A 57,671-nucleotide genomic window follows, 5' to 3' on the forward strand; every position below is an offset into this window, starting at 1 on the left:
TTCTAAGGGTGATTTATTAAAAGCTGCAATAGATTTTTCAAAAGAATGGCGTAAGGATAAATATCTAAGAAAACTTGAAGCAATGATGCTAGTATTAGATAGAAATCATATATTTTTACTTTCAGGAACTGGAGATGTAGTTGAGCCTGAAGACGGCGCTATAGCAGCTATTGGTAGTGGAGGTAACTATGCACTTTCTGCTGCAAGAGCTTTAGCTAAACACTCAAGTTTAGATGAAGAAGAATTAGTTAAAGAAAGCTTGCAAATTGCTGGTGAAATTTGCATTTATACAAATACAAATATTAAAACTTATGTAATTGAGGATGATAAATGAATTTAACTCCAAAAGAGATTGTAAAATTTTTAGATGATTATGTAATTGGGCAAAAAAATGCCAAAAAAATCATAGCAATTGCTTTAAGAAATCGTTATAGAAGAATGCAGCTTAGCCCTGAACTTCAAGATGATATCATGCCAAAAAATATTTTAATGATAGGATCAACTGGGGTTGGTAAAACAGAGATTGCAAGACGCCTTGCTAAGATGATGGGACTTCCTTTTGTAAAAGTTGAAGCAAGTAAATATACTGAAGTTGGTTTTGTTGGGCGTGATGTAGAAAGCATGGTTAGAGATTTAGCTAATGCTGCTTTAAATTTAGTAAAAAATGAAGAAAAAGAAAAAAACAAAGAAAAGATTAATGAATTTATAGAAAATAAGATTTTAGAAAAACTTTTACCGCCTTTACCAAAGGGTGTTAGTGAAGAAAAACAAGAAGAATATCAAAATTCTTTAGAAAAAATGCGCGTGAAATTAAAAGCTGGTGATTTAGATGATAGTACAATAGAAGTTGAAATTTCACAAAGTGTGTTTGATACTAATCCAAATTTACTACCTGAAATGGGTGCTATGCAAGATATAGTAAAAGTTATTGGTGTGGGTAATAAAAAAGTTAAAAAAGAAATGAAAGTAAAAGATGCAAGAATAGCTCTAGCTCAAGAAGCAAGTGAAAAAATTCTTGATATGGAAAGTATTAAAGGCGAGGCTTTAAGAAGAGCAGAAAACGAAGGGATTATTTTTATCGATGAGATAGATAAAGTAGCAGTTTCAAGCTCCAATTCAAACCGCCAAGATCCAAGCAAAGAAGGGGTGCAAAGAGATTTACTTCCTATAGTTGAAGGTAGTACTATACAAACTAAATTTGGACCTTTAAAAACTGATCATATTTTATTTATCGCTGCAGGTGCTTTTCATCTAAGTAAGCCAAGTGATTTAATCCCTGAACTTCAAGGGCGTTTTCCTTTAAGAGTTGAGCTTGATTCATTAGATGAGGATGCTTTATATGCTATTTTAACAAGACCTAAAAATTCATTACTAACACAATATATTGAGCTTTTAAAAACTGAAAATGTAGAGCTTGTTTTTGAAGATGAGGCTATTAGAGAAATAGCAAAAATAGCAAGCAAGGCTAATGAAGAAATGCAAGATATTGGTGCAAGACGTTTACATACAGTAGTGGAAAAACTTTTAGAAGATATTAGTTTTGAAGCAGATGAATACGCAGGTAAGGTATATAAAATAGACGATTTTAAAGTGCAAGTTAAGCTTGGAGATATCATAGAAAATAAAGATTTAGCTAGGTATATCTTGTGAAAAGTGGCTTTATAAGCATAGTGGGTAGAACTAATGCGGGAAAAAGTTCTATCCTAAATTCTTTATTAGAAGAAAAAGTTGCTATGGTTTCTCATAAGCAAAACGCTACAAGAAGAAAGATTAATGCAATCATAATGCATGAAAATCATCAGCTTATTTTTATAGATACACCAGGTTTGCATGCAAGCTCTAAGGTTATGAATCAGCTTATGATTGATTTAGCGATTAAAAGCATTGCTGATTGTGATGTGATTTTATTTGTAGCTAGTATTTACGATGATATTAAAGATTATGAAAATTTTTTAAGTTTAAATCCCAAAGTACCACATATTGTGTTGATTAATAAGGTTGATTTAGTAAAAAAAGAAGTTTTGCTTAAAAAATTAAGTGAGTATTCTCAGTTTAGCTCACATTTTAGTGCTATTATCCCCTATTCTGCTAAGCAAAAATTTTATAAAAAAATTCTTTTAGATGAGATGATTAAGTATTTGCCTGAACATCCGTATTATTTTGATCCTGAGTTTATTACTACTACAAATGAAAAGGATATTTATAGAGATTTTATCTTAGAAGCTATATATGAAAATTTAAGTGATGAAATTCCTTATAGCACTGAAGTAAAAATAGAAAAAATCAAAGAATTAGAGCAAATTTATTATATCAATGCCACTATCATTACAGATAGTAATTCTCACAAAGGAATGATATTAGGTAAAGATGGTGCTACAATTAAGCGTATAGGTAAAGAAGCTAGAGTGAAAATAGAAAAATTAGCACAAAAAAAGGTAATGTTAAAATTATTCGTTCAACTTGAGAAAAATTGGCACAAAAACGAGCAAAACCTTAAGAAAATACTTTATGATGAGTAAGAAAACTATTCTAAAAGATTTTCTTGCTTATGAAAAGCTTTTATATATTAAATTTGCAAATCCTATTAGCGAAGATGAAATTTTAAAAAAGAGCTTTGAGGAGCTTGGTCTTAAAGATGATTTTTCTTATAAGCTAAAGTATTTTCAAGATAAATCTTTTGCATATGTATTCTTGTGCAAGTATGAAGATATTTTAGATATTGATTATATAATACCAGAACCCCTGCTTTTTGAAGTGTATTTTAAAAATAACACAAATAGCGAAAATCTTGCATTATTGTTTAAGGAAAAATACATAGTTTTAGTGGAGTATTTAGGATGTGATTTTCAAAATTGTAAAGTTATACCATTAAATGTTTATGATAAAATATATAATGAAAAATTAAAAAATACTTATAAGCACATTATAAGCATAGATGATACTCAAAATCTTAGTAGTTTTGATAAATTTAATAGTAATATTTTTTATCAAAAATTGTTAAAAAATTGCGATCAAGTCAAGATTAATTTTACCAACAAAGAAAAAATAAATCATTTAAAATCTTTTAGTTTTAAGATTTTATTGGCTTTTGTTTGTGGAGTTTTGCTAGCTTTAGCTTATCCTTTGTATTTGTATACACAAAAATCATTTTATGAAAATGAGAAAACAAAATATGAAAATTTAATAAAAAAGCAAGATGATATTTTAGAACAGGTAAAAATTAATCAAAAGCAAAATCAAGAGTTTAAAAAACTACAAGAAGAAAATGAGTTAAAGGTTGATTTGTTACAAAAATTTTATGCAAATGCACTTTGTTATAAAGATTTTTATGATTTTTTAAAAGTTTTAAATTCTCATCAAGCTTATATAGAGGCTTTGTATGTTAAAAATAATGATTTTATTATAGAGCTTAAAAATGACTATGAATTTTATGAAGATTTTAAAAAGCATCATTTTGTATTAAAAAATAAAGAAGTTAATAATGGAAAAATCACTCTTGTTTTTGAAAAATCTTTATAAAAATTTAGAAAATATCTTTGCTAAGTTATCTGAGCGTGAATTTATATTGTCTTTGATAGTTGTTTTTGTTTTTGGTTTTTTCATGGTTTATATGGGTGTTTTTGACTATTTTGAAAAACAAATGAAGTTGTCAAAAGATGAACTATATATTTTACAAACAAAATACGAGCAAAAACAAGAAGTGATTTCTGATTTAAAAAAAGATGAAAATATATCTTATAATGATCACTCGTTTTTAAGCATAAATAAAGATTATCAAAGTATTTTAAAGGATATAGAAAAGAATCTTAATGGAGTTAAATCTTTGCAAATTCAAAGTTACAAAAGTCAAGATGAATATTTTGCTTATTATGAATTAAGATTAAGTTTTGTTGGCGATTTTATTTTTTTAACGCAGTTTTTGCAAAAATTAGATCCTTGTATAAAAGTTAAAAATTTAGAACTTGTAAAATATGAAAATAAATTAAAAATTACATTAAATCTTGTTTTTGCTCTGGTATAAAAATAATTTTTTTGGTAGAATTTGTCTAAACATGGCAAGCGATCGCTTCTTTTTGAAGAGGAAAGTCCGAGCTGCAATAAGACAAGGATTCCATCTAATGGATGGCTAGGGCAACCTAAGGGAAAGTGCAACAGAAAGAAAACTACCATATTTTATATGGAAAAGGTGAAACGGTAGAGTAAGAGCCTACCAGTAGCTTTGGTAACAAAGCTAGCTATGTAAACCCAATCTGCAGCAAGAAGGGGTGGTTTTTGTCTTATAATATAACCCTTCGCTTGAACTTGTTTGTAAAAACAAGTCTAGATAAATGATCGTTCTTGACAGAACTCGGCTTATAGCCATGTTTTACTTTATATAAGCAGAAGCTTTTTTGAGTTTTTGTAAATTAACAGCTATTTCATCTTGCTTTTTTTTCATAAAAGCTATCGCTTCATTAGTTAGCGCTAAAGCCTCATTGGGACAATCTTTATAATCCGGTTTTTCCATAAGTTTAACTATTTTTTCTACATCTTCAGTATAGACAGCTAGTTTAAATTCATCAATCCATTTTTTTTCACTCATTTTTGGTGTACTTCTCTCCAAGCTTCTAATAAGCCTTTTACCACATTTATTACTTCATCTACTCTTGCTTCACTGTTTTCTATGTTTGCTAAAGAAAGAAGTTGTAATTCTCTAGTGTATAAGCCACTTAAATAATGTGCTACTTCGCCGCCCTTATCATAATCAAGACAATTTAACAATTCAATAAAAATAGCACTAGCTCTTTTTACATAATACACTCTTTCTTCTATATTTTCATTTTGTATAGCTATTTTTATCCTACTTGAAAAGCGCAAAATCCCACTATATAGCATTTCTATAAGTTTCTCTTGGGATTCTACACCAGTTTGATTTTGTGAATATGCGCTATAAACTGCACTATTTAGCATTTAAACCCTTTCTTTATTTTAAGAATTTTGATTATTTGCTGCATTGATCATATTTGCAATAACACTTGCTTGGTTATTTAGTTGTGCAATGATACCATCATATGCTGCCCATCTTGACCACATTGTATCATATCTACTTTCTATGGAAGCTTTGGTGCTTTCTATGGTTTCATTTAGATTTTTTGATTCTTTTGTTAAAGATGCTTTATAACCTCCAAATGAACCTTCAGAACTCATTATTTCACCCATGGTATTTTTTAGCATACCAAAAGTTCCAGTTTCTTCTTTATAAACTGAATATAAGGTTCTAGAACTTAAACCAAATTTTTTCAAAAATTCATTATCACCTTGAATTTCTAAGTTGCTACCTGAAGTTCCTTTGATTTTAAATTGAATTTGTTGATTTTCATTACCTTGGTTAATGATTTCAAAGCTAGCCTCTAAACCTTCTAAGCCAAAACTATTTATATGATCAACCAAATTTTTAGCTTTTTCAATATCATCTTTACCTGTTAATACAAAAGGATCTCCATTTGGAGTTTTGCCTAAATCTATGGTTGTATCATTATAAGTGATAGTAAAACTACCTTCTTTAAATTCTATATCTTGATTACCAAGATTACTTACTCTATCACCAGCTAAATCAATATCTTCAAAACCATTACTTCCTACGAAAAATTTTTCAGCTAATTCAGGATCTTCGTTAAATTTAGAGTTAAATTTTCCTGAATCAAAAGATAAAACACCATCGTTTAACGTTAAGCCATAATCAGCCAAAGATAAACTTACTTTAGAGGAAACTTCAATCCCTTCTGAACTTTCACTATCACCAACCGTAACAGTTCCATCTACTGTTATAGTTTGAAGTAAAATATTGTTTATCTCAGATTTTATATTATAAATTTCGCTAACACCTACAAAATTCCCTTGTACTCCTGCTTCTGGATCATATTTTGTCGCTGCATTAAGATTTATCATTAAATCATTATAAGCAGTGACTAAACTTTCTAAAGATTGCGCAAGTGCTTCAGTGTCTTGAGAAACGTTAAAGGTTATTTCTCCTTTTTGTTTTAATTCTAAGGTAACATCTGGAGCTATATCAGTGATAGTATTAGTTGGTCTTGTCATTTTAACACCATCTACACTAAAGATAGCGTCCATACCTTTTTGGATGTGATTTTCATTGTTTGAAGCTACATTGTAGCCTTGTGGAGTGCTAGTATCTAGAGTAATGCCAAATTTATCTTTCAATAGTGAAGTAGCTTTGCTATCTCTAGCATAATTGGCTTGATCTATATTTCCTTCAGTATCAGTTGCATAACCACCATCAAAAAGACTTAATTGCCCACCATTGGTAGCTCTAAAAGTAAAAGATTTTCCATCATCTCCAAAGCTTAATTCCACTTTTCCATTGGTTTGTTTTTTTAAATCTTCTGCTAAACTTTTATAAGTAGTATTCTCGTCTACATCAATGGTAAATCTATCATATCTTTCACCATTTTTAATAACAAAAGTAAAAGAGGTTTTTTCTCCTGGATTAAGTAGTTTGTCATCAAAGCTTCCACTACTAATTTGTCCGCTTATTTTATCTTTATTTTCTTCTCCAGCACCTGTTGGTCTAAAACCATACAAACCACCAGCGCTAATGCTATTTTTATCAAGTCCCCAACCCATAGCATTTAATAACTTTTCATCACCTGAAAAAGAAATATTATTTTTAGTTCCTGTTTCAGTACTTTGTACTACTAAGCGGTATGGATTATCTCTATCTCCTGTATTAACTATTTTAGCTTCTACTTTTCCACCTGTTGCGGCATTTATTTTTTCTGCAAGCTGAGATACAGTAGTGCTTTCATCAATATCGATTTTATAATCTTTTCCATCTTGGGTAATAGTAAAAGAAGTTTTGCCATCTACACCTTCTATACCCAAACTACCCATTACAGTAGCAGTTTTATCTTTAAATCCATTACTTTGATACACGTCTTTTTGTGCAAGTTGATCAACAATAACTTTCATGTTTGTAAGGTTAGATAAAGATCCTACTGTTAAACCAGCAGCAGCGCTATCTCCACTTACACTAGGTGATACTTTTTTCTTGTTAAATTGTGAAGCATCACCTAAGCTATTTACGGCTGTTTGAAACGCAAGTAGCTTAGCTTCAAGTTCTGCTAGGTCTTTTTGTCTTGAAGTATTAGTTTCAAGCTGTGAGTTATAAAGACCTAAATGCGCATTCATTTCTGCTTCTTTTAGCTTGTTTAATGTATCGCTTGTTAAAACTCCTGAACCTATTCCTAAACTTCCTAAACTACCTACTGCCATAATTAACTCTCCTTATCAAAAATAGTGCCAATAACACCTTGAAAATGTTCTATTAGCTTCATAACTTCCTCGCTAGGAATTTTACGTATTAACCTACCAGTATCTTTTTCGGTTACACTAACATACATTTCATTGATTTTATCATTATATGCAAAACGTACGTTTGTTTCTAGTGTTTCCATTTGATTATTAAGTTTTTCTGTTGCATTTTTCAATTTTTCATTTAAATTCTCATCTTGATTATTTAAATTAGTTTGCTGTTGATTTTCTTGAGATACTTTTCCAGTACTTTTTGTATTAAATTGTGCTGTGTTTGCATCCCTTTGAATATTTCCAATGTCCATTTTAAACTCCTTTTTAAAAGACTTTAAAATACTCTATCGACATAATTTTAAAAAACTTAATATTTAGATTAAAAATCTCTATATTATTAATAAGCAAAAAGTGTTCTCAAAAAGCTTAAAATTAAAAAATTTCAAACTTTTTGAATAATTTTTCATCATTTGGAAGTAAATTTCTTGTAATAAGTCTATCTATGACTTCTTTAGAGCAATTTGTCATTAAAGGCCATTCTTTATGATAATCTTCTAATGATCCTTTATTTGTTGCATCAATCGCAACGCAATCTTTTTTGATAAATATATCTCTTTTTGCATCTATATTATTTACCACACGCCAAATTAGCATATAAGGATTTTCTAAAATAGCATCTGAATCTAAGAAAACTAAAATTCTAAAATGTTTTTTATAAGTTTGTAATTTTTCAAAAACTTGAGTTATTTTTTCTTTTTTATCTATCAAAATCACGCAAACTGGAGCAAAGGTTTGAGTGTAAAATTGCTTTAATTTTAAAATACTTTGATCTTTTTCTTTAAAAAGTGAAAGTAAAGCCTCATCGCTTAGAATTTCAAGTTCAACTTTTTTCTCATCACCACATGCATCAAGCCCTGCTTTGCCACCATAACAATAAGTGCTTGAAGCATGGTCGAGTTGATCACAAATTCCTTCGCTAATAAGTAATTTTTCTTCATCAAAGCGATTGAGTATATAAGGTATGAGTTTGTCATAATCTTTCAAACAAGGCGCATTTTCATCAACAAAAATAGCATGTTTTACAAAACTCATTTGCCCTACTCCCCAAAAAGTATGCATTACTTGTTTTGCATGAGCTGGGTATTTTGCTTCTATTTTAGCCAAGATTAGATTATGAAAAACCCCATTTTCAGGCATGTTATAATCTATCAAATCAGGGGCATTTGTTTGAAGTAAAGGTAAAAAAACTCTTTCTGTTCCAAGTCCCATGTATTTATCTTCTAAAGGTGGTTTTCCCACAACAGTAGCTTGATAAATCGCATTTTTTTTAGCAAAGATTTTTTCTACTTTTAAAATAGGACAAAGTTCAACAGGGGTATAAAAACCTGTATGGTCTCCAAAAGGTCCCTCAGGTGCGAATTCATTTGGATCTACAAAGCCCTCGATTACAAAGTCACTATCATAAGGTACGTAAAGATGGTTACTTTTGCATTTTGCCAAAATGGCAGGTTTTTTCTTGATAAAACCATAAAGTAAAAGTTCAAAAATTCCTTTTGGCAAAGGCGCTTGAGCACACCAAATATATAAAGGATCTCCACCTATGGCTATGCTTACTGGCATTTTTTGATTTGCTTTTTTATACTCATGGAAAAAATGGCTCGCATCTTTGTGAATTTGCCAATGCATAAGCAAGGTTTTTTCATCAACTACTTGCAAACGATACATTCCAAGATTATTTTGCTTTCCATCTATACTTTGAGTATAAACTTGCCCCATGGTGATAAAAGGCGCAGCATCTTTTTCCCAAGTTTTTAAAATAGGCATATCATATAATGAATTTAAGCTTTTATAGTTGAATTCTCCATCTTTTTTAATGCGTTTTGGTGGGATATTTTTTAAATCAAGTAGGGTTTTGAAAAAATTTAATTTTGCACCAAAGCTTTGTGGTATATGCATTTTAAGTAAAGATCTAATTTCTTTAGCTACATCTTCATAGTCTTTTTCAAATGCTAATTTTAAAGCTTTTTCATTACAAAAAGTATTTAAAAGAACAGGATAATCGTATTTTTTACCATTTTTGACTGCATTAGTAAAAAGTAAGGCTTTTGAGTCTTCTTTTTTGACTTCTATATAAGCTAAATGTGCCATCTCAAGATCAACATCAACGGGTTCATGAATGGTTTTTAATAAATTATTTTTTTCTAAAAGCTCTACGAATTTTTGCATTTATATCATACTCTCTGCTTCTTTTAAAATTTCTTTTGCACCTTTTGCTATCATTTCTTTAGCTAAAAGCTCGCCCGCTTTTGCGTAATCTTGCTTATTAATCATTCTTTTTTCTTTGAGAATTTTACTTGCATCAGGTAAGCCTACTATGGCGCGAATCTCTATTTTTTCATCAATGATTTTTGCATTAATACCTATAGGTACTTGGCAGCCACCTTCTAGAGTTTTTATAAAATCTCTTTCTATATGGGTTTCTATAAAGGCATTTTCATCATTTAAACATTCAAGGTATTTTAAAATTTGTTTATCATCAATGCTTTCTATACCTAAAGCTCCTTGAGAAGCTGCAGGTATCATCTCATCAAGCTCAAAAGCCCTAATGTACTTTATTTCTTTATCTAAACCCAAGCGTTTAATGCCAGCTAGAGCTAAAATAATAGCATCAAATTCCTTAGCTTTAAGTTTTTCTAAGCGTGAGTTGATATTACCTCTTAAAGAAATGATATTTAAATCAGGTCTTAACGCTAAAAGCTGCATTCTTCTTCTAAGACTTGTAGTGCCTACTTTTGCACCTTTTGGAAGAGCATTTAAACTTTCATAATACTCACTTAAAAAAGCATCATTTACCACTTCTCTTTTTGAAATAGCAGCTAAAACTAAGCCATCAGGAAAGAAGCTTGGCACATCTTTTAAGCTATGCACAGCTAAGTGTGAATCACCTCTTAACATACTTTCTTCAAGTTCTTTTGTAAAAAGTCCTTTTCCACCTATTTTAGCTAAAGGAGAATCAAGTAAAACATCACCTTTAGTTTTAAAACCCTCTAAAGAAATTTCTAAATCAGAATGTGTTTGTAATAATTTATTTTTTATATACTCACTTTGCCATAATGCAAGTTGGCTTTTTCTTGTTGCGATGATTAATTGCATTTTTTATGCTCCTGTATGATTTCTACATCTATGATTTCTTCTTCGTTGTTTGTTTGATGATATTTTCTTTTTTGTTTTGTAAATAATTTTAATATCATCATAAAAAATAAGAGTAAAATTCCCAAAAATGTGCTTAAAATTCCTGGTATTAAAAGTAAAATTCCAACTATAGTTAAGGAAAATAATTTAATCATACCAAATAAATTTGTATTGGTATTTTGCATAGTGATGAGATTTGTCCAAGTCTTTGCTAAAAACATTGCTCCTAAAAACATACTTGCAAAAACTATCATAAAAAAATTTAAAAAGCCAAAAAAGGTTATAAATAAAATACTAGCGATTAATTCTAAAATCAAAAATGCACTTAAATTTGTTTTTACCATCATAGAATTTTCTCTAAGTGTGAAATTACTTCTTGGGTTTTTAAAACTTGTTTTTCTAAGGTATTTCTATGGATCAACTCTACTTCATCATTTTCTAAGCCCTTACCTATAACTAAAGCATAAGGAAAGCCCATTAATTCAAAATCATTAATCTTTACACCAAAACGCTCATTTCTATCATCAAATAAAATCTCTTTATTACTAAAATGAGTATAAATTTGTTCAGCAAATTCCATAGCTTTTGTGTCTTTTATATTAGAAACGATAATATCTAAAACAAAAGGAGCTAGAGTTTTATTCCAAATGCAACCTTTTTCATCATGACTTGCTTCTATGGCAACAGCTACTAAACGACTAACACCCATACCATAACAACCCATAGTGAAAAATTGAGCTTTACCATTTTCATCTAAATAGCTTGCATTCATTGCTTTTGAGTATTTATTTCCAAGTTTAAAAATATGCCCTACTTCAATACCTTTGCTTTGCTTAAGCTTGTGCTGACATTTTGGACAAAGATCATGTTCTTTAACTGCCGCAAGATCTTTAAAGCGTTCTTTATTTAAATTTACAACATTGATTCCGACTAAATGATAATCTTTTTTATTTGCTCCAATAATCATATTTGTTTCATTTTCAAGCTCATGATCAATATAAAAATCAACGCCATTTAATCCTACAAAGCCGATAAATCCTGGTACCAAACCTGCTTTTTCTAATTCTTCTTCACTTGCATCAACTAATTCTAGTGCATTTGCTGCATTTAGTGCTTTAACTTCTTGTAATTCATCATCACCGCGTATAAAAAATACTACAATTTTTTCTTCATTTTCATAAATAGCTTTTTTAGCAATAGCTTTAATAGTATAGTAAGGGTTAATTTTAAAAAATTCCGCTAATTCTTCTATAGTTTTTACATTTGGAGTGTGAAATTGTGTAGCAAAGTCAGCTTCTGGCCTTTCATCTTCACAACTTTTTTTAGCTCTTTTTGCTGCTTCAATATTTGCAGCATAATCACAATGCTCACATAATAATATATCATCCTCGCCATTTTTAGCCAAAACCATAAATTCTTTTGAACCACTGCCACCAATAGCCCCACTATCAGCTTCAACAGCTCTAAATTCAAGTCCTAATCTTGTAAGAATTTTACTATAAGTTTCATGCATAAGATTAAATTCTTTGTCTAAATCAGCTTCGCTAGCATGAAAGCTATAGCCATCTTTCATTAAAAATTCCCTACATCTTAAAAGTCCAAATCTAGGTCTAGCTTCATCTCTAAATTTAAGTCCTATTTGATACAAATGCAAAGGAAGTTGTTTGTAAGAATTTATTTTATTTCTTACTAAAGCTACCATAGCTTCTTCATGGGTTGGCCCTAAAACAAAATCATTTTCTTTTCTATCTTTAAAGCGTAAAAGCTCTTTACCAAAAACATTAAATCTCCCACTTTCTTTCCAAAGTTCAGCTGGGGTATTAAAACTTAAATTTACTTCTAAAGCCCCTGCTTTATCCATTTCTTCTTTGATGATATTTTTAATCTTATCTAAAACTCTTTTTCCTAAAGGTAAAAAATTATACAAACCACTTCCAATTTGTTCTACAAAGGCACCTTTAACTAAAAATATATGACTTGGTAAAGTAGCATCTTTTGGATTTTCTTTTGTGCTTATGGCATAAAATTTACTAAATTTCATGATTATTCTCCAAATTAAATTCACATTTATAAAGGTTTAAACCTTCCATATTTTCATTTTTTAAATCAAACACATAACGCATAGCATTAATTACTGAATCATTTTGCATAGTTCCGCTTAGTTTTTTTAAATTTACGCTAGGATGATGTAAAAATGCATTCATTACTTGTCTTATAAGCTTTCTTGCTTCTTCATGGTTTGAGTGCTTTAAATATCCTTTATCTATAGCCTTTTGTAATTGTTCTTTAGCGATTTCATCAGCTTGTAAGCGTAAATGCTTAACTAAAGGCAAGGTTGCTAGTTTGCTTAGATGTTGAAAAAACTCATTTGTCATAGTACCTACTATGGAATAAGCAATTTGGGCTTGGTGTTCTCTTAGAGTTAAATTTTTTCTTACAACTTCTTCTAAATCATCAACAGCATAAACTATATTTTTTTCATTTGCTTTTACATCAATATCCCTAGGCACTGCTATATCAAAAAAATATCTTTTATAATCTTTTTCTTCTAATAAATCATTGGTTATGATAGCATGCGGAGCGTTTGTGGCGCTAAAAAATATCTCATATTGATTTAGTACTTCTTTTAAATTTGCAATACTTTCATAGCTTGCATTTTCACCTAAATCCTCGCAAAGCTTTTGGGCATTTTGTATATCTCTATTTAATATCAATACTTTAGCCTTGGCATTTAATAAATGCTTACAGGCTAGTTCGCTCATTTCCCCTGCACCTACTACAACAGCAGTTTTATTTTCTAAATTTACAAGTTCTTTAGCTTTTGCCACCGCCACTGAAGCAACCGAAATAGGATTTTTAGAAATTTCAGTTTGATTTCTAACATTTGCCGCACATTTAAAAGCATAATGAACTGCTCTAGTTATATGCACACCACATCTTTGCTCTTGCAGGGCAAATTTATAAGCATCTTTTAATTGTCCAGCAATTTGTGTTTCACCAATAACCAAGCTATCAAGCGAACTTGCCACAGAAAATAAATGATGGATGGCTCCGCTATCTTCGTAAAAATCAGCCTTGGTGCTTAAATTTTCTCTATCAACCCCACAAAGCAAACTAAGTGTTTTTAAAATATGCTCATTAATGCTTTCAACATCCCCAACAAAAAGAAAAATTTCAACCCTATTGCAAGTACTAAGCACTAAGCTTTCTAAAATTTTATTATTAGTATGGATTAGCTTTAGTAATTCTCTTTTTTTGTCTTCATTAGAAAAGGAAAGTTTTTCTCTAGTAGCAATATCTGTATTTTTATGTGTAAAACTGATGCAGTAATAATGCATTAAAATTCCCTTTCTATCATGCTTTTAATAATATCTTCTAAATCTTTTATATTGTATTTTTTTATAGCTTTTAGTGCATTATTTGCATAAGTGTTTAGTTCTTGGCCAACTTGATTAAAAATTTCATACTCTTGCATTTTATTTTTAATCCAGGCAAGCTCATTCACACTTAAATCTTTCTTGTAATAAGACTTAAGTATTTCTTGATCTTGTGGATTTAATTTTTCATGTAAATACATATAAGCAAGAGTGGTTTTACCTTCTTTAAAATCATTCATAGCAGGTTTACCTAAAGTTTGCTCATCACCTTTAATATCTAAAATATCATCTACAATTTGAAAAGCTAAACCTAAATTTTTACCATATTCTGCAAAATCATCTTCATTTAAATTAGCAAGTATAGCCCCACATCTTGCACTAGCTTCGATTAAAACGGCTGTTTTGTTATATATCATTTGTAAATAAGCATTTTTATCAGTATTGAAAGTTTCGCTTAAATTTACATCCATTAATTCACCAACAGAAAGCATTACAACAGCATTAGAGATAATTTTTGCTAATTTTAAATCAATCAAAGAAAGTTCATAGAAGGCTTTTGAGTATAAAATATCTCCAAGCATGATAGCATTTTTAGCTCCAAATTGTGCATTGATAGACTTTACACCTCTTCTTAATTTTGCTTCATCAATCACATCATCGTGCAATAAGCTTGCAGCATGAATTAACTCTATAATAGCGCAGATTTTATAGCTAATATCACTTTCCCCAGCTATTTTTAAAAGTAGTTTTGAGCGTAATTTTTTACCACCTTGAAGTTTTGAACTCATGGTTAAAATAGGCTCATAATTTAATTCAGATAAAAATTCATGCATATACTGATCGATCTTTTGCACTATGCTTTCCTTAGTTTTCTTATAATTATATTTTATTAAATTTTACTTTAGTTTTGATTAAGAGTGGCTTTTCTAGGGTCTAAAAATTCTACTTCTAATTTCTTATCTCTATCTTCTATATACACAGTAAAAATAGCCTCACCTTTTTTAAAATCACTAAATTCAAGTATCAATCTTGCTCTATCTATATGAGGATTTTTATAATCAGGCACTAAGGCTTGATCAACCCAGTTTAAATTTCTTCTTAAAGACATCACAAATTGTCTAGGGTATTTTTTATACTTTGAATGAACAATGATATTAGTTTGATCAAATAAAGTCCATGAGAAGTCAAAATAATAAATCTCATCAGGATAGTCAATTTCTTTTATTTTTACACTTGCTTTTTCATCTTTACTCAGGGTAAATTTATAAGTATAATCAAAAAATACTTCAGCATTTAAAAAGTTAAACATCAAAAATAAAGATAAAAGTAAACGCAAAATCAACCCTCATGCCCTAAAATTTCAGCACTTAAGCCTATGTAAAAATCATTTTTTCTCTCATCTATTAAGAGTGAATTTTCCATTTGAAATTGCGCTACATCGCTTTCATTTAAATTATTTTTTTCTAAAAGCTCTATCATAGCGATATGATCGGCTAATAATTTTTCTAAAACATTTTCCAATGCACCTAAATTTGCATATTTTATTGTTTCAATAAATTTTTCTTTAGGGCTTTTTGCAAACATTTCATCAAAAATATCCATTTTTTAACCTTTCATGTGAGTTTGAATTTTTTCTATTAAAGTAGTTTTATCGTTAACTTCATCTAAGTCTTTAGTTTCTTTTTGCCAAGAAATATGTATATAATCCATCTTAGCATTTTTAGCACAAAGTCTGTCTTTTAAACTATCGCCTATAAAAATACTTTTTTCATATTTTGCTTCATCTGCAATTAATCTTAGCATCATAGGATCAGGCTTAGCTTCTATACCATAACTAACACCTAGTATTTTATCAAAATATGAAAGAATGTTTTGTTTTTTTAAAATAGGCACCAAGCTTTCCTGAGGTGCATTAGTAGCTATAGCCAGATAACAATCGTTTTTTTTACAAAATTCCAAAACCTCAAGCACACCATCAAAAAGCACCACACTTTGATCATAATGCTTAATAAAATATTTCTCATAACCTTCTTTAAAACTAGTATGTGAGTAAGTATCAACCCCATAAAAAATCTTAGCATAATTTTGCCCAGGAGTATTGATAGTATCTAAAATAAACTCTCTTTTTAAAGGTTCTAAATTTAAATCCGCTCTTATTTCATTTACCGCACATACTATAGCATTAGCACTATCTATAAGCGTGCCATCCATATCAAAAATTACATTTATCAATATTCATCCTTAAATTTAATTTTATGTTTGTCTTTTTTATAACTTTGATTATTTTTTAGCTTATACAAAGCATTAGCTTTTGAAGCTAAGGTTTTTTGATCTAAACTTTCATCTAAACACTCATTTACAAAAAGCTCTAAAGCTTTAGTATAAGTAGAATCCAAAAACACCGCTTGAACTTTTTCAAAGATTTTAGCATTTTTTTGCATTCTTTCTCTAAAAAGTGTTAAATCAAAATCTTCCCTTTTTAAAGCATTCACAGCAGAGTTGGTAAATTTTTCTAAAGCTCTTACATATTTAACTCTCAAAGCTTTTTCATCATTTTTCATTCTGCTGCACTTGTATTAATTCTACATTGTAATGCTTCTTGTACTAAATTTCTAGCTATTGAAGCTTCAGCATCTACAATGTGTAAATGTTTATCGGTGTGTGGGAAAATGATCTTAGCGCCTGTACCACTTGTTTTTAAAACCGTTTGTATGGGTTTATTGAAATTAGAAAGCACTTGATAGAGCATATCAAGTTTAGCTTCATTGCTTATGGTTATAATAGCAACTGAGCATTCTTCTATATTAGCTACTTTTAATGTTTCTACTTGCGCTACACTAGCAAAAAAAACATTCTCATTTCTGCTACGCCCAAGCTCAACTAAATTTAAATCACTTTCTAAAACTAGATATGGAATACCTGTTTTTTTAATCTTTTGCACTACTTCTTGACCCAATCTTGTATAACCAAAAATGATAAAATGATCTTTCATTTTTTGATCACATAGATAAAATTTAGCCATATCATTTTGCTCACCTTCGGCTGCGTTGGCTATTTTTCTAAGATTATTTAAAATAAAAGGTGTTGCAACCATAGTGATGATAGAAACTATAATAAAAATTTGTGCTGTTTTTTCATCTATAAGCGAATTTACTTGCATTAGAGAAAACACCGCTAGTGCAAATTCTCCAATTTGAGAAATACTCAAAGCAGTTTTTAAAGCTACTCTTTTTCTTGTATAAAGGATTAAAAGACCATAAATTACTACAAATTTTATCAATAACACCAAACTTACAAAAACAAAAATCAAAAACCAATTTTCAAAAACTATATGAAAATCAATTTGCAAGCCAACACTAATAAAGAAAAATCCTAAAAGTAAATCCCTAAAAGGAACCAAGTCTGCTTCTATTTTATGTTTATATTTAGTTTCAGCTATCAAAGCTCCAGCTATGAATGCCCCAAGTGAATATGAAAAACCAAAAGAATGCGCTAAAAAGCTTGCCCCTATTACGGTAAAAAGTATGGTAGCGATGAAAATTTCATTTGCATTGGTCTTAATGATAAATTTTAAAACATAAGTAAAAAGGTATTTGCCTATAAAATAAAGCAAAACAAGTAAAATCACAGCACTGACTAAGGTTGTAAATAAAAGCTTTGAAATATCAGCATTTTGAGAGCTAAATATATCAATCATTAACAGCAGTGGTATTACGGCAATATCTTGAAAAAGCAAAATTCCCAAAGCTTTTCGGCCATATTCTTCATTGATATCGCCACTATCATTAAGTATTTTTAAAACTATAGCTGTAGAAGATAAAGCTAGAGCAAAACCTGCTATCATTGCTATATGGTTTGCTATACCTAAAATATAAGTTACAAGTAAAGTACAAACCAAGCCACAAGTTAGCATTTGTAAACTTCCATTTAAAAATACTTCTTTTTTCATTGCTAAAAGATGTTTAAATGAAAATTCAAGCCCTATGGTAAACATTAAAAAAACTATACCAAACTCAGCCACATGGATAATGATTTCATTCGTGCTAAAACCATAAAATTCACGCACAAATAAACCTGTAGCTATATAGCCTATAATGGTTGGAATTCCAAATTTTTTAAGTATAACATTAAGTACGACAGCAACTGCTACTGCAGTTAAAAATAAAGTTATAAAAGCATCCACTCACCAACCTTTTGTAATGTTTTATTATTTTATTTTTTCTAAAAAAATTAAGTCAAAATTGCTTCTGTGTTTTACTACTGCTCTTGATTTTGAAGGATTATCTCTTCTATCAAGTTCTAATCTTAATTCTTCAATGGTATTTTCAAACTCATCAATTTTTGTTTTTAGTTTTAAAATCACATCAACACCAGCTAAATTAACTCCAAGATCTCTTGTTAAGCGTAAAATCATTTTGATTCTATCTATATCTTTTTGAGAATAAAGTCTCATTTTGCCATCGGTTCTACTTGGTTCAACCAAACCTTCTTTTTCATATTGTCTTAGAGTTTGTGGGTGTATGCTTAAAACCTTTGCAACAACACTTATAAGATACACTGGTTCATCATAACTATGCTCCATTGCATACTCCTTTTAAGGTAATTTTTCTTCTAAAATTTTTACAAATTCAGGATCAAGGCTATTAATATCAGGTATTTTTACATTTAAAATTAAATACATATCTCCATAAAGATCTGTTTTTCTATTTTGCACCCCATAGCCTTTAAGTCTGATTTTTTGATTGTTTTTTGAATTTGGTGGTATGGTGATTTTAACTTCTTTTCTTGGGGTATGTATGCTGATTTTATCTCCAAAAAGTGCTGTTTTTAAGCTAATTTCAACTTTTTTGTATAAATCATCATCTTCTCTTTCGTATTCATCACTTTTTTCAAGCTCTACCTTTAAAATCAAATCTCCTTTTTGTCCTTGAAAGCTTTTTCCCTTACCTCGTATGCGTAGCTTTTCGCCATCTTTTATACCATGTGGAATTTTGATTTTAACTTGTTCGTTATTGATATTTATAGTATGTTCACCACCTAAAATTCCTTTTTCAAAAGGAATTTTAACACTTGCTTGTAAGTCTAAATCCTCTTCAAAACCCCCAAAACCCCCAAAACCACTTCTAAAATTATTACTAGAGCTAAAGCCTCTGCCAAAACTCCCAAAGCCTCCGCCAAAAATATTATTTAAAATATCATTAATATCAGCTCCGCCTGCATTTCTTGAAAAATCATGAAAACTTTGCCCACCAAACATAGAATCACCATATCTATCATATTGAGCTCTTTTTTTCTCATCACTTAAAATTTCATAAGCGGCGTTAATTTCTTTAAATTTTTCCTCAGCACCTGCTTCTTTATTGATATCTGGGTGGTATTGTCTTGCTAATTTTCTATAAGCTTTTTTTATTTCATCTGCGCTAGCATTTTGCGAAACACCTAGTGTTTCATATAAACTATTACTCATTTTTTTATTCCTTATTTTTTATAAGATTATACCATAAACTTTAGTCTTAGTCAATCAAGTTTTATAAGTTTTAAAACTAAAGGTTTTATTTACAATTGCGTAAAAATAAAATTTTATACTTGTGTAAATTGATTTTACAAAGGATAATACATGAAAAAAACTATGGTTCTTTCTTTGGCATTAGCAACTAGTCTTTTTAGTGCTAGTATTGATTTTAAACAAGCAGATGATAATGTAAAAAGATCTTTACCAACTGATAATCAAAATACTATACTTTCTTATCATGATTCTATACAAAAAGTTAAAAATTCAGTTGTGAATATTTCAACTTCTAAAACCGTTCAAAGTAATTCCTTTGGGATTGATGATTTTTTCAATGATCCTTATTTTAAACAATTTTTTGGTTTTGATTTTCCACAAGCTCCAAAAAGTAAAAAAAATAAAAAAGAAGTAGTAAGTTCGCTTGGATCTGGTGTAATTATTTCAAGCGATGGTTATATTATAACAAATAATCATGTTATAGAAGATGCTGAAAAAATTACTGTAAATTTACCTGATTCTAGCACTGAATATAAAGCTAAATTAATCGGGGCTGATCCTAAAACAGATTTAGCAGTGATAAAAATAGAAGCAAAAAACTTACCTGCTGTGATTTTTGCTGATTCGGATAAATTATTAGAAGGTGATGTAGTATTTGCCTTGGGTAATCCTTTTGGTGTTGGAAGTAGTGTTACAAGTGGGATTATCTCAGCTTTAAATAAAAACAATATAGGTTTAAATCAATATGAAAATTTCATTCAAACGGATGCTTCAATTAATCCTGGAAATTCAGGTGGGGCTTTAGTAGATAGTAGAGGGGCTTTAGTCGGGATAAACTCAGCCATACTTTCAAGAAGTGGAGGAAATAATGGTATAGGCTTTGCAATCCCTTCTAATATGGCAAAATCTATTGCACAAAAACTTATCGAGCATGGAAAAATAGAAAGAGGATATTTAGGTGTAGTTATAGGAGCTTTAACTCAAGATATTAAAAAAGCTTATACTAATCAAGAAGGAGCTTTAATAACAGAAGTTCAAAAAGACTCAGCAGCTTATAATGCAGGGTTAAAAAGAGGTGATTTGATTATAAAAGTAGATAAAACTGTGATTAAAAGCCCTATGGATTTAAAAAATTATATAGGAAGTATTGATCCAAAACAAGCTATAGAGGTAACTTATGAAAGAGATAATAAAGTTAAAATAGTTAAATTTATGCTAAAAACAGATGAAAAATCGCTACAATATGAAAAAGGTTATATTGATGGTTTAAAATTAGTAGAGCTTGATTCTAAAAATAAACAGCAATACCGCATACCTGAAAATATTAGTGGTATTTTAATCACTGAAGTTACTCCAAAATCAAAAGCAGAAAAAATAGGCTTTGAGCAAGGTGATATTATTATAGGTATTGATCAATATGAAGTTTCAAATTTTAAAGAATTATCTAAGGCTTTAGAATTAAATAAAGGCAAAGAATATGTTAAAATTTGGATTAATAGAGGCGGTATGGTTAGAGCTTTACTTTTTTAAGAAAGGAAAAAAATGACAAATATTTTAATGATAGAAGATGATTTAGAATTAGCAGAGATTATAGCTGAATATTTAGAGCAATTTGATATGAAAGTAGATATTGCTCATGAACCTTATATAGGTCTTTCAAGACTTGCTTTAAATCCTTATGATTTAATCATTTTAGATTTAAGCTTACCTGGACTTGATGGACTTGAAGTATGCGAGGAAATTCGTAAAAAATATGATACACCCATTATCATTTCAAGTGCAAGACATGATATTAGCGATAAGGTTGCAGCTCTTGATTTGGGTGCAGATGATTATTTACCAAAACCATATAATCCTCAAGAGCTTCAAGCAAGGATTAAAAGTCATTTAAGAAGAATTTCAAATACAAAAACTGCTCAAGCTCAAGTTAAAAAAGATCTTGTATATGATAAATATAAACATACTATCACTATGAAAGATCAAGAAATTAGCTTTACCAATGCTGAATTTGATATTTTGAGTTATTTAATTAAAAAAGAAGGTGGAGTGGTGAGTCGTGAAGAACTTGTGTATAATTGTAGCTCTATTAGTGAAGATTCTAGTAATAAAAGTATAGATGTAATCATTAGCAGAATCAGACAAAAAATCGGAGATGATCCTAAAACTCCAAAATACATTCATTCAATCAGAGGTATAGGGTATAAATTAACTCAATGAATAAATCATCAATTTTTTATACCATAACCTTTGTTTTTTTGCTTGCTAGCGTTAGTGTGATTTTGGCATTTTTATGGCTTATAAAATATGATCAGCAAAATTACACTAATGAGCTTAATGCGAAATATTCTTTTATAGCCAATGCAAGATTATTGTATTTTAACCATGTAATTAGCGAAAAAGAATTTTATGAGCAAACAAAAAATTACAAAATGATAGAACTAACAACCCCATCTTCTATAAGAAAAATCATCTACAAAGCTGAAACCATAGCACGCGCTCAAACTAGCACAGGTGTAGTTGAAATCATTACTTTAGAAGATAATGTATATTTAAAAATCATTTTTGATGGTAAGCTTTATTTGTACAAAGATTTAGAATATCAAGGTTATCGTTATTTTGTGATTAAGCTTATTGCTAGTATAGTTGTAATGGTTTTATTGATTTTATATATTTTTATCATTAGAAAATTAAAACCACTTAGAGCTTTAAAAAGACAAATAGATAAATTTGGCGAAAATAAACTCAATGAAATTCAAAATGTCAGTAAAGGCAATGATGAAATTTCTCAAGTAGCAACAGCCTTTTATGAGTCTATTTTGAGAATTCAAAAACTAAACACTTCAAGGCAATTTTTCTTAAGAAATATTATGCATGAGTTAAAAACACCTATTACTAAAGGTTTAATTACTTTAGAAATGCTTGAAGATAGCAAATATAAAGAAAGATTAGTGGGTGCTTTTAATCGTTTGGAAATTTTGATTAATGAATTTGCAGCCATTGAACAAATTACTTCGGGTGCTGGTTTAATTAATTTAAAAAAATACAATATTTTAGATCTTTTAGATGAAGCTAAAGATATAGCTATGAGTGATGATGAAAAGGTAAAAATTAGTATCAAAGAAAGTTTTAGTGTCAATGTGGATTTTAAACTTTTTACTACTGCGATGAAAAATATGATAGATAATGCGACAAAATATTCTGATGAAAATTGCGTTACCATAGAAATAACTAAAGATTATCTTTGCTTTAAAAACAAAGGAAAAGCCTTAGATAAAGACTTGAAATACTACACTCAAGCCTTTACGCAAGGAAAGAAAAACAAAGATAGTTTTGGACTTGGATTATATATTGTTAAGACTATTTTAGATTCTCATAAACTTACGCTTTATTATGAATATAAAGATGGTATTAATCATTTTTATTTTAATGATATACAAAATATAATTTTAAACTAGGAAGCTCATGCCCTTATCGCGTTTAAATGAAGAACAATACAAAGCTGCTAGCGCTCCTTTTGGGCACAATCTAATCATAGCAAGTGCAGGCACAGGTAAAACTTCAACCATAGTTGCAAGAATAGCCTTTTTACTTCAAAATGGTATAAAGCCTGAAAAAATTATGCTTTTAACCTTTACAAATAAAGCTAGTAAAGAAATGATAGAAAGACTTGGCAGGTATTTTGATAAAAGTATTACTTCAAAAATCACAGCAGGAACTTTTCATAGCACTGCTTATTCCCTACTTAAAGAGTTAAATTATGATATTATTTTAAAACCTGCTAGTGAGCTTAAAATTCTTTTACGTTCCATTTTTGAAAAACGCACTTTTCATCATTTAAGCGACACTAAACCTTATATGCCAAGTTATTTGTATGATGTGTATTCTTTATTTCAAAATACTAATGCAAATTTAGATGAATTTTATAATTGGTTTTGTCAAAATTATGATGAACAAGCTGTTTATGCTGAAATTTATGAAGATATTTTAAAAGAATACGAAGAAGAAAAAGCACGTTTTAATTATGTGGATTTTAATGATTTATTGATCAAATTAAAACATGTTTTAGCTTCACATCATTTTGAATTTGATGAGATTTTAGTAGATGAGTACCAAGATACTAATACTTTACAAGGTTCATTAATTGATGCTTTTAAAAGCAAAAGTTTATTTTGTGTGGGGGATTATGACCAAAGTATTTATGCTTTTAATGGGGCTGATATTTCTATTATAGGAAGTTTTAAAGATAGATTTATCGATGCAAATATTTTTACTTTAAATAAAAACTATCGCTCTAGTAAAAATATACTTGCGCTGGCTAATAAAGTTATTTTAAACAATGAAAGATTATATCCTAAAGAATTAATTGTAACTAGAGAAGGAGATTTTAAAGCGCCAAGTTTGCTAACTTTTAATGAATTATTTGATCAATACTCTACTATAGCAAAAATAATCTTACAAAGTGGAGTTAATCTTGATGAAATCGCTGTTATTTTTAGAAACAATTCTAGCGCAGATGGAGTAGAAGTTGCCTTAAGAGAACTTGGTATAGCAAGCAAAAGAAAAGGTGGGGGAAGTTTTTTTGAAAGCTTGGAAGTTAAAAACTTTTGTTCTATGCTTGCAATCGTGCTTAATCCAAAAGATATCATGGCTTTTATACACTTACTTGAATATACCAAAGGAGTTGGTGGGGTTTTAGCAAAAGATATTTTTGATGCTTTATTAAAGCTGGGACATTCTAGTTTGATTAAAGGTTTTTTAAATCCTGATAGTAATGTGAGTTTAAAAAAATACAAAAAACAAAGTTACCAACTAGGACTTTTTGATGATATTGAGGAGCTAGCCTCACCTTCAAGGTTTAACTTAGAAAGTGAATTTAACACCCACCCTATTTTAAGTCTACCTAAAATCAACGAGTTTTGTGCGAAAAATCTTGAAAAAATTTATCTTTTTATTAAAAAAGCAAGTGAATGTAAGGTTTCAACCCAGCTTGTAAATTTGATCTTAGAAAATGATTATTTTAAAGAAATTTGTGATATTTTAGCAACCAAAAGAGCGACTAATAAAAACTCCAATGTTGATTTAAATAAAAAAAATGAAATTTTAGAAAAAATCAATGCGAAAATATTTGTATTAAAAGAACTTGCTAAAAATTATAGTGATAATTATAAATATTATAATTTTCTTACTCTTGGTGCTAGTGAAATGAGTAGCGGTAGTGGTGTTAATCTTTTAAGCATACATGCTAGTAAGGGGCTTGAGTTTGAGCTTGTATTTGTAATTGATCTTGCACAAGGAAGATTTCCTAATCAAAAACTCATGAGCATGGGTGGAAGTTTGGAAGAAGAAAGAAGGCTTTTTTATGTAGCTGTAACTAGAGCTAAGGATACTTTATACTTAAGCTATGCAAAATATGACAAGATTAAAAAAAGCAATTATCAACCCTCGTGTTTTCTAATCGAAGCAGGTATGTGCAAAGAAGAACAAAAATAAGACTTTATTAATCTTTTTATATTATGATTAATAAAAATCATTCAAGGAGAAAAAATGAATAGTGTATTATTCAAAGGAAATAAAGTAAATCTAAAAGGAAACAACATCCAAGTTGGCGATATGGCTCCAAATATCACCTTAAAAGCTAAAGATCTTTCAGGTGTTGAAATTGCTCCAAAAGGCAAAACTCAAATTATTATCAGCGTGCCAAGCCTTGATACTCCAGTATGTGCAACTGAAGCTAGAGAATTTAATAAAAAAGCAGCAGCAAGTGGTGTAGAAGTAATCGTAGTTAGCATGGACTTACCATTTGCTATGGGTCGTTTTTGCTCAACTGAAGGTATAGATAATTTAACTGTTGCAAGTGATTTTGTTTCTAAAGAATTTGGTGAAAAATATGGTGTTTTAATGGCTGATGGTCCACTTGAGGGAATTTTAGCTAGAGCAGTGTTTGTAGTTAAAGATGGTGTGGTTGCTTATAAAGAATTAGTAAATGAAGTAACAGAACTTCCAAATATGCAAGCTTTAGAAAGCTTCTTTGGTCAAAGTTGTGGATGTGGTGGTTGTGGTTGCCACTAAAATTTAAAAGCCTTTTATAGGCTTTTAAAATTTAAAAACATGGAAAATTTTCTTTCTCGTTTTGAAATAGAAAAACAAGATCTCAAACTTATACAAGAGCACTTACAAATAATAAACATCGAAAAAGACTTTAAGGTCAATGATAAATGTTTAGGATTTATAAAAATTTTAAAAGGTGAGCTTAGAGCTTTTATTTTAACCCCAAATGCAAAAGAAATAACACTTTTTCACCTTAAAGAAAATGACGAATGCGTTATTTGCTCTGAGTGTAATATGGATGGCATATCTTATGATGTTTTTATACAAAGTACTCAAAATACAAGTATAGCCATCATCCCCTCTTCAACTTTTCAAATTTTAAAAGAAAAATATCCAAAAATTAATAATTATGTTTTAAGTTTAATCACCAAGCGTTTTAATACCTTAATCAAAGTTTTAGAACAAGCTTTATTTATGCCTTTATCTTCTAGAATTTGTGATTTTTTGAAAGAAAATGCTAGCAACAATACTTTAAAAATTACCCATGAAGCTTTAGCTAATCACTTAGGAAGCGCCAGAGAAGCCGTTTCAAGAATTTTAAAAGAATTAGAAAAAGAAGGTAAAATCAAACTTGAAAGATCTAAAATAATACTAATTTCTTTGTAACTTTATCACAGAAATACTTTTAAAATTTATTTATAATATCAACAAAAAGGAGAAATTATGAGTAAATTAGAAAGAGTGCTAAGAATAGCTTTAGCCATAGTGGCGTTTTCTTTAGGAGTTTATTTTTCAACTTGGTGGGGATTATTGGGTTTAATTCCTTTATTAACAGGTATTTTTGCTGTTTGTCCTATAAGAGTACTTAGTGGAAAACAAGCTTGTCCACTTGGGGTTTGCCCTATTTCTAAAAAGAAAAACTAGGAATGATTTGCTAGTTTTTCTAGCTTTGGTGTAATGACAAATCTACAATAAGCTTGGCTGGGATTATTTTTAAAATATTTTTGATGATAATCCTCAGCCTTATAAAATTTTTCTAATTTTAAAACTTGCGTAACTATAGCTTTAGTGTAATATTTTTGTACTTTTTGTAAAAAATCACTAATGATTTTTAACTCCTCATTAGTTTGATAAAAAATAACTGATCTATATTGCATCCCCTCATCAGCACCTTGTTTATCTAGGCTTGTTGGATCATGCATTTTGAGAAAAATTTCTAAGATTTTTTCTAATGAAATTTGTTTTTCATTATAAATTATCTTAGCTACTTCTATATTTCCATCGCCATTTATCACGCTTTCATAACTTGGATTTGGCTTGCCACCGCTATAACCTACTTCTGTATAAACTACACCTTTAATTTCATCAAACACAGCTTGAGTACACCAAAAACAACCCGCACCTAAAATGATTTCTTTATTTGTCATTGTTTTCTAAATCCTCGTTTTCTTTTAAAACAAGTTGCATAAGATAAAGTTCTTCTCCATCTATGATTTTTAAATCTTTATCTTCGCATTTTGGGCACCAAAAGATATTATTTTCAAGCACTCCACTAAAATGGCATTTTTGACACTCAACTACTACTTCTTGAATATGCATAATAAATTTAGCATTTTTACATAAGGGACTATTTTCTTTAAAAGTTTCAAAGCTTCTTTGTAAAAGTGGAGGCTCAACCCCACTTAAGCGCCCTATTTTAACATGCACTTCTTCAATAATTTTTCCTTGAGCATATTCTTCGCAAAGCTCTAGTAATGATTCTGTAATACTTAACTCATGCATTAGCAAATTCTTGGCAAAAGTTCGCCTTTTGGAGCCTCTAAAATGCGTTTTGCTCCATAAGCATTTTCTAAAACTACTCTTGCTTTTTCATTAGCTGTGATTTCACCTATAATGGCTGCATTAGCATTAAATTGTTTTAAAATTTCTAATGCTTTTTGCTCATCTTTTTTATCTACACAAATAATAAAAGTTCCTTCATTTGCAAGCTCATAAGGCTCATATCCAAAAAGCTCACAAACCCCTAAAACTTCATCACAAACTGGAATTTTTTCTTCATATATTAAAAGCTCTAAATTACTTAATTTAGCCCATTCATTTAAAACCGCACTAAGTCCACCACGCGTAGCATCACGCATTGCTTTTATAGAAATATCTGCATTTAAAAGTGTTAAAACTTCATCTTTTAAGCTTTTACAATCACTTTGGATATTTGCCTCTAAATTATTTCTTTCAATCAAAACCGCACAACCATGAGCTCCAATATCCCTTGAAACTAAGATACTACAACCACTTTTTAAGTCTTTGGTATTGATTTTTTGTATATTTTTACCTATGCATGAAGTATTAATATATATTTCATCGCCTTTATTTTTAGGAACAACTTTAGTATCCCCGCAAACTAGTTTTACTCCTGCTTTATCACATTCTTCTTTTATAGATTTTAGTATAATTTTTAATTTTTCTAGCTCAAAACCCTCTTCTAAAATCAAAGCTAGTGATAAATATAGTGGTTTTGCTCCCACCATTAATACATCATTTACGCTACCGCAAACTGCTAATTTTCCTATATTTATATCTTTTAAAAAGATAGGATTTAGTACAAAAGAATCGGTGCTAAAAGCCAGATCATCTAAAATAGCAGCATCATTTGCTTCTTTTAAAACATCATTTTCAAAAATAGAAAAAATTTCATTTATCAAAGCATTCATTTCTTCGCCACCACCACCATGGGCTAAAGTAATTTGTTTCATTTTATGCCTTATCTTGATAGTATTTATAATAAGCCGCACAAGCTCCTTCACTAGAAACCATACAACTACCTATAGGATTTTTTGGAGTGCAAGCTTTTGCAAACACCTTACAATCATAAGGCTTAGCTAAACCTCTTAAAATTTGACCACAAATACAAGCTTTACTCTCATCTTTACTTTGCACTTTACAATCAAACACTTTACTAGCATCTAAGTGCGCAAATTCATCTTTTAAACAAAGCCCCCCATTTACAATCCCTCCAAGACCTCTAAATTCAAAATCACAAGGTTTAAAGTATTTTTCTACTAAAGCCTTAGCTTTTAAATTTCCTTCTTTACTAACTACTCTGTGATATTCATTATAAACTTCAAAAGTATTTGCATTCATTTGCTCTACTATATTTAACACACTAAGCATTATATCAACTGGCTCAAAACCACTCACTGCTATAGGAGTTTTGTATTTTTTAGCAATAGGTTCATAAATGTTTGATCCTGTGATAACGCTTACGTGAGAAGGTCCTAAAAAGGCGTCAATTTTTACATTTTCATCTTGCATGATAGCTTCTATTGCGGGTGGAACTAATACATGATTAATATGAAAAAATAAATTTTTTAAATTTAAGGCTATACTTTTTTCTATAATCACCCCACTCATAGGTGTAGTTGTCTCAAAACCTATGGCAAAAAAGATTATATTTTTTTCAGGGTTTTTTATGGCTATATCTATCACATCCAAAGGTGTATAAAGCGCTCTAACATCAGCTCCTTTAGCTCTAAGATCAATTAAGCTTTCATAACTTCCTGGCACTTTAAGCATATCACCTAATACACAAAAGATAGTATTTGGCATACTTGCAAGCTTTAAAGCTACATCAATACGCTCTCTTGGCATAACACACACAGGACAGCCTGGGCCATGAACAAAATTAATTTCTTTGGGTAATAAATCAGGCAAACCAAATTTCATAATACTATGCGTATGTCCACCACAAATTTCCATGATATTAATAGGCTTAGTAATTTTAGAAGCAATAAGTTCTTTTAGGGCTAAAATTCTTTCTTTATCTCTAAAATCATTAATTAAATCCATTTTTTAGCCCCATATCGCCTTCGTTTTCATCAATTTGCCCATTTTGCATTTTCTCTGCTATATCAGTATAAATTTTTAAACTCTCTTGCGCAGCTTGAGTGTCGATTTTTTCCATAGCAAAACCCACATGTATAAGCACATAATCGCCTACCTTTAAAGGTTCGCTTATCAAGTCTAAACTCACCCTTCTTTTAACCCCTAAAGTTTCTACTATAGCTGAATTTAGCTCATCAATTTCTAAAATTTTAGAAGGTATAGAAAGACACATTAGCTAAGCTCCTTTTTCATTTTTAGATAATTTATCCAAAGATCAAATCCTGTTTTTGTTTTGCTATCTAAAATCATAATATCTATTTTAGGATTTAGTCTTTTAGCAGCCATAGAAGCTGCTTTAAAATCAAAGTCAAAATGCTGAGCTAAATCGGCTTTAGTAATGACTAATAAATCAGCCTTTCTAAACATCACTGGATATTTTTCTACCTTATCGCTACCTTCTGTTGCTGAAAGTAAAACTACATTTAAATGTTCGCCTAAATCATAACTTGCAGGACATACTAAATTTCCCACATTTTCAACAAATACTATATCAAGCTCACTAAGTTTGAAATGATGCAAAGCTTCATGCACCATAAAAGCATCTAAATGGCAAGTTTGTCCTGTGGTGATTTGATGAGCTAAGCCTCCTGCTTTGATAATGCGATTTGCATCGTTATTAGTTTCTAAATCTCCTTCAACCACGGCTATTTTTAAATCATCTTTTAAAGTTTTTATAGTTTCTTCTAAAAGTGTTGTTTTACCGCTTCCTGGAGAACTCATTAGATTAATACAAAGAGTATTATACTCATTAAAATGCTCTCTATTATGAGCTGCTTGATGATCATTTTTTGATAAAATTTTACTAATAACATTAATAGTTTTTTCATCTTTTAAAGCTGGATTTTCATGATGGTGATCATGATGATGTTCATGTCCATTAATAGAACAGCCACAATCTTTACACATAATCTTTCCTTTATATTTTTATTTTATTGTATATAAAAAAGTATTAAAAAAATATGAGTTTTATTAAGTTTTTAAAGATAAATAATGCACAAGTTGCCCAAGTGCAATAGAGCTATCATTACAAGGAAATTGTAAAGAAGTTTTATAAGTGAATTTTTTTCGATCTAAAATTTCAAGTAAGGTTTTATTTTGAAATACCCCACCACACAAAAGCACTTCTTCTTTAAAATCTTTTGAATATTCTATAATTAAATTTGCAATGCCATTAAGCAAACCTGTGCTAATTTTAACCTTATCTTTATCTTCTAAAGCTTGTAAAAAAGCATTTTTAAAGCAAATTTCTTTTTCTTTAATTTCAAATTTGTAACTATAATCAAGATTTTTATCATAGTATTTTTCCATCAAAAGTCCAATTTGTGCTTCATAATCAAGCTTTTGTATATCAAAAGCAAAAGTGCCAAAAGCATCGATGATCCTACCAAGAGAACTCGTATATAAAGAGCTTTGAGTGTGAATTTTTTTAAGATTGTTTAATTTTACTTGAGAAAATTTAGCTAAAAACTCGCTAGCTTTGTTTTCTAAATTAAAATCAAAAATCAAAGCTAAAGCTAAATTTGCGATATTTTTAATATCTGCATTAATGAGTTTGAAATTTTTAAAATGATTTAGCCTTTCATAGCTTTTTAAATTCGCTCTAAAAATCTCCCCGCCCCAAATTTTTCCATCATCTCCATAACCTGTTCCATCAAAAACAAAGGCCAAAACATCATTTTTGTAAATTTTGTGTTCAAATAAACAAGCGCACAAATGTGCATAGTGATGTTGCACGCTAAAATTTTTATAATCTTTAAATTCTTTTACATAGTTAAATTGTGGGTGTTTATCGCTTAAAATCTGATCAAAATTTAGTTTATAAGAGTTTTGAAAGAAAGTTAAAATTTTAAAAAATCTCTCTTGTATATCTAAACTTTTCATATCGCCTATATAAGGAGAAATAAAAATTTGATTTTTAAAAAAACATGCAAATTCATTTTTTAGCTCACTTCCTAGAGCTAGAATATTTTCTTTTGCATTAAAAATATCTGCTGTGTTAATATAAAATGGGTTAAGACCTCTTGAAGTCCTTAAAAACATAGTTTTTTCGCTAATAACTTGAGCAATGCTATCATCGCTTGAATTATGTATTACTCTATCATAATCAAGATAAAAATCAAACACATTACTAAGTTGCTCTAAAAGTTTTGTTTCTTCATAAATAATGCTTTGTGAACTTAAATTAGCACTAGTTGCAATGATGGGTTTTTTAAAATACTCAAAAAGCATTAAATGTGTTCCCATATAAGCTAACATAATACCTATTTTATTGGTATCTGGTGCTAAGCTTTTATGGATATTTTTGCTATTTAAAATAACTATGGGTTTTAAATTTGAAGTTAAAAGTTTTGCTTCAGCTTCATTAATAAAAGCTAATTCTTGAGCCATTTTAAGATCTTTTACCATAATAGCAAAAGGCTTTTTAGGGCGATTTTTACGTATTCTAAGTTCATTTATAGCATTTTCATTTGTGCTATCACAAATTAAATGAAACCCACCCATACCTTTAAAAGCTATGATTTTACCTTCTTCTAAAAGTTTTGCAAGCAAAATGAAAGCTTTTTCATCTTTGGCTAAAATATTTTGACTTTTATCTTTTAAAAAAATAGTAATTTTACATTTTGGGCATGAGAGTGGTTGGGCATGAAAACGACGATTAGTAGGTTCTTCATACTCACTTTGACAAAAAGAACACATTTTAAACTCATCCATAGTCGTATTAACTCTATCATATGGGAGTTTTTTTATAATAGAAAATCTTGGCCCACAATTTGTGCAAGTGATGAAAGGGTATTTAAAACGTGGATTTTTCTCATCATAAAATTCATTATAGCAATCCTCACAAAGAGCAAAATCACTTAAAATCGGACTAAATTTTTCACTATCTTGTGAAGTACTTATACTAAATTCATTATAAGTTTTTTGAAGTTTTTTATAAGAAAAATTAAAATCATCTATCCTAGCTAAAGGTGGTAAATTAGCAAAAAGTTTTTCTTTAAAAATTTCTAATTCATCATTACTACACTCAAGGATTATAACAACGCCTAAGCTATTATTATAAACTTCACCTTTTAAATTAAGCTCTTTGGCTATATTAAAAACAAAAGGACGAAAGCCAACGCCTTGCACTAGCCCTTTAATATAAATTTCATATCCAAAGCGGGACATCGCTTAACTTAAAAAATGGTATGTGTTTAAATACATTTTTACTAAGGCTTTTGTGCTCAAACAAACTTCCACTAAGCACGGCACAATCAACTTGCTCTTTAGCCTTTAAATCATCAAATAAATCTCTTAAAAAATACGCCAAACTCTCAACAACGCCTAAGGCTATGATTTGATTTTCTACTCCAGCAAGCTTAAAACTCATCACGCTTCTTAAGGTCTTAGTATAATCAAATTCTTTTTGCTTATTAAGCTTAAAATCTATCCTAACACCTTTTGCCATTTTACTCTCATCCGCTAAAGCCAAAAGCGCTAATGCGGCCTTTTGCTCGTCTTTACTAAGCTCTAAAATCATTCCTATCATGCCAAAAAGATTAAAAAAATTATTAGCCATATTAAGTTCTTTTCGCACTAGAGTAAATTCTTTTTCATAATTAGCTAGTAATCTCTTAGCAACATCATCTTGACTTATAGTTTCATAAAACTCATCAAAGCTTTTTGGTAAATTTAGTTTTAAAAGATTGATTTCTTTATCAAGTAAAATAATATCATCATTTCTTTTACTAAGTTCTAAAAGCAAAGGCTTTTTGTCTTTAAAATCAGACAATATACAAGAAATTCTTGCAAAATTTTTATCTTCTTTTTGAAAAATCAAATTTTTAAACTCAGGTAAAATATAATCATAACCCCTACAAATCACTAACTCATTTTCGATTAAAGCTACTTCAAAATCATCCTCAAAATGTTCTAGCTTTTTAAAATTTAAAAACTTAATTCCTTCTTTTTCAAGCTCAAAATATAAGGCAAACAAGAAAAGATTATCGTATATTTTTATTTTAAAATACTCATGATTTAATTGATGATTTTGTCTAAAAATAGCATTAAATTTAAGTTTCATTAGAGGTTTTTCAACCCCTGCTAAGATTTTAAACTGCTCGTTATTACAAGAAAAAAATGCATTGATATGTTTTGGATCACTTGGCATTAAAAAATCATCTAATTTTTCATCAAAAATTTCAAAAGCATAAATCCCTTTTGAATTTTTAAAGTATATTTTTTCTTTATTTTTTAATTTTTCTAAGGCTTTTTTTAAATTATCGCAGAAATTTTCTTTAGTGATTTTTATAAAATCTTCTTCTATCTTAAACTCTTCTTCTACAAAAATACCCCATTCATTTTCTAAAAGCTCGCCTTGGGTATAAGCATTTGCATTAAGTCTTGTTAAAAAACTTCTTTTAGTGAAGTTTTTTTCTTTTTTTATAGGTGTAAAATCTTCTTCTATAACTTTTAAGTCAAATTTGTTTAAAAAAACACTATGGCTGATATTTTCTAAATTAGAACAAAAGGCTTGAATTTCATCTTTTTCGCCTTTAACTTTAATAATGATTTTTTCATCTTTTTGCTCATAATTATACACATAATCTTTAGCATAATAAGCTAACAAATACTCAAAAATATCGTTTTTAGATTTATAATCAAAAGTAATTTCTAAAAGCAAGTTAAAAAACCTTAAAATTAAATTTTTAAAGCATAAATATAACAATTTTAATTCTAAGGAAAGCTTAAACAAGCTATCTAAAATATAGATAGCTTATTATTTTAGTAGTTAAATTCAGAACCGATAGCGATTTTTTGAATTTCTTTTTTGTTTTCAAGTTTTAAAAGTGGAGCATTTTTATCCATACCTAAAACTTTTGCTTTTTTGCCATCAAGTAACAATGCAACACCTTCAGGCAAAGCATAAACAACTACTTTAGGATTAACAATCAAAAACTCTTCTAATCTTTCCTCACGACTTTCACCATTATGTCCTACTGGCTTGCCTGAGATAAAATGTGGGTTGATTTGATGAGGGAAGATATTAAAAGTGTTGAATGATTTTGGTTCAACTATAGGCATATCATTAGTTGTCATCATAGTTGCACCTGCTACATTTGAACCTGCTGACCAACCAACATAAGGCACACCCTCACTTACTCTTTTTGCAATGAGTTCAACTAGGTTATTATTGTAAAGTTGATTTACAAGTTCAAAAGTATTTCCGCCTCCTACAAAAATCGCATCAGCACTTTTAACAATATCAACAGCATTACCTCTATGCACACTAATTATTTGAAGACCTAAACTCTCTAAAGCTTTAGCAACTTGTGCTTCATATTGTTCATAAGTTTTTCTAACACCTGCATAAGGTATAAATGCTACTTTTTTGCCTTTTAAGTTATTTTTTTCAACAAATTCTTTAAGCCAAGGTAAAGCATGGTTTAAATACCCAGTGTCTTTATATCCTGAACTTGAGAGCAATAAAGCTTTTTGCTTATCTTTTGGGAAATTAACCACATCATTAGCATTTAAAGCCACCCCGCTAAAAAGCATAGCAGCTAAACCAAGAGCACCTACTTTTAACAAATTTCTTCTTTTCATTGCTTTTCCTTTAAAAGATATTTAAAAACAATTTATTTTAATAAATGATTTTTTAAATTAAAATAAATTTTTGTTAAAAAATAAGACTTTTTAGAAAAACCTCTCTTGTCTTATAATCAGGCATTAATTTATGTAAAAAATCATAAAATTCTTTTTGATGATGTGGGTAGATTAAATGTGTAAGTTCATGTAAAATCACATATTCTATAGCTTTTATAGGTTTTTGCATGAGTTTTAAATTTAAGTTTATATATGCTTTTTGATGATTGCAAGAACCCCATCTTGAAATCATTTCTTTAATGCAAATTCTTTGCACCCTTCTCTTGCAGACAAATTGCCATTTTTTTATAAAATATTCAAAAATCACCCTAGCACTACGCCTTAAGAAAAGATCTAAGGATTTTTGATTTTTTGCAAAAATTTTATCTTTTTTTATGAGAACTTTTTTATGATTTTCATCAAAAACTAGCTTATATTTTTTACCTAAAAAATATAACTCATCACTTGCTAAAACTACTCTTTTTAAAGAAAGTTCTTTTTCTTTGGCTCTAATCCAACTTTCATTTTTTTCTAAAAATCTTAAAACATCTCTTTGCTCATAATATAGCGGTATACTAAGTTTGAAATTTAAATCCCTATCTATCTTAAGTCTTAGATATTTAAGTTTTTTCTTTTCAAAAGCAAAACGAAATTCTTTAAATTCTAAAATTCCTTTTATACTAGTGCTTTGCCTTGCCATTTTTTACTTTTCCATCTATATGAATTTACAATACCGCGTAAAAACTCATCTGCACAAAAACCTATCCAAACTCCTAAAATTCCAAGTCCAGCATAAAAACAAAGCACATAGCCAACCGGTAAAGAAACTCCAAGCATAAATACCACTCCACTTAAAAACGGAAACCTCGCATCACCGCTTGCTCTTAGCGAATTCACCATGACTATATTAAAAGTTCTTGAGATTTCTAAGAATATTGAAAGAGTAAAAAGTGGTATCATAAGTTCTTTTAAACTTTCTTCAAGCTTTACTACACCCATGGTAAAATCTTGCAAAACATAATTAAGTAAAGCCACAAAAGCACTTGCAACCACGCTAAAATACAAAGCTATCCAAGTATGTTTATAAGCTACATCTAAGTATTTTGCGCCGACTAATTTACCTATGATAATTTCATTTGCTACGCTTATGGCTTGTCCTACTAGCATGATAAGTAAAGAAATTTGAAAGTAAATCGTTTGAACGCTTAAATTTTCTTTACCCAAACTTGCTACAAAAGCAAAAGCTATGGTGTATTGTATAAACCATATTAAATGCTCTCCTGCTGCAAAGCCACCGATATTAAAAATCTTTTTAAGTACCACTTTTTCAAGGTTTATCATCTCTTTAATTTTAAGATGAATTTTGAGCTTAAAACTAAGTATTGCTATAAGCATACTAAAGGCTACCAAACGCCCAAGTATATTACTAAGCCCTACTCCAAAAAGCTCTAGTTTAGTAAAATGCAATACATAAAAATTTCCTATAAATATCACAACATTCATCAATAAAGTTGTAAACATAACCCAATAAGCCATATTATACACCCTAATAATAGCAGCCAAAACTATACCCATAGCATCAAAAAACAAACAAATTCCAAGTATATGCAAGTAAATTTCACTGTCTTTTAAAAGCTCATTTGGAATTTGTAAAAGATAGAGTAAAAACTCTCCATGCCATAAAATCAAACTTCCACACACAAAACCAAGCAAAGCATTTAAAAATAAACTTTGATGAATTGCCTTTCTTGCTAGAGTGTAATCTTTAGCCCCTAAAGCTTGGGCAATCACTACACTACAACCCACACTTAAAAAACTAAAAATAATGATAAATAAATCTGCTACTTGATTACCCGCACCCATAGCTCCAACTAAAAAGTTAGAATACTGTGAAACCATAACGGTGTTGATAATCAAAGAAAAATATCTTAAAAACATTTCAAGTAATATAGGCATACTAAGATGTTTAAGTGAAAGTTGTTTGTTTGCCATGAATACTCTTTTTGATAATAATCTTTTGAAAGTAAAAAGTAATTTTACTTAAAAATTACTTTTTATAAGCTTTATAATATCTCTAAAACAAATTTATCATTTTCATCTTTAAAAGTAAAAACTTTATTTTTGCAAGGATAAGATATACTATCTTCTTTCATACTAAATGTTTTATCTTTTAATTTTTCAAGCATTAAGGGAAGTTCTTTTTTTATTAACATTTTATCACTAATACCACAACCATGGATTAAATTTTTAACAAATTTACCATCTATATCTTTTTTATCTATCAAATGAAATGTGACATCATTATATAAAATTGATAATATTTCCATTAGCTGAATTTTATAATCAGATTTCATAATTTGATCTTTTTTTGAATGGTAACTTATATATACTATATCTTTATTTTTATTAGCTTGCAATATTAAATGATCTTTATTTAGCAAAGCTCTTATTAGGTAATTTTCATCTGCAAAATAATAAGGAGAACTTGGATCTTTACGTGTCCAATGTGTTTTTATATTACAACCAATATCAATATTTGGATCTTTAAATATATAATCAAATTTCATCAATTCTTTTCCAACAATACAATCAAGAACAGGCAAGGCATCTCCTGAATTATCTATTACCCCATCTACATACCAAGGGGCAATTTTAGCTAACAACAAAGAAAGATAACCCCCGTAAGACCCTCCCCCATAAATTTTAGGTAGTGTTTTAAATTCAGGATATTTTTTAATTATATCTTTTAAAACATTTATATGATCAATTGCAGCCATAATACCATAGTTTTGATATTCATCATTTGATGGAACAAAAGTGGAAGTTAAATATACTTTATAATTTGCATCAATTTCATTATTTTTTTTAAGATTATATAAAAAATTATTGAGTATTGTATAGTATACATCAGCATTATTAGTATTTAATTCAAAACTACTAATATTAAAAGCATTTAGTGCTGTTGTTAAATTTGGTATATCCTCTTCCATAAATTTCGTTATTGCATAATATTTTTTATCACTACTTCTTCTTACTGCAAAACAATGATAAAAAACACTTACAGCTATAATATTAAATTTTTTTGCGAAATACATTCTATGAAAATCAAGAATTTCAATATTTGCATTAGCTCCATATCCACCTATGATAAAAACAATAGCTTTCATTTGTTTACTATCATCATAAGCGATTCTATATTCTAATTTACTTTCTCTTTTTATATTTAATTCTACATCATCGCAAGAGTCTATGAAATAAGTTTCATTTTTAAGCATATTAAGCCTTTTAGAAATTTTGATTAATTATATCATCAAAATTTCTAAATAAATAAAAATTATCCAAAAGCTCCATTTAAATAAGCTTTTGTTTTTTCTTCTTTAGGATTTTCAAAAAATTCCTTACTCTCTCCAAATTCTACAAGTTCTCCTAAATGAAAAAACGCAGTATAATCAGCCACGCGCTTAGCTTGTTGCATGTTATGTGTTACCATGATCATGGAAAGATTATGACTTAATTCTTTAATAAGCTCTTCTATAACACTTGAAGATATAGGATCAAGTGCAGAAGTTGGTTCATCTAAAAGTAATAATTTTGGCTTTATAGCCAAAGCTCTTGCAATACAAAGGCGTTGCTGCTGACCACCTGAAAGTGCTAGAGCATTTTGTTTTAGTTTATCTTTAACCTCTTCAAAAAGCCCTACTTTTTTAAGACAATCTTCCACCAAAGCATCTTCTTCATCTTTATTTTTGATCATCCCATGAAGTTTTGGAGCATAAGAAATATTATCATAAATGCTTTTTACAAAAACATTAGGTTGTTGAAATACCATTCCAACTTTTTTTCTAAGCACGACTAAATCTTGATTTTTAACATCTTTTCCATCAATCTCAACAAGACCATCGATTTTTGCTATTTTGTCATTCATCCTATTAAAACAACGCAAAAATGTGGATTTTCCACAGCCTGAAGCACCTATTAAAGCTGTGATTTTATTTTTTTGAATTTCCATATTAATATCAAATAAAGCTTGTTTTTTACCATAAAATAAAATTAGATTTGTTGTTTTTGCTATCATTTTAATTTTCCTTGAAAATATCTTCTTAAAAGTATTGCTGCTAAATTTAAAATCACCAAAAGAGATAAAAGCACTATAATCCCTGCTGCTGTTCTTTCTAAAAATGCACGCTCTGGCATAGCTGACCATGAAAAAATTTGAGCAGGTAAAACACTTGTTGGCGCAAAAACACTATTTGCCACATCAGGTATAAAAGCTATCATACCTATAATCATCAAAGGTGCGGTTTCGCCAATAACTTGAGCTAAAGTTAAAATAGAACCTGTTAAAATCATAGGCATTGCCAAAGGTAGCATAATGCCTTTTATCATTTGAATTTTGGTCATGCCTAAAGCATATGCTGCATTTTTCATATTAATATCCACACTTTTTAAGGCAGCTTTAGTTGAAACAATAATAATAGGCAAACTCATAATAGCCAAAGTTAATCCCCCAACTAAAGCACTAGAACGAGGCATGCCAAAAAGATTAATAAACACCCCAAGTCCTAAAAGTCCAAATAAAATACTAGGAATACTTGCAAGGTTATTAATACACACTTCTATAAAATGCGTAAATACATTTTGAGGAGCAAATTCTTCTAAATAAATAGCTGCTCCAACTCCTATTGGGATACTTACAACCATACATACTATCATCACAAGTAAAGTTCCAACCACAGAGGCAAATATTCCTGAATTTTCAGGTGATTTAGAATCTCCATTAAGGAAAAAATTTGTGTTAAAACTTAGTTTTATTTCTTGCTTTTGAACTAATTCATCAACTAAAGTTTTTTGTTCATCGCTTAGTTTATTGTAGTTTTTTTTCATATATTGATCAACTTCAGAATTTGCTAAAAGCCAAGATTTTTCTTTGATTTGACCCGTTCTTATTTTCCTTTGTTCAGCACGCGATAAAAGCTCATATGAAGGGCTATTTCTATCAGCCTGGGCATAAATGTAAGTTTGCTTAAAAGCTCCTATCCCAAGATACCCTACACTTGATAAAAAAATACAAAGAAAAATAAGGTTTATATAAAGCCCTATTTTACAGAATCTTTTGAAATTTTTTGAAGCTTTTTTTCTTTGTTTAAAAAGTTTTTTCATAAATTTTTCCTTTTATGGAAGCGATTTATCAAATAAACGCTAAAAATATTAATGATTAATGTAATAATGAAAAGCACAAGCCCTAAAGAAAATGCACTTAAAGCTAAAGAACTATCAAAAGCTTGATCACCACTTAATGCTTCTACTATTTTTACAGTCACTGTTGTCATATCTTCTAAGAAATTCATTGTTAAATTTGGACGCAATGAAGCAGCCATAACAACAATCATCGTTTCACCTAAAGCTCTTGAAAGCCCTAAGAGACAAGCTGCAACTATACCTGGCATTGCTTCTGGCAAAATTACTGCAAATACAACTTCTTTTTTAGTCATACCTAAAGCATAAGCTCCATTTATCCTTTTTGAACTTACAGCTTCAATGCAATCTTGTGAAAGTGAAGCCACTATAGGAACTATCATAATACCCATGATAAAACCTGCACCTAAAGCACTTTGAAAACTAGCTTTGATACCAAAAAGAGAAAAAAACCATACTATAAAAGGAGCTACAACTATGGCTGCGAAAAATCCAAAAACTACAGTAGGAATTCCTGCTATGATTTCTAAAATAGGTTTTAAATAGTTTTTAGATTTTTTACCTGCAAATACTCCAAGATAAATAGCACACATTATGCCTAAAGGTAGGGCTGTTAACATTGCTATTAGTGAAATATAAAAAGTTCCCCAAAATAAACTCAAAGCACCAAAAACACCATGCTTGCTACTTCCATCAGCACCTACAAATGCAGCATCTGCTGCCCACTGACTTGAGAATAAAAAAGTAAGTACACTTTCTTTTTGAAAAAATTTTAATGCCTCGATTAAAATCGTTAGCATAATAGCAAAGCTTACTACTACGCTAACAAAAGCACAAAGAAAAAGCGTTAATTTTATTATTTTTTCTTTTATCAATTTTTCATCCTAAATCAAAAAACTTTCCCTGCTTTAACAAGCTCATCAGTTAATAAACCTTTTTCTTCTATATGTTTTTGGGTTTGTTTTAAAGTTTTTTCATCCAAAGGAACTAATCCTATTTTTTCTAATTCTGCCCCGCTTTTAGCTAAATCATCACTCATGTAAATTTTTGCAAATTCAAATACTTCTGGATTTTTCTTAGCATTCATATATATAAATAAAGAACGAGCTAGTTTATATTTTCCTTCGGAAATATTCTTCTCATCAGCTTTTACACCATCAATGTAAGCAGCATTAATTTTATCATCATTGCTAGCTAAAAATCCGTATCCAAAAAGCCCAAAAGCTTCTTTATCAACAGAAAGTTTTGAAACAATTAAATTATCGTTTTCACCACTTGGTATAAATGCTCCATCTTGGCGTATAGTTTTATATGCACCTTTGTATTCAGGAATTTTTTTAGAAATATCTACCATTACAAGCTCTTCTATACTATCTCTTGTTCCTGAACTCGATGGAGGACCATAGATTGTAATTTTTCTATTTGGTAAATTTTTATTGATTTGTTGCCAATTTGTATAAGGATTTGGGACTAATTTTCCATCTTGTGGAATTTCTTTGGCCAAAGCTAAAAATAACTCATGTAAGCTTATATTTAATGGAGCATTGATTTTATTTTGAGCTAAAACTATGCCATCATAACCTATCATAATACCGACTATATCACTCACACCTGATTTTTTACAAGTTTCAAATTCACTTGGCTTGATAGCTCTTGAAGCATTAGAAATATCAGTAATTCCCTCACAAAACACTTTAAAACCACCGCCTGTGCCAAGACTTTCAACTATAGGTGTTTTTGTATTTTTTATAACAGCATATTCTTCAGCAACAAAAGAAGTAAAAGGGTAGACAGTGGATGAACCTGCTATTTTTAATTCTGCTGCGTTTAAACTAACAAAGGTAGCCACACTTAAAGCCAAAAGTTTTTTCATTTTTTCTCCTTAGTTAAAAAGTAATGAAAATTTAAAAAAACTTGGAAACATTTTGGATACATATATTTTTTGATATAATTTTTATATGTTAAATATTATTTTGATAGAAGATGATAAAGACTTAAACGAATTAATCACACTAAGACTTAGTCAAGAAAATATAAAAACTTATAGTTATTTTGATTTTTTTGACTTAGAAGATTTTCTAGATACAAATGAAATAGACTTAATCATCATGGATAGAAATTTACCAAGTGGCGATAGTGTAGAGATGATAAAACAATTAAGAAAAAAAGGTTATATGGAGCCTGTGATTTTTCTTAGTGCAAAGACTTTACAAAAAGATATTTTAGAAGGTTTTGAGCAAGGCTGTGATGATTATATATGCAAACCTTTTGATTTTAATGAACTTTTATTTAGAATCAAAGCTGTAACTAAAAGAAATAAAACTCCAAAAGAACAAATTTCTTATCAAGATTTTACCTTATATATAGAAGAAAGAAAATTAATTTATCAAACAAATACATTTGAAAATTTATCAACCCTAGATGTAGAACTACTCAAGTGTTTTTTTAATCACAAAAATCAACTTCTAAGCCGTCAATTTTTAAGTGAGCAAGTATGGAAAAATGACACAACAAGCGATAAGACAATCAATACAGCTATTTTAAGATTAAAACAAAAAATTCCACAAATTAAAGAGAATATCATTTCAGTGCGCTCGGTGGGCTATAAATTGTGCTAAAAATAAAAACATTTTTCCTTTTTACACTTGGATTTTTTTGTATTGCTTTTTTTATATTGTTTTATTTTTTTAATGAAAGCTATATCAATACTACGGTAAAAAATACTTATGAGCAAAAACTAAAAACACTCAATGATGTTTTACAATTTCAGTTATTAGATACACTAAATTCCAATAATATCAAGCAATTTGCTCAAAATACTAGAGCAGATTTTATCATTAAACAAAATGATGATATTTTTTCATCATTAAAAGATTATTCTTATTTTCTAAAACATTTTAAGTCTAATTTTACCCATGATTTTTATAAGCAAAAAGAAATTTATTTTAAAGCTTATGCTTATAAAAACTATCAATACATCATCATTGTATATCCTAAAATACACTCTTTGGTGCAAAATTTTTGGATTAAAAATATTATTATTTTTTCTTTCTTTTTACTTGTACTTGTTGTGTTTTATTTTGTTGTGTTTTATTTTTTCAAAAATTATTTTCAAGAATTATTATTGTTTGTTAAAAGTATTAAATCAAACACTAATTTCATTTTAAAATATAATTTCGTTTATGAATTAAAAAATTTAAATTTACGCTTATTGAAAATTAAAAAATTACTCATCAAGCAAGAATTAAAAAACAAAAAACAAGCTAAGAAAATTCAAACCAAAAACACCCAATTAAGCAATGTAATCAGCGCTATATCACATGAGCTTAAAAACCCTATAAGCGTTATAGATTTGAGCTTGCAATCTTTAAAAGAAACTAATGATGAAAATATGAAATTATTTTTACTTGAAAAAATTCACAAACAAAGCGTAAAAATCAACCAACTAACACACAAACTCAATTTTGTTTTTAATCTTAATTTTGATTCTTTAAATTTAGAAAAATTCGACCTATATGCTTTAAGTAAAAATTTATTAGAAAGTTTTAGAGATGATAGGTTGAAAATTCAAGGCCAAACAAGCTTTATCATAGCGGATAAATTTCTCATAGAGCAAGTCATCATTAATCTAATAGACAATGCCTTAAAATACAGCAAAAAAGAGGTGTTAATCATCATAAAAAATCAAAATTTTACTATCATAGATCAAGGTGTAGGCATAGAAGAAAAACACCTTAAATTTATAACAAAAAAATTCTACAAAGCAAACTCAACACAAAATAACTCTTTTGGACTAGGATTGTTTTTGGTTAAAAAAATACTCACTTTACACAAAAGTTCTTTAAAAATTCAATCTAACCTACAAAAAGGTAGTATTTTTTCTTTTAGTATTAATTTATAATTTTTATAAATACACTTATTAATGTATTTTTAATGTAGTTCTAACTAATATAACAAAAATAATTCATAAGGAGAAAAAATGCTTTCTAAAGAAGTAGTGGCTTTATTAAACGAGCAAATCAACAAAGAAATGTATGCAGCAAATTTATATTTGAGTATGAGTTCATGGTGCTATGAGCATAGCTTTGATGGTGCGGGTGCGTTTTTGTTTGAGCATGCAAGAGAAGAAAGTGATCATGCTAGAAAACTCATCACTTATTTGAATGAAACTGATTCTAAAGTAGAATTAAAAGAAGTTAAAAAACCTGATAGTGATTTTAAATCATTGCTTGATGTGTTTGAAAAAACTTTTGAGCATGAGCAAAGCATTACCGCTTCTATTAATAATCTTGTAGATTTTATGCTTTCAAGTAAAGATTATTCTACTTTTAATTTCTTGCAATGGTATGTAAGCGAACAACACGAAGAAGAAGCGCTTTTTAGAGGTATAGTAGATAAAATCAAACTCATAAGCGATAATGGCAATGGCTTATATATGGTAGATCAATACATCAAAAGCTTAATTAATAAATAATATTTAGCTTCCATAAAATTTGGAAGCTAAATATCTTTTAATTTAAAAGAATTCTTGCAAAATAAAAGTAAATTTGCTAAAATACTTTTTATTTAAAAGGATTTTTATGCAAATGAATGAAATTACTGATAAACTTAAATTTATACTCCAAAAAGAAGGCATAAAAAATGCCAAAGATTCTGATGTAGCTAAAATGCTAAATATTAATCCAGATACCTTTTATAGTATGAAATTTAGAAATTCCATACCTTATAAACAAATACTTCATTTTTTAAATGAAAGAAATATCAACATCAATGCATTTTTTTATGAAGACTCTCTTGAGAGCAATACTCCAGCACTTGATTTAAACTATAATGTCTTAAAATATTATGATGTTAATGCTTCTATGGGAGGTGGAGCTTTAAATGATAATGTAAGTTTTTCAGAAGTGATTATAGATGAAAAACTAAGTGATTTTTTTGGCTCTAAAAATTGTGATATCATCCCATGTATAGGCGATAGCATGGAGCCTGAAATTAAAGATGATTCTTTGTGCTTAGTAGATAAAAGCAAAAGCTTTAAAGAAGGTGGGGTTTTTGCAGTAAATACTAGAGATGGTTTGTTTATCAAGCAAATTTTTAAAAGCAATAAAGGCGGAGTTTATCTACACTCTTTTAATCTAAGTTATGCAGATGTACATTATCAAAATGGCGATTTTTTAATCGTGGGTAAGGTAGTGGGGACTATAAGTAGAATTTAGTATTTAGCAAATAACTTCTTTTTTTCTATATGATAATTTTTATTATTTAAATTAACAAAAAATAAATATAAGTATATTTTTAAGTTAATTTTTATTAAAAAATAGTCACAATTATACTTTAATAGTTAATAGATAATAAATAAGAGTATTTTTATCTTTTAACAAAACACGCGAAAGGGAAGTTATGAAACACAAATTAGCTAAGGTTGCTACCTATGCCTGTTTAGCCTTAGGTATAAGTTTAAGTTCGCAAGCCTTTGCTTCTTCAGAGCCTAGAACTCTTGATGGTTATGTGGCTCAAGAGGATGCATTTTTTGACTATCTTTACAAACATCACCCTATTTTCAAATATGAAAAAGAAGGGCGTTTGGTAGGTAAATTTACTCATAGTGATAGAACAGAAAACTGGGTTTTAAATCAAAATGGAGCTAAATTTGCCACTGAGCATGATTTAAAACAAGCTTCTATTACTTATCGCTTGCCTTATGAATCTTTTTTAGATTTTCCAAACAAATTTGTAGGCCCAAAAAAATGCGGTGAGTGTCATCCTGCTCAATATGCTTCTTGGGAGCGTTCTCGCCATGCAAAAACCGTGCGTTTTCCGCATGAAATGGAAGAAGTTGGCGGAGCTGAAGGTTTAAAAAAACCTATGTATAACTCTCAAGCTACTATTTTACCTGATGGAATTTATCCAAATGATGTTTATGCTCTCATTGGAACACCAAGAACAAAATATGGTTTTATAGATAGATGGCTTGTGCGTGGAACTTACCATGTTGAAGATGGAAATTTGAGTGATTTAAGTGGTAAATTAACCGCCGGAGGTAATCAATTCTCAAGACTTTGGAGTGAGTTTTTAACCCCTGAAATGGCACAAAAAATAGCTGCTTTTGCACCTGGTTTTCCTACTAAAATGGAAGATTTTGGAGGAAATGGCTCTCAAGTATGGGGAACAAACTCTTATGCTGCAACTTATAAAGAAAAAGCAGTTTTCCAACCTGCTACTGCATATTGTGAAACCTGTCATACTTTTAAATTTGATTTTAAGAGTAAGGAAGAATTTTACAAAGCACTAGGTAATCCAAAAGAACTTCAAAAACATACCATCTCAAAAGGTATTACTTGCGAGGAATGCCACGGGGCTGGAGCACATCTTTATGGAGCAAGAGGTGCGGGTATGCCATCAAATTGTGAAAGATGTCATCAAAGATTTTCATATAATGAAGCTGATGCTAAAATCAATCCTAGAAAACCTTTCAATGCGTATTTTAAATCAAGTTGTCCTGCGTGTGGAACAGAAGGTGCTCAAATGTATTCTTCAGCACACTATGATAAGGGTATGAGATGCAATACTTGTCATGATCCACATGAAGTAACTTTTAATGATTGGAAAAGCGGTTATACTAAGACAAAACTTAAAAAAACTTGCAAAGATTGCCATGAAACCCAAGCAAGCTTTTTCAAAAAAGGCGGAATTCACGCAAAAGATAGCTGTACAGCTTGTCACATGCCAAATATGATGAGTTGTGAAAACTTTGGAGCGGTTCAAAACCCTGATAAAGGTGGGTTTGATAATGTTAGAGCTTCACATATTTGGAATATCAAAGTAGATAAAACCGCAAAAACACTTAATCCACCAGAAGGCAAAGAAAGGTCACCTAAAGTTGGTGGTTGGACTATAGCTAGAGATGATGAAGGTAGATTTTTCCTTGATTTAATGTGGAGTTGTGGTAGAACTAGTTTTAGTGATATTAATCTAATGGGTCCTGGTGCAAGTGGTTGTCACAGTCCTGTACAATCAACCTTACCTGAAAAACTTCACTTTAGTAATCAAGAAATGATTTATGATAAGGTAATGGAGTGGCAAAACCCTGTTAAAGAAGGCTATGAGAAAATTAGAAAAGGCATAGCAAATATTGATAAAACTTTTGCTGAAAAAACCAAACTTTCAGTAGAGCAAAAATCAAAAGTACTAAGCCTAACAAATCAAGCTCAAGCCATAGCTGATAGACTAGAAAAAGATGGTTCTTGGGGTGTTCATGGACCTGCTTATTCTAAGAAAATCATAGAAGAAGCTTTAATTTATATCCAAGAAGCACAAAATATCCTAAATGGTAAATAAATACAAAGGAAGAATGAAAAATTCTTCCTTAAAATAAGGAGCTAGTCTTGAAAAATTTAACTACTCGACTTTTTATTGTCCTTTTTACTCTTTTTATGCCATCAGGATTTATTTTTGCTGAGGCTAATGGAGAAATAGGCTCAATAGAAGGTGTAAAAAGCATTAGCTTAGCACAAGCTCAAGAAATGCTAGATCAAAATAATACTTATTTTTTTGATGTCAACTCAGAGCAAGATAGACAAGCTAATGGCTATATACCTAATTCCATATCAACCTATGTGGAAAATTGGCAAAATTTACTACCTAATGATAAAAATGCAAATTTAGTATTTTATGGTTTAAATCGTTTTAGATTTGAAGCTTCTCAAGCTGCTGCAGTTGCTATAGAACTTGGCTATAAGAACTCTGTTGTAATGCTTGATGGTATTGAATCATGGATAACTTCAGGTAGAAAAGTTGAAAAAATAGACACAGTTAAATGGGAAAAAGCTAAAGAAATTATCGAGTTTAAAGATACTATTCACTCAAGATTTAAATTTAGCAATACCCCATCTTGTCGTGATTGTCATGCTCAAAAAGGTAAAGGCATTAGAGCTGATATTGCAGCAAGTAAAAACTTAATCAATCAAAAATGCGCAACTTGCCATGAAAAAGCAAGCAATGCTTTGGCAAAAAGCGCTCATGGAGTAGAAAAGTTCTTACCTGCTCAAGATATGCAAAAGAAAAAAGAAAAACCATCTTGTGCGACTTGTCACTCTATTCATGTTACCCCAAAACATTCAGGAATTTATTCACAAAAACAATTAGTCGATCAAAAATGCGCACAATGTCATAAACAAAAAAGCACAACTTTTCATATGACTTTCCATGGTAAAGGTATGGTATTAAGCACACCAGGTGAAACTCCAAGTGTTGCTACTTGTTCTGATTGTCATGGCAAACACAATATTTTAAAATCAAGTGAAAGAAGCTCAACTCTCTCGCCAATAAACCGTGTTCAAACTTGTAAAACATGTCACCCAAATGCAAATGAAAATTTCGTAAATTGGATGGCACATGCTGATCATAGTGATGGAGAAAAATATCCTGGATTACATGGTGCTTATATATTTATGACTATTTTGGTAATTTCTGTATTTGTTTTCTTTGGAGCTCATACTATACTTTGGTGCTTGCGTTTAATTGCTATGCGTATAAAATATCCTAAAGAATGGAAAGAAGCAAGAAAAGCAGCACATGAAGATAAAGTAAGAATAAGAAGATTTAGCACTTTCCATAGAATTCAGCATTTCTTTATGGCAGCTAGCTTTTTGGGTCTTGCGTTCTCAGGCTTACCACAAAAATTCTATGATTCAGCGTGGGCTAAACCTATGATTGATTTAATGGGTGGAGATATCATTAATGCAGCAACCATACATCATATTTCAGCTATAGTAATGTTTGCAGTATTTTTCTCTCACATTGGAGAAATCATCATTGTAAATTGGAAACGCCGTGATGTAGCAAGAGATCCAATCACTGGCAAAATAAGCTTTATGAAAGTTTTAAAAGCTACTTTTGGTCCTGATTCTTTAATGCCAAATTGGCAAGATTTTAAAGATATGAAAGATCATTTTAAATGGTTTTTTGGTTTTGGACCAAGACCGCAATTTGACCGCTGGACTTATTGGGAAAAATTTGATTATCTAGCAGTATTTTGGGGTATGTTTGTTATTGGTATTTCAGGGCTTATTTTATGGTTTCCTGCTTTCTTTGGTAAATTTTTACCAGGTGAAGCAATCAATTTAGCAACCCTACTTCACTCTGATGAAGCTTTACTTGCTACAGGATTTATTTTTGCAATTCACTTCTTTAATACACATTTTAGAGCAGATCGCTTCCCTATGGATATGGTGATTTTCTCAGGAAATGTTAGCGAAGAAGAGATTAAACAAGAAAGAAGCGTATGGTATAAACGCTTAAAAGAAAGTGGAAAATTAAGCACTTTATATGAAAATAAAAGTAATTTCAAAGCATATCAATGGCTAGCTAAACTTGCAGGATTTGCAATGCTAATCACTGGTTTGGTATTTTTATTTTTAATGCTTTATACTTTCTTTAACACTATCTTATAACCTTATTCGCTATAATAGCGAATAAGGACTTTTCCTAACTTTTTCAAGGATTTTAAATGTTTAAAACAATACTCACACTTAGTTTTTTAAGTATTTTTTTTATAGCTTGTTCTAATGAAGAAAAACTTGATTCTAATTTAATCTCAAGCGGTACACAAATTTCTAAAGAAAATTTGCAAAAAGCAAATGATTTAGATAAAAAATCTTATGAAGAAATAGCTCATTTATTTAAAGATAATACAAATATAAAAAGTGGTGATAAAAATATTTTAATCATTTTCAGCGCAAATCATTGTCTTTATTGTGATAAATTAAAAGAAGAGATTAAAAATGATAAAAAAATACAAGAACTTATAAAAGAAAAATACAGCTCATATTATATAAATATAAGCTATAAAAAAATTCATACATTTTATAAAAACCACAAAAGCGACTTAAGTACAGCTGAACTTTCTAGTATTTATGATATAGTAGCCACCCCTACTATTGTAATTTTAAACAAAAACAGTCAAACTTTGCTAAATTATCCTGGTTTTATTAGCGCAAAAAGATTAGGCGCTACAATGGAGTTTTTAAACCAAAAAGAAAATCAAAATTTAGACGAAGCAGCCATAGCACAAAAACTTATACATTTTTATAAAGAAAATAATATTTAAGGGTTAAAAATGCAGTATTTTTTTTCTTTTGCGATGAGTTTTTTACTAATGAGCATATACGCCATAGCTTGCGCTGTGGCAACCTTTATAGAAAATGATTTTGGTATTAGCGCAGCTAAAGCTTTGATTTATAATAATGCTTGGTTTGATATGTTGCATTTATTACTAGGTTTAAATTTAATCGGAGTGATATTTTATAACAAGCTTTTTCAAAAGAAAAAATACTCTATCTTGCTTTTGCATTTATCTTTTATAGTGATTTTAATCGGTGCTGGACTTACTAGATATTTTGGCTTAGAAGGAGGAATGCATATAAGAGAAAATCAAAGCTCTAACACCATAGTTGCTAGGGAAGAATTTATAAAAATTACTGATTTTGATACTAATGCTAGTTTTGAATTTCCTATTAGCTTTACCCCACTAACTCAAAAGCATTTTGAAAAAACTATTGACTTAAATGGCGAAAAATTAATCATAAGCTCCATCAAATACACTCCGCAAAAAGATTCTATTACACCTGCTAGCTTAAAATTAAATATTAATTATCAAAAAGCAAATACACAAATAATCTTAAATCCAAATTTTACAAACAAACAAGCAATGCATTTTAACTTACAGGGAAAAAATTTTACTATCAATTGGGGGCCCAAAGAAATCAAACTTCCTTTTGCATTACACTTAAAAGATTTTATACTTGAGCGTTATTTAGGCTCTATGAGTCCATCTTCTTATACTTCAAAAATTCAAATCATAGATGAGCAAAATAATATTAACTTAGATTATGATATTTTTATGAATAATATTCTTGATTATGGTGGATATAGATTTTTTCAAAGCTCTTATGATCAAGATGAGAAAGGCACCATACTTTCAGTCAATAAAGATCCTGGTAAAATTCCTACTTATATAGGTTATACTTTATTGATTTTAGGATTTTTATGGGTTTTATTTGACAAAAACTCAAGATTTCATCGTTTAAGTGTTTATTTAAAAAAAGGTCAAAGTTTTATATTGTTTATTTTGCTTTTTGCAAATTTACAAACTCCACTTTTTGCACAAGAAAATAAAAATGAAATTTTAAATTTAATCTCAAATTTGCAAAAAAATTCCTATGGGCATTCTCTAAATTTTGCAAGATTACTTGTGCAAGATCATAATGGTAGAATCAAACCTTTAGATACTTTGGCAATGGAGTTTATTTATAAAATCACTCAAAAAGAAAAATTTTTAAATCTTCACTATGATCAAATTTTTCTAGCAATGATGATTTATCCTAAAGAATTTAGAAAAATCAAAATGATAGCTACAAAAACAAGCAAACTAAGAGAATTAATAGGTGCAGATATAAATGAAAAATACATAGCATTTGATGATGTGTTTGATAATGGGATATATAAACTGAGTAATTATATTGAGGAAGCTAACCGCAAAAAGCCCTCACTAAGAACTAGCTTTGATAAAGATTTGCTAGCCTTAGATGAAAAAATAAATCATGCATATTATATTTATAGTGGTCAAGCTTTAACTATTTTTCCTGATATTAATGAGCAAAGTTTAAAGTGGTATTCTCCGGTGCAAATTTTACCTTTTGCAAAAGAAGATGTAGAGCGTTTACAAATGCTTTTAGTTAGCTATTTTTTACAAGTTCGTAATGGTGTTGAAAATAATCAATGGCAAGATGCAAATGAAATTTTACAATCCTTAAAAGACTTTCAAAATCATTATGGAAGCAGTGTTTTACCACCAAAAGAAAGATTAGATCTTGAAATACTGCTTAATCATTATAATATCTTTGATAATCTAACTTTTGTTTATATTAGCTTTGCGTTAGTTTTTTTCTTTTTAAGTTTTTATACTATATTAAAAAATATTTCTTTATCTGCCTTTGTATATAGATTTTTTTACATCATTTTAAGCATGTGTGTAATCATACATGCGCTAGCTTTAATCATTCGTTGGTATGTAGGTGGGCATGCTCCTTGGAGTAATGCTTATGAAAGTATGATTTACATAGCTTTTGCTTGTGCGATAAGCGCTGTGATATTTTTTAAAAAATCACTTTTGGCTTTATGTAGTGCGAGCTTTTTAGCAGGTATTTCACTTTTTGTAGCTCATCTTGGCTTTATGGATCCTCAAATTGGAAATCTAATACCTGTTTTAAAATCATATTGGCTTAATATTCATGTATCGATTATAACAGCAAGCTATGGATTTTTAGCACTTTGTTTTATTATAGGGATTTTGAGTTTAATTCTTTTTACTTTAAGAAGTAAAAATAAAAATATAGATTTAAATATCACCAAACTACACTGCGTTAATGAAATGTCTATGATAATAGGGCTTGCAATGCTTACAATAGGAAATTTTTTAGGCGGAGTTTGGGCTAATGAAAGCTGGGGAAGATATTGGGGTTGGGATCCAAAAGAAACTTGGGCTTTGATTTCTATTGTAGTTTATACCATGGTATTACACTTAAGATTTATTTTCAAAACTTATTTTATTTTTGTTTTTGCAAGTGCTAGCGTTTTAGCCTTTTATAGTATATTAATGACTTATTTTGGAGTAAATTTTTACCTTTCTGGACTTCATTCTTATGCAAATGGCGACGCCTTCCCTATACCAACTTTTATATATGTTTTGATTGTGCTTAATTTTGTTTTAATTATTAGCGCAGGAAGAAAACGGGATTTAAATACGCCTAGTTTCTAAACTAGGCTTTGCTTTTTTCTATTTCTTGAAGTGCTAGGATAAGATCTTTTAAATTTTCATAAGGAATATGAACTTTCCAATCTATTCCATTTTCCTTTTTTAAAGCCACACCTATACTTAAGACATCATTACTTCCTACACCATAAGGATTAGAAAGATTACAAAGGCTTATTTCTCCACTTTTACTGCCATGTAATTCTATAGTTTTAAATATTTTTTTACTCATGTTTATCCCTAAAAGCTGTGATAATTTTTGCTTGAAATTTTAGCCAATCTTTTTGAAGCATGATAGGAAAACCACCATAAACCCTGGCACCTTCTAAATTTTTAGTGACCCCGCCTCTTGCGGCTATGGTAGCAAAATCTCCTATTTCTAAATGCCCACTTGTAGCACTTTGTCCACCCATAGTGACATTTTTACCTAAAATACTTGAACCTGAAATTCCACTTTGAGCTACTATAAGACAATTCTCCCCTATTTCACAATTATGCCCTACTTGAACGAGGTTGTCAATCTTTGTACCTTGCTTTATGATAGTACTTTCAAAAACTGCTCTATCAATAGTCGTACAAGCTCCAACTTCTACAAAATCTTCTAAAATAACATTTCCATTATGATAAATCTTATAATGCTCGCCATTTTTTGTATGCGCATAACCAAAACCATCACTACCTATAACACAATTTGCCAGCAAATGGCATTTTTTACCTATTTTAGTGTCATTATAAATCACAACATTTGGATGGATTATAGTATATTCACCTATACTTACATTATCGCCTATATAAGCACCTGCCATTATCACTACATGATCAGCTATTTGGACATTTTCGCCTATATAAACATTTGGCATAATCTTAGCACTTTTAGCGATTTTAGAATTTTTCTTTTCACTAGAAATTAAAGGTTTTGCAAAAAGCTTACTTAAAAGTGCAAAAGATAAATGTGGATTATCAACAACTAGCTTAATACAATCTTTTGAAACTAAATTTTCAAATTCTTTGGAGACTAATATAGCCCCAGCTCCACTACTTGCGATTTTTTTAGAGTTTTTTTCTCCATCGCAATAACTAAGTTCAGTAAAACTTGCATTATTCAAAGAATTCAAAGCTGTAATTTCTATATCATCTCCACAATATTCTATGCCTAAAAATTTAGCAATTTCACTAATTTTCATTTTACCTCCATTAAAATAGAACCACTTCTAACAACACTAATAGGATTATACTTTTTCATGGTTTTTAAAAAGTTATCGATATTTTTTGCATTATCACTTGCCATTACTATAATAAACTCATCATCACTATAAGTCACACTGCCATTATAAGCTTTTAATATAGCATCTAAGCCTGCAAAATTTTCACTTAAAGCAATCTTTACCAAAGCTGTTTCTTTTTCTATAAAATCACTAGAATCAATCACCTTATAAGTAGGTATGAGTTTATGAAGTTGTTTAATAATTTGCTCAAAAACTTTTTCATCACCTAATGTTACGATGTTTATCCTTGAGAATTCTTTATCATCAAGTGGAGCAACTGTAAGAGATTCTATATTATAACCACGCCCTGAAAAAAGCCCAACAACGCGTGATAATACCCCATGTTCATTTAATACAATGACAGAAATTACCCTTCTTTTCATTTTTTATCCTTGTTTTTATAACTAGGTAAAATCATATTATAAATTGCTCCACCTGCAGGCACCATAGGTAATACATCTTCATAACGATCTATAGCTACATTTAAAACACAAGTTTTTTTAGATTCTAAGGCTGCTTTAAAAGCTTTTTGAAATTCTTCTTTACTAAAGACATTATAACCTTCACAATGAAAACCTTTAGCAATAGTAACAAAATCAGGCTGGCTTGTTAAATCTGTATTAGAAAATCTTTCTTTATAAAACATACTTTGCCATTGTCTTACCATGCCTAAAAAAGAATTATTTAAAATGATATTAATCACTTTGATTCCATAGGCACTTGCTGTCATTAGTTCTTGGATATTCATTAAAAAAGAACCATCACCTACAAAATTTACCACCATTTCTTCACCCACAGCTAATTTAGCTCCAAGCGCAGCTGGTAAAGAATAACCCATAGTCCCTTGCCCACCGCTTGTTGCAAGTTGTCTTGCATAATTAAAAGGATAAAATTGTGCTACCCACATTTGATGTTGCCCTACATCAGTAATTATCCTTACATCAGGAGCTAATCTAGCACATTCTTCTATAACCCATTGAGGTTTTAAAACTTCATCACTATCTTCATAGATTAAAGGATATAACTGTTGATATCTTTGTAAAGTTTTAAACCATTCTTGGTATTTTGTATTATCAAAACTTTCTTTTTTTAATTCTTCTAAGGTATCTAAAATAACACTTTTAATATCCCCAACTATAGGAAAATGCGCTTCGATGATTTTAGAAATAGAGCTTGGATCTATATCAATATGAACGATTTTTGCACCCTTGGCAAACTCACTTGTTTTACCAGTAATCCTATCATCAAACCTAGCACCCACAGCAATGAGCAAATCACACTCACTTAAAGCAATATTTGCACAATAACTCCCATGCATACCTGCCATTTTTAAATTAAGCTTATCATCACTTCTTAAAGTCCCTAGAGCCATCAAAGTTTCAACTGCAGGAATTTGACAAAAATGAATTAATTCTCTTAATTCATCACTAGCATTAGAAGCCACACAACCTCCACCTAGGTAAAATAAAGGTTTTTGAGCATTTTTAATCAAACTTACTAATTTTTTAATTTGCTTGATATTTCCTTTATAGGTTGGCTTGTAAGTTTTCATAGAAATTTCTTTAGGATAATGCCATTTACCTATAGCAGCAGTAACATCTTTAGGTATATCAATATGCACAGGCCCTTTTCTACCTGTGGTTGCAATATAAAAAGCTTCTTTTAAAATTTTAGGTAATTCTTCAATATTTTTTACTAAATAATTATGTTTTACACAAGGCCTTGAAATACCTATAGCATCGATTTCTTGAAAAGCATCGGTTCCTATTAAAGAATTTGCAACTTGAGCTGAAATTAAAACTAAAGGTATAGAATCACTATAAGCAGTAGCCAAGCCTGTAACTGTATTGGTAAAACCAGGTCCACTTGTAACTACTGCCACACCAACCTCACCACTCATTCTAGCATAAGCATCAGCACTATGTAAGGCTGCTTGCTCGTGTCTAACTAAAATGTGTTTAAAATGAGTTTGCTTATAAATTTCATCATAAATATTTAAAGCCGCACCACCAGGATAACCAAAAACTACTTTAACATTTTCTTCTTTTAATGCTTCACAAATCATTTGCGAGCCATTTAGCTCTTTCATTATTTTACCTTTTTGCTTAAAATGGAAAATATTATAACGATAATTTAATAAATATTATTTTATAAGGAGAGTTTCTTGAAAAATCAAGAAACTACTTGTGCTTTTTTAGCGTATTCTATACCTAAATCAAAAGCTTTTGCATTTGCTTCTTTAGTTTTTGCAGGTACCATATCAAGCATAGTTTGTTTTAACGCATCAATATCAATACATTTGCTCATATAAGCAGCTATAGCTAAAGCAACAACTGATTGAGTGGCTACATTACCTACTTCTTCTTTAGCTATAGTAATAATAGGAATTTCAAAAATTTTCCATCTAGCATAATCTTCTTTGCTTGGATGAACTAAATTTGGCTCTACAACTATAACACCGCCATCACAAACACCATCTTTGAAACTATGATAACCCTTATCAGCAGTTGAAAGCATAAAACTAACTTCACCTTCTACTGCATAAGGAAAAAAGATTTCACTTTCATCAATGATAATATCAACCTTAGTTGGTCCACCTCTAACTTGAGAAGTATAAGTAGAAGCTTTAAAAGCATTGCATCCTTCTTTAATGGCAGCTTTAGCTAAAATTTCACCTGCAGTGATAACCCCTTGTCCACCTTCACCGCAAAATCTTAATTGATATTTCATTTTAATGCTCCTAAATCAACCATTCTTTTTTCTTTCAAGGCTCTTCTAACTTCTTCATAAGCCTCACAATATTCTGTTTTACTTTCATCTTGATGCAAAATTCCTGTAGGGAATTTATCTGCTCTTTGCTCATAGTCTAATTGTTCAAATTTAGACTTATCCACACAACGATTTTTAATCCAATCAAGCATGCTTACAGCTTCACCCATTTTATTTTTTCTACCAAGATTAATATGGCAGTTTGAAAATACATCTACAAAACTATAACCTTTGTGTGATAAAGCTTTAAAAATGATATTTTCAAGTTTATTTGCCTCAATAACATTTGTTCTTGCTACAAAAGAAGCCCCAGCAGCTTTAGTAAGCTCACAAGCGTCAAAATTTGGATCTATATTACCTGCTTGAGCAGTAACAGTATAAAAACCTTGTGGGGTAGTTGGTGAAGTTTGTGAATTTGTAAGACCATAAATAAAATTATTAATTAAAATATGAGTTAAATCTATATTTCTTCTACATCCATGGATAGTGTGATTTCCACCAATTGCTAAAGTATCACCATCCCCACTTACTACGATTACATGTTTTTTAGGATTTGCCAGTTTAATCCCTGTTGCATAAGCAATAGCTCTACCATGGGTAGTATGCACTGTATTACAATTTACATAAGAACTCAT

The 57,671-nt window shown here is 29.6% G+C and carries 59 protein-coding genes and 1 other RNA gene (2 of these 60 cut by a window edge); 21 read left to right on the forward strand and 39 right to left on the reverse strand.

All coding sequences use genetic code 11. From position 1 onward, the window contains the following. The 6 genes from hslV to rnpB all read left to right on the forward strand — a co-directional run. On the forward strand, nt 1-334 hold the 3' portion of the coding sequence (gene hslV / locus L8V79_RS04240; RefSeq protein ID WP_039618282.1) for an ATP-dependent protease subunit HslV. Its footprint begins 209 nt before the window's first position; only the last 334 of its 543 coding nucleotides appear in the window; its start codon lies off the left edge, out of view; it ends in the stop codon at nt 332-334. Further along, nucleotides 331-1,650, forward strand: a complete 1,320-nt coding sequence (hslU, locus tag L8V79_RS04245) for an ATP-dependent protease ATPase subunit HslU (RefSeq protein ID WP_263702608.1) — start codon at nt 331-333, stop codon at nt 1,648-1,650. The genes hslV and hslU overlap by 4 nt, the downstream gene beginning before the upstream one ends. Continuing rightward, nucleotides 1,647-2,519, forward strand: coding sequence for a GTPase Era (era, locus tag L8V79_RS04250; protein WP_263702609.1), 873 nt, complete (start codon nt 1,647-1,649; stop codon nt 2,517-2,519). The genes hslU and era overlap by 4 nt, the downstream gene beginning before the upstream one ends. Then, entirely contained in the window at nt 2,509-3,519 is a 1,011-nt protein-coding gene (locus L8V79_RS04255; protein WP_263702610.1) for a hypothetical protein, read from the forward strand. Before era ends, L8V79_RS04255 begins: the two co-directional genes overlap by 11 nt. Next, nucleotides 3,482-4,021, forward strand: a complete 540-nt coding sequence (locus L8V79_RS04260) for a hypothetical protein (RefSeq protein WP_263702611.1) — start codon at nt 3,482-3,484, stop codon at nt 4,019-4,021. Before L8V79_RS04255 ends, L8V79_RS04260 begins: the two co-directional genes overlap by 38 nt. A gap of 26 nt (nt 4,022-4,047) precedes the next feature. Further along, nucleotides 4,048-4,372, forward strand: an RNA gene (gene rnpB, locus L8V79_RS04265) — RNase P RNA component class A. Here the strand turns inward: rnpB and L8V79_RS04270 are convergent. The 17 genes from L8V79_RS04270 to L8V79_RS04350 form a co-directional block, all read right to left on the reverse strand. Beyond that, entirely contained in the window at nt 4,367-4,582 is a 216-nt protein-coding gene (locus L8V79_RS04270) for a hypothetical protein (protein ID WP_257941661.1), read from the reverse strand. The two genes, rnpB and L8V79_RS04270, sit on opposite strands and share 6 nt — an antisense overlap. Further along, nucleotides 4,579-4,950: a flagellar export chaperone FliS gene (gene fliS, locus L8V79_RS04275; RefSeq protein WP_263663313.1), complete on the reverse strand. Its 372-nt coding sequence runs from the start codon at nt 4,948-4,950 to the stop codon at nt 4,579-4,581. The genes L8V79_RS04270 and fliS overlap by 4 nt, the downstream gene beginning before the upstream one ends. Before the next feature lie 18 nt (nt 4,951-4,968). Beyond that, entirely contained in the window at nt 4,969-7,272 is a 2,304-nt protein-coding gene (gene fliD, locus L8V79_RS04280) for a flagellar filament capping protein FliD (RefSeq protein WP_263702612.1), read from the reverse strand. A 2-nt stretch (nt 7,273-7,274) separates the two neighbouring features. Continuing rightward, nucleotides 7,275-7,616, reverse strand: coding sequence for a FlaG family protein (locus L8V79_RS04285; protein WP_263679419.1), 342 nt, complete (start codon nt 7,614-7,616; stop codon nt 7,275-7,277). Nucleotides 7,617-7,737: 121 nt separating this feature from the next. Next, the gene (locus L8V79_RS04290) at nt 7,738-9,531 is read right to left on the reverse strand and encodes a menaquinone biosynthesis decarboxylase (RefSeq protein ID WP_263702613.1); all 1,794 of its coding nucleotides are present in this window, start codon (nt 9,529-9,531) and stop codon (nt 7,738-7,740) included. Further along, nucleotides 9,532-10,458, reverse strand: a complete 927-nt coding sequence (hemC, locus tag L8V79_RS04295; RefSeq protein WP_263702615.1) for a hydroxymethylbilane synthase — start codon at nt 10,456-10,458, stop codon at nt 9,532-9,534. Beyond that, nucleotides 10,449-10,844 carry an FxsA family protein gene (locus tag L8V79_RS04300; RefSeq protein ID WP_263663308.1) on the reverse strand — a complete coding sequence of 132 codons (396 nt, stop codon included), beginning with the start codon at nt 10,842-10,844 and terminating at the stop codon, nt 10,449-10,451. Before L8V79_RS04300 ends, hemC begins: the two co-directional genes overlap by 10 nt. Then, a complete protein-coding gene (locus L8V79_RS04305) occupies nt 10,841-12,541 on the reverse strand; it encodes a proline--tRNA ligase (protein WP_263702670.1) in 1,701 nt (566 codons plus the stop codon). Before L8V79_RS04305 ends, L8V79_RS04300 begins: the two co-directional genes overlap by 4 nt. Beyond that, nucleotides 12,528-13,835, reverse strand: a complete 1,308-nt coding sequence (hemA, locus tag L8V79_RS04310) for a glutamyl-tRNA reductase (RefSeq protein ID WP_263682264.1) — start codon at nt 13,833-13,835, stop codon at nt 12,528-12,530. The genes L8V79_RS04305 and hemA overlap by 14 nt, the downstream gene beginning before the upstream one ends. Then, nucleotides 13,835-14,728, reverse strand: coding sequence for a polyprenyl synthetase family protein (locus L8V79_RS04315; protein ID WP_263702616.1), 894 nt, complete (start codon nt 14,726-14,728; stop codon nt 13,835-13,837). Before L8V79_RS04315 ends, hemA begins: the two co-directional genes overlap by 1 nt. Nucleotides 14,729-14,775: 47 nt before the next feature. Next, nucleotides 14,776-15,183: an exporting protein gene (locus tag L8V79_RS04320; RefSeq protein WP_263702671.1), complete on the reverse strand. Its 408-nt coding sequence runs from the start codon at nt 15,181-15,183 to the stop codon at nt 14,776-14,778. A gap of 29 nt (nt 15,184-15,212) precedes the next feature. Next, nucleotides 15,213-15,476, reverse strand: a complete 264-nt coding sequence (locus tag L8V79_RS04325; RefSeq protein WP_039618310.1) for a DUF2018 family protein — start codon at nt 15,474-15,476, stop codon at nt 15,213-15,215. Nucleotides 15,477-15,479: 3 nt separating this feature from the next. Further along, nucleotides 15,480-16,106, reverse strand: coding sequence for an HAD family hydrolase (locus L8V79_RS04330; RefSeq protein ID WP_263682262.1), 627 nt, complete (start codon nt 16,104-16,106; stop codon nt 15,480-15,482). Further along, a complete protein-coding gene (locus tag L8V79_RS04335) occupies nt 16,103-16,435 on the reverse strand; it encodes a hypothetical protein (RefSeq protein WP_263663304.1) in 333 nt (110 codons plus the stop codon). Before L8V79_RS04335 ends, L8V79_RS04330 begins: the two co-directional genes overlap by 4 nt. Continuing rightward, nucleotides 16,432-18,057, reverse strand: coding sequence for a cation:proton antiporter (locus tag L8V79_RS04340; protein WP_263663303.1), 1,626 nt, complete (start codon nt 18,055-18,057; stop codon nt 16,432-16,434). The genes L8V79_RS04335 and L8V79_RS04340 overlap by 4 nt, the downstream gene beginning before the upstream one ends. A 24-nt stretch (nt 18,058-18,081) precedes the next feature. Continuing rightward, nucleotides 18,082-18,456 carry a heat shock protein transcriptional repressor HspR gene (locus tag L8V79_RS04345; protein WP_039668403.1) on the reverse strand — a complete coding sequence of 125 codons (375 nt, stop codon included), beginning with the start codon at nt 18,454-18,456 and terminating at the stop codon, nt 18,082-18,084. A 12-nt stretch (nt 18,457-18,468) separates the two neighbouring features. Next, a complete protein-coding gene (locus L8V79_RS04350) occupies nt 18,469-19,341 on the reverse strand; it encodes a J domain-containing protein (protein ID WP_263702619.1) in 873 nt (290 codons plus the stop codon). 150 nt (nt 19,342-19,491) lie between these two features. Between L8V79_RS04350 and L8V79_RS04355 the strand changes: the two genes are divergently transcribed. From L8V79_RS04355 to L8V79_RS04385, 7 genes are read left to right on the forward strand one after another with little or no spacing between them, the layout of a single operon-like run. Then, nucleotides 19,492-20,910 (forward strand): DegQ family serine endoprotease, encoded by a 1,419-nt coding sequence (locus tag L8V79_RS04355; RefSeq protein WP_263702620.1) that lies wholly within the window; start codon nt 19,492-19,494, stop codon nt 20,908-20,910. A 12-nt stretch (nt 20,911-20,922) separates the two neighbouring features. After that, nucleotides 20,923-21,597 carry a response regulator transcription factor gene (locus tag L8V79_RS04360; protein ID WP_039626094.1) on the forward strand — a complete coding sequence of 225 codons (675 nt, stop codon included), beginning with the start codon at nt 20,923-20,925 and terminating at the stop codon, nt 21,595-21,597. Then, nucleotides 21,594-22,835, forward strand: coding sequence for an ArsS family sensor histidine kinase (locus L8V79_RS04365; protein WP_087700579.1), 1,242 nt, complete (start codon nt 21,594-21,596; stop codon nt 22,833-22,835). The genes L8V79_RS04360 and L8V79_RS04365 overlap by 4 nt, the downstream gene beginning before the upstream one ends. Nucleotides 22,836-22,842: 7 nt before the next feature. Then, on the forward strand, nt 22,843-24,870 hold the full coding sequence (locus tag L8V79_RS04370) for an ATP-dependent helicase (protein WP_263702622.1): 2,028 nt from the start codon (nt 22,843-22,845) through the stop codon (nt 24,868-24,870). Nucleotides 24,871-24,924: 54 nt separating this feature from the next. After that, nucleotides 24,925-25,449, forward strand: coding sequence for a thiol peroxidase (gene tpx / locus L8V79_RS04375; RefSeq protein WP_012661493.1), 525 nt, complete (start codon nt 24,925-24,927; stop codon nt 25,447-25,449). A 39-nt stretch (nt 25,450-25,488) separates the two neighbouring features. Next, a complete protein-coding gene (locus tag L8V79_RS04380; RefSeq protein ID WP_257404107.1) occupies nt 25,489-26,094 on the forward strand; it encodes a Crp/Fnr family transcriptional regulator in 606 nt (201 codons plus the stop codon). Nucleotides 26,095-26,151: 57 nt separating this feature from the next. Then, entirely contained in the window at nt 26,152-26,352 is a 201-nt protein-coding gene (locus L8V79_RS04385; protein WP_012661495.1) for a DUF2892 domain-containing protein, read from the forward strand. Here L8V79_RS04385 and msrA read toward each other — a convergent pair. The 16 genes from msrA to L8V79_RS04465 form a co-directional block, all read right to left on the reverse strand. Next, complete coding sequence (gene msrA / locus L8V79_RS04390; protein WP_263702625.1) at nt 26,349-26,855, reverse strand: peptide-methionine (S)-S-oxide reductase MsrA; 507 nt, start codon at nt 26,853-26,855, stop codon at nt 26,349-26,351. The two genes, L8V79_RS04385 and msrA, sit on opposite strands and share 4 nt — an antisense overlap. Continuing rightward, nucleotides 26,845-27,210: a hydrogenase maturation nickel metallochaperone HypA gene (locus L8V79_RS04395; RefSeq protein ID WP_039641489.1), complete on the reverse strand. Its 366-nt coding sequence runs from the start codon at nt 27,208-27,210 to the stop codon at nt 26,845-26,847. Before L8V79_RS04395 ends, msrA begins: the two co-directional genes overlap by 11 nt. Next, the gene (gene hypE, locus L8V79_RS04400; RefSeq protein WP_263702629.1) at nt 27,210-28,181 is read right to left on the reverse strand and encodes a hydrogenase expression/formation protein HypE; all 972 of its coding nucleotides are present in this window, start codon (nt 28,179-28,181) and stop codon (nt 27,210-27,212) included. Before hypE ends, L8V79_RS04395 begins: the two co-directional genes overlap by 1 nt. A 1-nt stretch (nt 28,182) precedes the next feature. Beyond that, nucleotides 28,183-29,274 carry a hydrogenase formation protein HypD gene (gene hypD, locus L8V79_RS04405; protein WP_263702631.1) on the reverse strand — a complete coding sequence of 364 codons (1,092 nt, stop codon included), beginning with the start codon at nt 29,272-29,274 and terminating at the stop codon, nt 28,183-28,185. After that, entirely contained in the window at nt 29,261-29,542 is a 282-nt protein-coding gene (locus tag L8V79_RS04410) for a HypC/HybG/HupF family hydrogenase formation chaperone (RefSeq protein ID WP_039618343.1), read from the reverse strand. The genes hypD and L8V79_RS04410 overlap by 14 nt, the downstream gene beginning before the upstream one ends. Continuing rightward, entirely contained in the window at nt 29,542-30,276 is a 735-nt protein-coding gene (gene hypB, locus L8V79_RS04415) for a hydrogenase nickel incorporation protein HypB (RefSeq protein ID WP_263702633.1), read from the reverse strand. The genes L8V79_RS04410 and hypB overlap by 1 nt, the downstream gene beginning before the upstream one ends. A 63-nt stretch (nt 30,277-30,339) precedes the next feature. Continuing rightward, nucleotides 30,340-32,538, reverse strand: coding sequence for a carbamoyltransferase HypF (hypF, locus tag L8V79_RS04420; RefSeq protein WP_263702634.1), 2,199 nt, complete (start codon nt 32,536-32,538; stop codon nt 30,340-30,342). Further along, nucleotides 32,519-34,033 (reverse strand): hypothetical protein, encoded by a 1,515-nt coding sequence (locus L8V79_RS04425; protein ID WP_263702636.1) that lies wholly within the window; start codon nt 34,031-34,033, stop codon nt 32,519-32,521. The genes hypF and L8V79_RS04425 overlap by 20 nt, the downstream gene beginning before the upstream one ends. 101 nt (nt 34,034-34,134) lie before the next feature. After that, nucleotides 34,135-34,956 (reverse strand): dipeptidase PepE, encoded by an 822-nt coding sequence (pepE, locus tag L8V79_RS04430; protein WP_263702637.1) that lies wholly within the window; start codon nt 34,954-34,956, stop codon nt 34,135-34,137. A gap of 73 nt (nt 34,957-35,029) precedes the next feature. Further along, the gene (locus L8V79_RS04435; RefSeq protein ID WP_263702639.1) at nt 35,030-35,695 is read right to left on the reverse strand and encodes a M48 family metallopeptidase; all 666 of its coding nucleotides are present in this window, start codon (nt 35,693-35,695) and stop codon (nt 35,030-35,032) included. Then, the gene (locus L8V79_RS04440) at nt 35,671-36,987 is read right to left on the reverse strand and encodes an MATE family efflux transporter (RefSeq protein ID WP_263702642.1); all 1,317 of its coding nucleotides are present in this window, start codon (nt 36,985-36,987) and stop codon (nt 35,671-35,673) included. Before L8V79_RS04440 ends, L8V79_RS04435 begins: the two co-directional genes overlap by 25 nt. A 71-nt stretch (nt 36,988-37,058) precedes the next feature. Then, entirely contained in the window at nt 37,059-38,270 is a 1,212-nt protein-coding gene (locus tag L8V79_RS04445; protein WP_263702643.1) for a DUF2920 family protein, read from the reverse strand. A 59-nt stretch (nt 38,271-38,329) separates the two neighbouring features. Continuing rightward, entirely contained in the window at nt 38,330-39,070 is a 741-nt protein-coding gene (gene pstB, locus L8V79_RS04450; RefSeq protein WP_263702645.1) for a phosphate ABC transporter ATP-binding protein PstB, read from the reverse strand. Then, nucleotides 39,067-40,155: a phosphate ABC transporter permease PstA gene (pstA, locus tag L8V79_RS04455; RefSeq protein WP_263702647.1), complete on the reverse strand. Its 1,089-nt coding sequence runs from the start codon at nt 40,153-40,155 to the stop codon at nt 39,067-39,069. The genes pstB and pstA overlap by 4 nt, the downstream gene beginning before the upstream one ends. Further along, nucleotides 40,152-41,066: a phosphate ABC transporter permease subunit PstC gene (gene pstC, locus L8V79_RS04460; protein WP_263702649.1), complete on the reverse strand. Its 915-nt coding sequence runs from the start codon at nt 41,064-41,066 to the stop codon at nt 40,152-40,154. The genes pstA and pstC overlap by 4 nt, the downstream gene beginning before the upstream one ends. A 14-nt stretch (nt 41,067-41,080) precedes the next feature. Continuing rightward, nucleotides 41,081-42,064 carry a substrate-binding domain-containing protein gene (locus L8V79_RS04465; RefSeq protein ID WP_263702650.1) on the reverse strand — a complete coding sequence of 328 codons (984 nt, stop codon included), beginning with the start codon at nt 42,062-42,064 and terminating at the stop codon, nt 41,081-41,083. An 85-nt stretch (nt 42,065-42,149) separates the two neighbouring features. On the opposite strand from L8V79_RS04465, the gene L8V79_RS04470 reads away from it, so the two are divergent. The 8 genes from L8V79_RS04470 (at nt 42,150) to ccsA (ending at nt 53,008) form a co-directional block, all read left to right on the forward strand. Beyond that, a complete protein-coding gene (locus tag L8V79_RS04470; RefSeq protein WP_263702651.1) occupies nt 42,150-42,809 on the forward strand; it encodes a response regulator transcription factor in 660 nt (219 codons plus the stop codon). A 56-nt stretch (nt 42,810-42,865) separates the two neighbouring features. Then, complete coding sequence (locus L8V79_RS04475) at nt 42,866-44,092, forward strand: sensor histidine kinase (RefSeq protein WP_263702653.1); 1,227 nt, start codon at nt 42,866-42,868, stop codon at nt 44,090-44,092. Nucleotides 44,093-44,170: 78 nt separating this feature from the next. Continuing rightward, on the forward strand, nt 44,171-44,665 hold the full coding sequence (gene ftnA, locus L8V79_RS04480; protein WP_012661514.1) for a non-heme ferritin: 495 nt from the start codon (nt 44,171-44,173) through the stop codon (nt 44,663-44,665). A 106-nt stretch (nt 44,666-44,771) separates the two neighbouring features. Continuing rightward, complete coding sequence (locus L8V79_RS04485; protein WP_263702654.1) at nt 44,772-45,407, forward strand: helix-turn-helix transcriptional regulator; 636 nt, start codon at nt 44,772-44,774, stop codon at nt 45,405-45,407. A 184-nt stretch (nt 45,408-45,591) separates the two neighbouring features. After that, nucleotides 45,592-47,529: a cytochrome c family protein gene (locus tag L8V79_RS04490; protein ID WP_263702656.1), complete on the forward strand. Its 1,938-nt coding sequence runs from the start codon at nt 45,592-45,594 to the stop codon at nt 47,527-47,529. Between the two features lie 95 nt (nt 47,530-47,624). Further along, nucleotides 47,625-49,643 (forward strand): rhodanese-like domain-containing protein, encoded by a 2,019-nt coding sequence (locus L8V79_RS04495; RefSeq protein ID WP_412175179.1) that lies wholly within the window; start codon nt 47,625-47,627, stop codon nt 49,641-49,643. Between the two features lie 56 nt (nt 49,644-49,699). Further along, nucleotides 49,700-50,299: a SoxW family protein gene (locus L8V79_RS04500; protein WP_263702658.1), complete on the forward strand. Its 600-nt coding sequence runs from the start codon at nt 49,700-49,702 to the stop codon at nt 50,297-50,299. Between the two features lie 9 nt (nt 50,300-50,308). Then, entirely contained in the window at nt 50,309-53,008 is a 2,700-nt protein-coding gene (ccsA, locus tag L8V79_RS04505; RefSeq protein ID WP_263702660.1) for a cytochrome c biogenesis protein, read from the forward strand. Nucleotide 53,009: 1 nt separating this feature from the next. Here the strand turns inward: ccsA and L8V79_RS04510 are convergent, their stop codons facing one another. From L8V79_RS04510 to L8V79_RS04535, 6 genes are all read right to left on the reverse strand, one after another. Then, on the reverse strand, nt 53,010-53,234 hold the full coding sequence (locus L8V79_RS04510) for a hypothetical protein (RefSeq protein ID WP_263702662.1): 225 nt from the start codon (nt 53,232-53,234) through the stop codon (nt 53,010-53,012). After that, nucleotides 53,227-54,186, reverse strand: a complete 960-nt coding sequence (gene lpxD, locus L8V79_RS04515) for a UDP-3-O-(3-hydroxymyristoyl)glucosamine N-acyltransferase (RefSeq protein WP_263702663.1) — start codon at nt 54,184-54,186, stop codon at nt 53,227-53,229. The genes L8V79_RS04510 and lpxD overlap by 8 nt, the downstream gene beginning before the upstream one ends. Next, complete coding sequence (gene ilvN, locus L8V79_RS04520) at nt 54,183-54,650, reverse strand: acetolactate synthase small subunit (protein WP_263662467.1); 468 nt, start codon at nt 54,648-54,650, stop codon at nt 54,183-54,185. The genes lpxD and ilvN overlap by 4 nt, the downstream gene beginning before the upstream one ends. Continuing rightward, nucleotides 54,647-56,356, reverse strand: coding sequence for an acetolactate synthase large subunit (locus L8V79_RS04525; RefSeq protein WP_263702665.1), 1,710 nt, complete (start codon nt 56,354-56,356; stop codon nt 54,647-54,649). The genes ilvN and L8V79_RS04525 overlap by 4 nt, the downstream gene beginning before the upstream one ends. A gap of 83 nt (nt 56,357-56,439) precedes the next feature. Beyond that, entirely contained in the window at nt 56,440-56,997 is a 558-nt protein-coding gene (locus L8V79_RS04530) for a 2-oxoacid:acceptor oxidoreductase family protein (RefSeq protein ID WP_263702666.1), read from the reverse strand. Continuing rightward, on the reverse strand, nt 56,994-57,671 hold the 3' portion of the coding sequence (locus L8V79_RS04535; protein ID WP_263702667.1) for a 2-oxoglutarate ferredoxin oxidoreductase subunit beta. 168 nt of this gene lie beyond the right edge of the window; only the last 678 of its 846 coding nucleotides appear in the window; its start codon lies off the right edge, out of view; the stop codon is at nt 56,994-56,996. Before L8V79_RS04535 ends, L8V79_RS04530 begins: the two co-directional genes overlap by 4 nt.

The organism is Campylobacter sp. IFREMER_LSEM_CL2194, assembly GCF_025771685.1.
GTDB lineage: Bacteria > Campylobacterota > Campylobacteria > Campylobacterales > Campylobacteraceae > Campylobacter_D.

Bases quoted from the DNA above. Each gene is read 5' to 3' on its own strand.
- L8V79_RS04525 (WP_263702665.1), bottom strand. From the start codon at position 56,356: ATGAAAGAGCTAAATGGCTCGCAAATGATTTGTGAAGCATTAAAAGAA.
- L8V79_RS04445 (WP_263702643.1), bottom strand. From the start codon at position 38,270: ATGCTTAAAAATGAAACTTATTTCATAGACTCTTGCGATGATGTAGAA.
- L8V79_RS04500 (WP_263702658.1), top strand. From the start codon at position 49,700: ATGTTTAAAACAATACTCACACTTAGTTTTTTAAGTATTTTTTTTATA.
- ftnA (WP_012661514.1), top strand. From the start codon at position 44,171: ATGCTTTCTAAAGAAGTAGTGGCTTTATTAAACGAGCAAATCAACAAA.
- L8V79_RS04285 (WP_263679419.1), bottom strand. From the start codon at position 7,616: ATGGACATTGGAAATATTCAAAGGGATGCAAACACAGCACAATTTAAT.
- L8V79_RS04380 (WP_257404107.1), top strand. From the start codon at position 25,489: ATGGAAAATTTTCTTTCTCGTTTTGAAATAGAAAAACAAGATCTCAAA.
- L8V79_RS04410 (WP_039618343.1), bottom strand. From the start codon at position 29,542: ATGTGTCTTTCTATACCTTCTAAAATTTTAGAAATTGATGAGCTAAAT.
- L8V79_RS04395 (WP_039641489.1), bottom strand. From the start codon at position 27,210: ATGCATGAGTTAAGTATTACAGAATCATTACTAGAGCTTTGCGAAGAA.
- hypE (WP_263702629.1), bottom strand. From the start codon at position 28,181: ATGAAACAAATTACTTTAGCCCATGGTGGTGGTGGCGAAGAAATGAAT.
- L8V79_RS04355 (WP_263702620.1), top strand. From the start codon at position 19,492: ATGAAAAAAACTATGGTTCTTTCTTTGGCATTAGCAACTAGTCTTTTT.
- hemC (WP_263702615.1), bottom strand. From the start codon at position 10,458: ATGCAATTAATCATCGCAACAAGAAAAAGCCAACTTGCATTATGGCAA.
- L8V79_RS04440 (WP_263702642.1), bottom strand. From the start codon at position 36,987: ATGGCAAACAAACAACTTTCACTTAAACATCTTAGTATGCCTATATTA.
- msrA (WP_263702625.1), bottom strand. From the start codon at position 26,855: ATGACAAATAAAGAAATCATTTTAGGTGCGGGTTGTTTTTGGTGTACT.
- L8V79_RS04255 (WP_263702610.1), top strand. From the start codon at position 2,509: ATGATGAGTAAGAAAACTATTCTAAAAGATTTTCTTGCTTATGAAAAG.
- L8V79_RS04360 (WP_039626094.1), top strand. From the start codon at position 20,923: ATGACAAATATTTTAATGATAGAAGATGATTTAGAATTAGCAGAGATT.
- lpxD (WP_263702663.1), bottom strand. From the start codon at position 54,186: ATGAAAATTAGTGAAATTGCTAAATTTTTAGGCATAGAATATTGTGGA.
- L8V79_RS04260 (WP_263702611.1), top strand. From the start codon at position 3,482: ATGGAAAAATCACTCTTGTTTTTGAAAAATCTTTATAAAAATTTAGAA.
- hypD (WP_263702631.1), bottom strand. From the start codon at position 29,274: ATGGATTTAATTAATGATTTTAGAGATAAAGAAAGAATTTTAGCCCTA.
- L8V79_RS04270 (WP_257941661.1), bottom strand. From the start codon at position 4,582: ATGAGTGAAAAAAAATGGATTGATGAATTTAAACTAGCTGTCTATACT.
- L8V79_RS04470 (WP_263702651.1), top strand. From the start codon at position 42,150: ATGTTAAATATTATTTTGATAGAAGATGATAAAGACTTAAACGAATTA.
- L8V79_RS04485 (WP_263702654.1), top strand. From the start codon at position 44,772: ATGCAAATGAATGAAATTACTGATAAACTTAAATTTATACTCCAAAAA.
- L8V79_RS04365 (WP_087700579.1), top strand. From the start codon at position 21,594: ATGAATAAATCATCAATTTTTTATACCATAACCTTTGTTTTTTTGCTT.
- L8V79_RS04290 (WP_263702613.1), bottom strand. From the start codon at position 9,531: ATGCAAAAATTCGTAGAGCTTTTAGAAAAAAATAATTTATTAAAAACC.
- L8V79_RS04335 (WP_263663304.1), bottom strand. From the start codon at position 16,435: ATGAAAAATGATGAAAAAGCTTTGAGAGTTAAATATGTAAGAGCTTTA.
- pstA (WP_263702647.1), bottom strand. From the start codon at position 40,155: ATGAAAAAACTTTTTAAACAAAGAAAAAAAGCTTCAAAAAATTTCAAA.
- L8V79_RS04510 (WP_263702662.1), bottom strand. From the start codon at position 53,234: ATGAGTAAAAAAATATTTAAAACTATAGAATTACATGGCAGTAAAAGT.
- L8V79_RS04435 (WP_263702639.1), bottom strand. From the start codon at position 35,695: ATGGCAAGGCAAAGCACTAGTATAAAAGGAATTTTAGAATTTAAAGAA.
- pstB (WP_263702645.1), bottom strand. From the start codon at position 39,070: ATGATAGCAAAAACAACAAATCTAATTTTATTTTATGGTAAAAAACAA.
- hypF (WP_263702634.1), bottom strand. From the start codon at position 32,538: ATGTCCCGCTTTGGATATGAAATTTATATTAAAGGGCTAGTGCAAGGC.
- hypB (WP_263702633.1), bottom strand. From the start codon at position 30,276: ATGTGTAAAGATTGTGGCTGTTCTATTAATGGACATGAACATCATCAT.
- hemA (WP_263682264.1), bottom strand. From the start codon at position 13,835: ATGCATTATTACTGCATCAGTTTTACACATAAAAATACAGATATTGCT.
- L8V79_RS04370 (WP_263702622.1), top strand. From the start codon at position 22,843: ATGCCCTTATCGCGTTTAAATGAAGAACAATACAAAGCTGCTAGCGCT.
- tpx (WP_012661493.1), top strand. From the start codon at position 24,925: ATGAATAGTGTATTATTCAAAGGAAATAAAGTAAATCTAAAAGGAAAC.
- L8V79_RS04495 (WP_412175179.1), top strand. From the start codon at position 47,625: ATGCCATCAGGATTTATTTTTGCTGAGGCTAATGGAGAAATAGGCTCA.
- L8V79_RS04465 (WP_263702650.1), bottom strand. From the start codon at position 42,064: ATGAAAAAACTTTTGGCTTTAAGTGTGGCTACCTTTGTTAGTTTAAAC.
- ccsA (WP_263702660.1), top strand. From the start codon at position 50,309: ATGCAGTATTTTTTTTCTTTTGCGATGAGTTTTTTACTAATGAGCATA.
- L8V79_RS04530 (WP_263702666.1), bottom strand. From the start codon at position 56,997: ATGAAATATCAATTAAGATTTTGCGGTGAAGGTGGACAAGGGGTTATC.
- L8V79_RS04320 (WP_263702671.1), bottom strand. From the start codon at position 15,183: ATGTTTAACTTTTTAAATGCTGAAGTATTTTTTGATTATACTTATAAA.
- L8V79_RS04325 (WP_039618310.1), bottom strand. From the start codon at position 15,476: ATGGATATTTTTGATGAAATGTTTGCAAAAAGCCCTAAAGAAAAATTT.
- L8V79_RS04345 (WP_039668403.1), bottom strand. From the start codon at position 18,456: ATGGAGCATAGTTATGATGAACCAGTGTATCTTATAAGTGTTGTTGCA.
- fliS (WP_263663313.1), bottom strand. From the start codon at position 4,950: ATGCTAAATAGTGCAGTTTATAGCGCATATTCACAAAATCAAACTGGT.
- L8V79_RS04300 (WP_263663308.1), bottom strand. From the start codon at position 10,844: ATGATGGTAAAAACAAATTTAAGTGCATTTTTGATTTTAGAATTAATC.
- L8V79_RS04385 (WP_012661495.1), top strand. From the start codon at position 26,152: ATGAGTAAATTAGAAAGAGTGCTAAGAATAGCTTTAGCCATAGTGGCG.
- hslU (WP_263702608.1), top strand. From the start codon at position 331: ATGAATTTAACTCCAAAAGAGATTGTAAAATTTTTAGATGATTATGTA.
- L8V79_RS04490 (WP_263702656.1), top strand. From the start codon at position 45,592: ATGAAACACAAATTAGCTAAGGTTGCTACCTATGCCTGTTTAGCCTTA.
- L8V79_RS04350 (WP_263702619.1), bottom strand. From the start codon at position 19,341: ATGAGTAATAGTTTATATGAAACACTAGGTGTTTCGCAAAATGCTAGC.
- pepE (WP_263702637.1), bottom strand. From the start codon at position 34,956: ATGAAAAGAAGAAATTTGTTAAAAGTAGGTGCTCTTGGTTTAGCTGCT.
- ilvN (WP_263662467.1), bottom strand. From the start codon at position 54,650: ATGAAAAGAAGGGTAATTTCTGTCATTGTATTAAATGAACATGGGGTA.
- fliD (WP_263702612.1), bottom strand. From the start codon at position 7,272: ATGGCAGTAGGTAGTTTAGGAAGTTTAGGAATAGGTTCAGGAGTTTTA.